General features: G+C 67.9%; 62 protein-coding genes and 1 pseudogene (2 of these 63 running past the window's edge). 35 read left to right on the forward strand and 28 right to left on the reverse strand.

Going from position 1 to position 54149, the window contains the following annotated elements:
* The 3 genes in view from NDI79_RS02520 to NDI79_RS02530 are tightly spaced (at most 27 nt apart) and all read left to right on the forward strand, a layout consistent with a single transcriptional unit that may run on beyond the window.
* Window positions 1–395, forward strand: the final stretch of a protein-coding gene (locus NDI79_RS02520; RefSeq protein WP_310926874.1) for a DUF7502 family protein. It extends 637 nt beyond the left edge of the window; 395 of the gene's 1032 nt are visible here — the last part of the coding sequence; its start codon lies beyond the left edge, outside the window; the stop codon is at window positions 393–395.
* 27 nt (window positions 396–422) lie between these two features.
* The gene (locus NDI79_RS02525; RefSeq protein WP_310926875.1) at window positions 423–1373 is read left to right on the forward strand and encodes an AAA family ATPase; all 951 of its coding nucleotides are present in this window, start codon (window positions 423–425) and stop codon (window positions 1371–1373) included.
* Between the two features lie 15 nt (window positions 1374–1388).
* Complete coding sequence (locus NDI79_RS02530) at window positions 1389–2249, forward strand: DUF58 domain-containing protein (RefSeq protein ID WP_310926876.1); 861 nt, start codon at window positions 1389–1391, stop codon at window positions 2247–2249.
* A gap of 33 nt (window positions 2250–2282) precedes the next feature.
* Here the strand turns inward: NDI79_RS02530 and NDI79_RS02535 are convergent, their stop codons facing one another.
* Window positions 2283–2480, reverse strand: coding sequence for a DUF7501 family protein (locus NDI79_RS02535; protein WP_310926877.1), 198 nt, complete (start codon window positions 2478–2480; stop codon window positions 2283–2285).
* A 157-nt stretch (window positions 2481–2637) separates the two neighbouring features.
* Between NDI79_RS02535 and NDI79_RS02540 the strand changes: the two genes are divergently transcribed.
* The 3 genes from NDI79_RS02540 (at window position 2638) to NDI79_RS02550 (ending at window position 4732) form a co-directional block, all read left to right on the forward strand.
* Complete coding sequence (locus NDI79_RS02540) at window positions 2638–3063, forward strand: EamA family transporter (protein WP_310926878.1); 426 nt, start codon at window positions 2638–2640, stop codon at window positions 3061–3063.
* Window positions 3064–3172: 109 nt separating this feature from the next.
* On the forward strand, window positions 3173–4093 hold the full coding sequence (locus tag NDI79_RS02545; protein ID WP_310926879.1) for an Ig-like domain-containing protein: 921 nt from the start codon (window positions 3173–3175) through the stop codon (window positions 4091–4093).
* A gap of 75 nt (window positions 4094–4168) precedes the next feature.
* Entirely contained in the window at window positions 4169–4732 is a 564-nt protein-coding gene (locus NDI79_RS02550) for a thioredoxin family protein (protein ID WP_310926880.1), read from the forward strand.
* Window positions 4733–4751: 19 nt separating this feature from the next.
* Here NDI79_RS02550 and NDI79_RS02555 read toward each other — a convergent pair whose 3' ends face one another.
* Together NDI79_RS02555 and NDI79_RS02560 are read right to left on the reverse strand one after the other, a co-directional pair.
* On the reverse strand, window positions 4752–5201 hold the full coding sequence (locus tag NDI79_RS02555; RefSeq protein WP_310926881.1) for an RNA-binding protein: 450 nt from the start codon (window positions 5199–5201) through the stop codon (window positions 4752–4754).
* Window positions 5202–5240: 39 nt separating this feature from the next.
* Window positions 5241–5453 carry a DUF1918 domain-containing protein gene (locus NDI79_RS02560; protein ID WP_310926882.1) on the reverse strand — a complete coding sequence of 71 codons (213 nt, stop codon included), beginning with the start codon at window positions 5451–5453 and terminating at the stop codon, window positions 5241–5243.
* Between the two features lie 150 nt (window positions 5454–5603).
* Between NDI79_RS02560 and NDI79_RS02565 the strand changes: the two genes are divergently transcribed.
* The 7 genes from NDI79_RS02565 to NDI79_RS02595 all read left to right on the forward strand — a co-directional run bounded on the left by NDI79_RS02565 (window position 5604) and on the right by NDI79_RS02595 (window position 9627).
* Window positions 5604–6191: an NUDIX hydrolase gene (locus NDI79_RS02565; RefSeq protein WP_310926883.1), complete on the forward strand. Its 588-nt coding sequence runs from the start codon at window positions 5604–5606 to the stop codon at window positions 6189–6191.
* Window positions 6192–6280: 89 nt separating this feature from the next.
* The gene (locus NDI79_RS02570; protein ID WP_310926884.1) at window positions 6281–6958 is read left to right on the forward strand and encodes a helix-turn-helix domain-containing protein; all 678 of its coding nucleotides are present in this window, start codon (window positions 6281–6283) and stop codon (window positions 6956–6958) included.
* Window positions 6959–7050: 92 nt separating this feature from the next.
* Window positions 7051–7413, forward strand: a complete 363-nt coding sequence (locus tag NDI79_RS02575; protein ID WP_310926885.1) for a DUF7344 domain-containing protein — start codon at window positions 7051–7053, stop codon at window positions 7411–7413.
* 44 nt (window positions 7414–7457) lie between these two features.
* The gene (locus NDI79_RS02580) at window positions 7458–7649 is read left to right on the forward strand and encodes a hypothetical protein (RefSeq protein ID WP_310926886.1); all 192 of its coding nucleotides are present in this window, start codon (window positions 7458–7460) and stop codon (window positions 7647–7649) included.
* A gap of 117 nt (window positions 7650–7766) precedes the next feature.
* On the forward strand, window positions 7767–8441 hold the full coding sequence (locus NDI79_RS02585) for a thioredoxin domain-containing protein (protein WP_310926887.1): 675 nt from the start codon (window positions 7767–7769) through the stop codon (window positions 8439–8441).
* Between the two features lie 6 nt (window positions 8442–8447).
* The gene (locus NDI79_RS02590; protein ID WP_310926888.1) at window positions 8448–8963 is read left to right on the forward strand and encodes a TlpA family protein disulfide reductase; all 516 of its coding nucleotides are present in this window, start codon (window positions 8448–8450) and stop codon (window positions 8961–8963) included.
* A 1-nt stretch (window position 8964) separates the two neighbouring features.
* A complete protein-coding gene (locus NDI79_RS02595; RefSeq protein ID WP_310926889.1) occupies window positions 8965–9627 on the forward strand; it encodes a cytochrome c biogenesis CcdA family protein in 663 nt (220 codons plus the stop codon).
* Window positions 9628–9638: 11 nt separating this feature from the next.
* Here NDI79_RS02595 and NDI79_RS02600 read toward each other — a convergent pair whose 3' ends face one another.
* Window positions 9639–10055 carry a CBS domain-containing protein gene (locus tag NDI79_RS02600; RefSeq protein WP_310926890.1) on the reverse strand — a complete coding sequence of 139 codons (417 nt, stop codon included), beginning with the start codon at window positions 10053–10055 and terminating at the stop codon, window positions 9639–9641.
* Window positions 10056–10086: 31 nt separating this feature from the next.
* Window positions 10087–11373 (reverse strand): DUF7405 family protein, encoded by a 1287-nt coding sequence (locus NDI79_RS02605; protein WP_310926891.1) that lies wholly within the window; start codon window positions 11371–11373, stop codon window positions 10087–10089.
* A gap of 127 nt (window positions 11374–11500) precedes the next feature.
* On the opposite strand from NDI79_RS02605, the gene NDI79_RS02610 reads away from it, so the two are divergent.
* Both NDI79_RS02610 and NDI79_RS02615 read left to right on the forward strand, forming a co-directional pair.
* Window positions 11501–12190, forward strand: a complete 690-nt coding sequence (locus NDI79_RS02610; protein WP_310926892.1) for an SCO family protein — start codon at window positions 11501–11503, stop codon at window positions 12188–12190.
* 48 nt (window positions 12191–12238) lie between these two features.
* Window positions 12239–13465, forward strand: a complete 1227-nt coding sequence (locus NDI79_RS02615; RefSeq protein ID WP_310926893.1) for an MFS transporter — start codon at window positions 12239–12241, stop codon at window positions 13463–13465.
* A gap of 31 nt (window positions 13466–13496) precedes the next feature.
* Here NDI79_RS02615 and NDI79_RS02620 read toward each other — a convergent pair whose 3' ends face one another.
* Window positions 13497–14474, reverse strand: a complete 978-nt coding sequence (locus NDI79_RS02620; RefSeq protein WP_310926894.1) for an aldo/keto reductase — start codon at window positions 14472–14474, stop codon at window positions 13497–13499.
* A gap of 248 nt (window positions 14475–14722) precedes the next feature.
* Between NDI79_RS02620 and NDI79_RS02625 the strand changes: the two genes are divergently transcribed.
* Complete coding sequence (locus NDI79_RS02625) at window positions 14723–15823, forward strand: bactofilin family protein (protein ID WP_310926895.1); 1101 nt, start codon at window positions 14723–14725, stop codon at window positions 15821–15823.
* 111 nt (window positions 15824–15934) lie between these two features.
* Here NDI79_RS02625 and NDI79_RS23560 read toward each other — a convergent pair.
* A pseudogene (locus NDI79_RS23560) lies at window positions 15935–16234 on the reverse strand (RDD family protein); the annotation flags it as partial.
* Between the two features lie 475 nt (window positions 16235–16709).
* On the opposite strand from NDI79_RS23560, the gene NDI79_RS02630 reads away from it, so the two are divergent.
* The gene (locus tag NDI79_RS02630; RefSeq protein ID WP_310926896.1) at window positions 16710–17507 is read left to right on the forward strand and encodes a creatininase family protein; all 798 of its coding nucleotides are present in this window, start codon (window positions 16710–16712) and stop codon (window positions 17505–17507) included.
* Window positions 17508–17565: 58 nt separating this feature from the next.
* Here NDI79_RS02630 and NDI79_RS02635 read toward each other — a convergent pair whose 3' ends face one another.
* From NDI79_RS02635 to NDI79_RS02645, 3 genes are all read right to left on the reverse strand, one after another.
* Window positions 17566–18483, reverse strand: a complete 918-nt coding sequence (locus NDI79_RS02635; RefSeq protein ID WP_310926897.1) for a hypothetical protein — start codon at window positions 18481–18483, stop codon at window positions 17566–17568.
* Between the two features lie 166 nt (window positions 18484–18649).
* Window positions 18650–18844: a cold-shock protein gene (locus tag NDI79_RS02640; RefSeq protein ID WP_121558331.1), complete on the reverse strand. Its 195-nt coding sequence runs from the start codon at window positions 18842–18844 to the stop codon at window positions 18650–18652.
* A 63-nt stretch (window positions 18845–18907) separates the two neighbouring features.
* Entirely contained in the window at window positions 18908–19303 is a 396-nt protein-coding gene (locus NDI79_RS02645) for a CopG family ribbon-helix-helix protein (protein ID WP_310926898.1), read from the reverse strand.
* Between the two features lie 115 nt (window positions 19304–19418).
* Here NDI79_RS02645 and NDI79_RS02650 point away from each other — a divergent pair, with 115 nt between their 5' ends.
* The gene (locus NDI79_RS02650; RefSeq protein ID WP_310926899.1) at window positions 19419–20219 is read left to right on the forward strand and encodes a hypothetical protein; all 801 of its coding nucleotides are present in this window, start codon (window positions 19419–19421) and stop codon (window positions 20217–20219) included.
* A 13-nt stretch (window positions 20220–20232) separates the two neighbouring features.
* Here NDI79_RS02650 and NDI79_RS02655 read toward each other — a convergent pair whose 3' ends face one another.
* Window positions 20233–20811, reverse strand: coding sequence for a peroxidase-related enzyme (locus NDI79_RS02655; RefSeq protein WP_310927619.1), 579 nt, complete (start codon window positions 20809–20811; stop codon window positions 20233–20235).
* 67 nt (window positions 20812–20878) lie between these two features.
* Entirely contained in the window at window positions 20879–21310 is a 432-nt protein-coding gene (locus tag NDI79_RS02660) for a DUF2267 domain-containing protein (RefSeq protein WP_310926900.1), read from the reverse strand.
* Window positions 21311–21430: 120 nt separating this feature from the next.
* Here NDI79_RS02660 and NDI79_RS02665 point away from each other — a divergent pair, with 120 nt between their 5' ends.
* Window positions 21431–22300: a universal stress protein gene (locus NDI79_RS02665; RefSeq protein WP_310926901.1), complete on the forward strand. Its 870-nt coding sequence runs from the start codon at window positions 21431–21433 to the stop codon at window positions 22298–22300.
* Between the two features lie 25 nt (window positions 22301–22325).
* Here NDI79_RS02665 and NDI79_RS02670 read toward each other — a convergent pair whose 3' ends face one another.
* Window positions 22326–22838, reverse strand: a complete 513-nt coding sequence (locus NDI79_RS02670; protein WP_310926902.1) for a metal-dependent hydrolase — start codon at window positions 22836–22838, stop codon at window positions 22326–22328.
* 93 nt (window positions 22839–22931) lie between these two features.
* Here NDI79_RS02670 and NDI79_RS02675 point away from each other — a divergent pair, with 93 nt between their 5' ends.
* Together NDI79_RS02675 and NDI79_RS02680 are read left to right on the forward strand one after the other, a co-directional pair.
* Window positions 22932–24152, forward strand: a complete 1221-nt coding sequence (locus NDI79_RS02675) for a mechanosensitive ion channel family protein (RefSeq protein ID WP_310926903.1) — start codon at window positions 22932–22934, stop codon at window positions 24150–24152.
* Window positions 24153–24176: 24 nt separating this feature from the next.
* Window positions 24177–24410 (forward strand): hypothetical protein, encoded by a 234-nt coding sequence (locus NDI79_RS02680; protein WP_310927645.1) that lies wholly within the window; start codon window positions 24177–24179, stop codon window positions 24408–24410.
* A 4-nt stretch (window positions 24411–24414) separates the two neighbouring features.
* Here the strand turns inward: NDI79_RS02680 and NDI79_RS02685 are convergent, their stop codons facing one another.
* The 3 genes from NDI79_RS02685 to NDI79_RS02695 all read right to left on the reverse strand — a co-directional run bounded on the left by NDI79_RS02685 (window position 24415) and on the right by NDI79_RS02695 (window position 27665).
* Window positions 24415–25203 carry an aldo/keto reductase gene (locus NDI79_RS02685; RefSeq protein WP_310926904.1) on the reverse strand — a complete coding sequence of 263 codons (789 nt, stop codon included), beginning with the start codon at window positions 25201–25203 and terminating at the stop codon, window positions 24415–24417.
* Between the two features lie 7 nt (window positions 25204–25210).
* A complete protein-coding gene (locus tag NDI79_RS02690) occupies window positions 25211–26014 on the reverse strand; it encodes an aldo/keto reductase (protein ID WP_310926905.1) in 804 nt (267 codons plus the stop codon).
* A 73-nt stretch (window positions 26015–26087) separates the two neighbouring features.
* Window positions 26088–27665, reverse strand: a complete 1578-nt coding sequence (locus tag NDI79_RS02695) for a uracil-xanthine permease family protein (protein WP_310926906.1) — start codon at window positions 27663–27665, stop codon at window positions 26088–26090.
* Window positions 27666–27786: 121 nt separating this feature from the next.
* On the opposite strand from NDI79_RS02695, the gene NDI79_RS02700 reads away from it, so the two are divergent.
* Window positions 27787–29133: an MFS transporter gene (locus NDI79_RS02700; RefSeq protein WP_310926907.1), complete on the forward strand. Its 1347-nt coding sequence runs from the start codon at window positions 27787–27789 to the stop codon at window positions 29131–29133.
* 45 nt (window positions 29134–29178) lie between these two features.
* On the opposite strand, the gene NDI79_RS02705 is transcribed toward NDI79_RS02700, so the two are convergent.
* Entirely contained in the window at window positions 29179–29655 is a 477-nt protein-coding gene (locus tag NDI79_RS02705; protein WP_310926908.1) for a chemotaxis protein CheW, read from the reverse strand.
* Between the two features lie 326 nt (window positions 29656–29981).
* Here NDI79_RS02705 and cheB point away from each other — a divergent pair, with 326 nt between their 5' ends.
* From cheB to NDI79_RS02730, 5 genes are all read left to right on the forward strand, one after another.
* A complete protein-coding gene (cheB, locus tag NDI79_RS02710; RefSeq protein WP_310927620.1) occupies window positions 29982–31082 on the forward strand; it encodes a chemotaxis-specific protein-glutamate methyltransferase CheB in 1101 nt (366 codons plus the stop codon).
* A 3-nt stretch (window positions 31083–31085) separates the two neighbouring features.
* Entirely contained in the window at window positions 31086–33623 is a 2538-nt protein-coding gene (locus tag NDI79_RS02715; RefSeq protein ID WP_310926909.1) for a chemotaxis protein CheW, read from the forward strand.
* Complete coding sequence (locus tag NDI79_RS02720) at window positions 33623–34459, forward strand: CheR family methyltransferase (protein ID WP_310926910.1); 837 nt, start codon at window positions 33623–33625, stop codon at window positions 34457–34459. The genes NDI79_RS02715 and NDI79_RS02720 overlap by 1 nt, the downstream gene beginning before the upstream one ends.
* Before the next feature lie 8 nt (window positions 34460–34467).
* On the forward strand, window positions 34468–35352 hold the full coding sequence (locus NDI79_RS02725; RefSeq protein ID WP_310926911.1) for a CheF family chemotaxis protein: 885 nt from the start codon (window positions 34468–34470) through the stop codon (window positions 35350–35352).
* Between the two features lie 157 nt (window positions 35353–35509).
* Window positions 35510–35782: a hypothetical protein gene (locus NDI79_RS02730; RefSeq protein ID WP_310926912.1), complete on the forward strand. Its 273-nt coding sequence runs from the start codon at window positions 35510–35512 to the stop codon at window positions 35780–35782.
* A gap of 52 nt (window positions 35783–35834) precedes the next feature.
* Here the strand turns inward: NDI79_RS02730 and NDI79_RS02735 are convergent, their stop codons facing one another.
* From NDI79_RS02735 to NDI79_RS02770, 8 genes are all read right to left on the reverse strand, one after another.
* Window positions 35835–36176, reverse strand: coding sequence for a hypothetical protein (locus NDI79_RS02735; protein WP_310926913.1), 342 nt, complete (start codon window positions 36174–36176; stop codon window positions 35835–35837).
* Between the two features lie 109 nt (window positions 36177–36285).
* The gene (locus NDI79_RS02740; RefSeq protein ID WP_310926914.1) at window positions 36286–37386 is read right to left on the reverse strand and encodes a CheF family chemotaxis protein; all 1101 of its coding nucleotides are present in this window, start codon (window positions 37384–37386) and stop codon (window positions 36286–36288) included.
* Window positions 37383–39140 (reverse strand): archaellar assembly protein FlaJ, encoded by a 1758-nt coding sequence (flaJ, locus tag NDI79_RS02745; RefSeq protein WP_310926915.1) that lies wholly within the window; start codon window positions 39138–39140, stop codon window positions 37383–37385. The genes NDI79_RS02740 and flaJ overlap by 4 nt, the downstream gene beginning before the upstream one ends.
* A 2-nt stretch (window positions 39141–39142) precedes the next feature.
* On the reverse strand, window positions 39143–40810 hold the full coding sequence (locus tag NDI79_RS02750) for a type II/IV secretion system ATPase subunit (RefSeq protein WP_310926916.1): 1668 nt from the start codon (window positions 40808–40810) through the stop codon (window positions 39143–39145).
* Complete coding sequence (gene arlH, locus NDI79_RS02755) at window positions 40810–41559, reverse strand: archaellum protein ArlH (RefSeq protein ID WP_310926917.1); 750 nt, start codon at window positions 41557–41559, stop codon at window positions 40810–40812. The genes NDI79_RS02750 and arlH overlap by 1 nt, the downstream gene beginning before the upstream one ends.
* Entirely contained in the window at window positions 41560–42009 is a 450-nt protein-coding gene (arlG, locus tag NDI79_RS02760) for an archaellum stator protein ArlG (RefSeq protein WP_310926918.1), read from the reverse strand.
* A complete protein-coding gene (gene arlF / locus NDI79_RS02765; RefSeq protein ID WP_310926919.1) occupies window positions 42010–42465 on the reverse strand; it encodes an archaellum stator protein ArlF in 456 nt (151 codons plus the stop codon). It abuts the gene before it with no gap.
* A complete protein-coding gene (locus NDI79_RS02770; protein ID WP_310926920.1) occupies window positions 42449–43801 on the reverse strand; it encodes a FlaD/FlaE family flagellar protein in 1353 nt (450 codons plus the stop codon). Before NDI79_RS02770 ends, arlF begins: the two co-directional genes overlap by 17 nt.
* Window positions 43802–44106: 305 nt before the next feature.
* Between NDI79_RS02770 and NDI79_RS02775 the strand changes: the two genes are divergently transcribed.
* Window positions 44107–44853: an RAD55 family ATPase gene (locus NDI79_RS02775; RefSeq protein ID WP_310926921.1), complete on the forward strand. Its 747-nt coding sequence runs from the start codon at window positions 44107–44109 to the stop codon at window positions 44851–44853.
* A 127-nt stretch (window positions 44854–44980) separates the two neighbouring features.
* Here the strand turns inward: NDI79_RS02775 and NDI79_RS02780 are convergent, their stop codons facing one another.
* The 3 genes from NDI79_RS02780 to NDI79_RS02790 all read right to left on the reverse strand — a co-directional run bounded on the left by NDI79_RS02780 (window position 44981) and on the right by NDI79_RS02790 (window position 46931).
* Window positions 44981–45646 carry an archaellin/type IV pilin N-terminal domain-containing protein gene (locus NDI79_RS02780; protein ID WP_310926922.1) on the reverse strand — a complete coding sequence of 222 codons (666 nt, stop codon included), beginning with the start codon at window positions 45644–45646 and terminating at the stop codon, window positions 44981–44983.
* A 12-nt stretch (window positions 45647–45658) separates the two neighbouring features.
* Window positions 45659–46345 carry an archaellin/type IV pilin N-terminal domain-containing protein gene (locus tag NDI79_RS02785; protein ID WP_310926923.1) on the reverse strand — a complete coding sequence of 229 codons (687 nt, stop codon included), beginning with the start codon at window positions 46343–46345 and terminating at the stop codon, window positions 45659–45661.
* A gap of 247 nt (window positions 46346–46592) precedes the next feature.
* Window positions 46593–46931, reverse strand: a complete 339-nt coding sequence (locus NDI79_RS02790; RefSeq protein WP_310926924.1) for an ArsR/SmtB family transcription factor — start codon at window positions 46929–46931, stop codon at window positions 46593–46595.
* Between the two features lie 178 nt (window positions 46932–47109).
* Here NDI79_RS02790 and NDI79_RS02795 point away from each other — a divergent pair, with 178 nt between their 5' ends.
* The 7 genes from NDI79_RS02795 to NDI79_RS02825 all read left to right on the forward strand — a co-directional run.
* A complete protein-coding gene (locus NDI79_RS02795) occupies window positions 47110–47673 on the forward strand; it encodes a DUF7500 family protein (protein ID WP_310926925.1) in 564 nt (187 codons plus the stop codon).
* A gap of 102 nt (window positions 47674–47775) precedes the next feature.
* Window positions 47776–48144, forward strand: a complete 369-nt coding sequence (cheY, locus tag NDI79_RS02800) for a chemotaxis protein CheY (protein WP_310923330.1) — start codon at window positions 47776–47778, stop codon at window positions 48142–48144.
* Window positions 48141–49346 carry a chemotaxis protein CheC gene (locus tag NDI79_RS02805; protein ID WP_310926926.1) on the forward strand — a complete coding sequence of 402 codons (1206 nt, stop codon included), beginning with the start codon at window positions 48141–48143 and terminating at the stop codon, window positions 49344–49346. Before cheY ends, NDI79_RS02805 begins: the two co-directional genes overlap by 4 nt.
* Window positions 49347–49386: 40 nt before the next feature.
* Window positions 49387–49905, forward strand: coding sequence for a chemotaxis protein CheD (locus tag NDI79_RS02810; protein WP_310926927.1), 519 nt, complete (start codon window positions 49387–49389; stop codon window positions 49903–49905).
* A gap of 86 nt (window positions 49906–49991) precedes the next feature.
* Window positions 49992–52373, forward strand: a complete 2382-nt coding sequence (locus NDI79_RS02815) for a methyl-accepting chemotaxis protein (protein ID WP_310926928.1) — start codon at window positions 49992–49994, stop codon at window positions 52371–52373.
* 157 nt (window positions 52374–52530) lie between these two features.
* Window positions 52531–53481 (forward strand): FlaD/FlaE family flagellar protein, encoded by a 951-nt coding sequence (locus NDI79_RS02820; RefSeq protein ID WP_310926929.1) that lies wholly within the window; start codon window positions 52531–52533, stop codon window positions 53479–53481.
* Window positions 53482–53564: 83 nt separating this feature from the next.
* A protein-coding gene (locus NDI79_RS02825; RefSeq protein WP_310926930.1) for an actin-like salactin crosses the window boundary here: on the forward strand, window positions 53565–54149 show its 5' portion. The gene runs 486 nt beyond the window's last position; 585 of the gene's 1071 nt are visible here — the first part of the coding sequence; its start codon is at window positions 53565–53567; its stop codon lies off the right edge, out of view.

A 54149-nucleotide genomic window follows, 5' to 3' on the forward strand; every position in this document is an offset into this window, starting at 1 on the left:
TCGTCAGCCTCGCGAGTATCCAGGTCGCCGTGGTCGACCTCGACCTGAGCGACTTGGGCGACGACGAGGACGAGGAGATGCCCGGCGAGCAGCCACAGCGGACCGAGGCCGAGGACGAACTGCAGGACGGCGACGAGATACTCGGCGACGCCGAGAACGTCTCGGCGGGCGACGAGAGCATCAACGCCTCCGTGCAGGGCTCCGACGAGGGGGAGGGCGAGGGCGGGTCCGTCTCGCCGCCCTCCTCGTACGACGACGGCGGGTTCGCCGACGCCGCCGTCGAGGGGCAGGACGCGGGCTACGCCCCCTCGGAGAACATCGAGGACGCGGAACTCATCCGGGAGTACAACCTGCGGATACGCGACAGCGACGAGGCGGACGAGGACGACAGCTGATTCGAAGACACCCATGCCAGCACGACAATGCCAGTAGACGACATCGACCGAGTACAGGAGCGACTGACCCGCGTCCGCGGCGAGATAGGCAAGCGAATCGTCGGCCAGTCCGAGGTGGTCGAGCGACTGCTCGTCTGCATCCTCTGCGACGGCAACGCCCTCCTCGAATCCAATCCCGGTCTCGGGAAGACGACCCTCGTCCGCACCGTCGCCGAGGTGACGGACCTCTCCTTCTCGCGCATCCAGAACACGCCGGACCTGATGCCCTCGGACATCACGGGCACCGAAATCATCCGCGAGTCCGCGCAGGGGCGGGAGTTCGTCTTCGAGAAGGGGCCGGTGTTCGCCAACCTCGTCCTCGCCGACGAGATAAACCGGGCGACGCCGAAGACGCAGGCGGCCCTCCTCGAAGCGATGCAGGAGCGACAGGTGACGGCGGCGGGCGACACCTACGAACTCCCCCGGCCGTTCTTCATCCTCGCCACGCAGAATCCCATCGACCAGGGGGGCACCTACCCGCTGCCGGAGGCGCAGACCGACCGCTTCCTGATGAAGATACTCGTCGACTACCCCTCCGAGACCGAGGAGAACGACATCGTCACCCGCTACACGGGCGGCGCGCCGGACCCGACGGTCGAACGCGTCCTCTCGCGCGAGCAGTTGCAGGCGGCGCAGCGCTTCGTCCGCGAGATGCCCATCGCCGACGACATCCGAAAGCGCACGGTCAGACTCGTCCGCTCGACGCGCGAGGAGGAGATGATAGAGTACGGCGCGAGTCCCCGCGCGAGCATGGGTCTCGTCCTCGCGGCGAAGGCGCGCGCGTTCCTCGCCGGCCGGTCGCACGTGAGCTGGGAGGACGTCGCGGACATGGCCCCGCCCATCCTCCGACACCGCGTGCTGCTCGACTTCCGCGCCGAACGCGAGGGGACGACGCCGGACGACGTGGTGAAACGACTCGTCTCGGAGACGCGGCAGTAACCGCACCCGCATGACATGACTATCGACCCGGGCTTCTTCGCCGAACTCGCGCGGTTCGACGCCTCGCTGAAGCGGGTCTCCGAGGACCTCCAACAGGGCGAACAGGAGTCCCCGAGCGTCGGCGAGGGGTTGACGTTCAGCGACTACCGGCGGTACGCCCCCGGCGACGACACCCGACTCATCGACTGGCGGGTGTACGCCCGCACCGAGGAGTACTACGTCAAGCAGTTCGAGGAGGAGCGAAACCTCACCGTCCACGTCCTCGTCGACACCTCGGCGTCGATGGACTACGGCGAGGGCGACGCCCACAAGTTCGAGTTCGGAGCGAAACTCGGCCTCGGGTTCGCCTACCTCACCGTCGAGGAGAACAACGACTTCCAGTTCTCGACGTTCCGCGACCGACCGCTCCGCCTCGACACCGGGCGGTCGAGTCGCGGCGACCTGCTCCGCGTCGTCGACCTGTTGAACGAGACGGACCTCAGCGGCGAGGCCGACCTCGTCTCGTCGCTGGAGGAGTACGAGAGTCAAATCCGCTCGCGGTCGCTCGTCGTCGTCGTCAGCGACTTCCTCGTCGACCCCGAGGAGGTGGAGGCCGCCGTGGCCGCACTCGGCGACAACGACGTGCTGTTGCTCCAGACGCTCGCGCCCGACGAACTCGACCCGAGCGTCTCGGGCGACACCATCTTCGAGGACCCCGAGTCCGAGGAGTCCCGCCGGTCGTACTTCGGCGGGTCGCTCGCCGAGCAGTACCGCCGCCGCCTGGAGGCGCACGTCGACACCGTCGCAGACCGGGCCGAGACGCTCCGCGCGGACCACGTCCTCGTGAACACCGACGACGACTTCTTCGACGCCTTCGCCGACGTCTGGGTCGGCTGAACGGCTCTTCCGCTCGCTCTCCGCCTTCTTCCCCTACCCGGACCACTCGCCGCGCATGTCGTCGGCGACGCTGCTCCGCCACGCCTCGAACCCGCGTTCGCAGACCGGACTCTCCTTCAGGTGGGCGAGAAAGCCGGCGCCGGGGTCTTCGAGTTCGGTCCGACAGAACGGACAGCGGTTCGGGTCCTCCCACGTGTACGCTATCTCGGACGGTGACTGCGATTGCGACATGCATACATATATTCGACTAGAGAGTATAAAATCACTAGCTTCATCTGGTATTTAGTGAACTATACTCCGACTTGTTGCTCACAAAACACTAAATTTTCAGGAAAGAGCGCGTTCGTAGGTCGAAACCGTCAACCCCGCCCCGTCGAAACCGCACGACATGAACTACCTCCCGTGGGCCCTCCTCGCGTTGGGCGCGTACGCGTTCGTCGCGCCCTTGATGAGCGTCGCGACGACCGGGACGCCGAAGATTCCGAGCAACGTCGCCGCCCTGATAGCCAACACCGTGCTCGTCGTCGTGACGGCGGGCGTCGTCGTCTACACCGACGCGGACGCCCTCTCCTACGTGACGCACCCGAAGACGAAGTTCGTCCTCGCCGCCGGTCTCTGTCTCACCGTCGGCATCCTCTCGTACTACCGGGCGCTGTCGATGGGACCGGTGAGCGTCGTCGCGCCCATCTTCGGGATGTTCCTCGCGCTCAGTTCGCTCGTCGGCATCGTCTTCCTGAACGAGTCGTTCACCGCGCGGAAGGGGCTGGGCATCGCCCTGGCCGTCGTCGCCGTCTACCTCGTCAGCGTCGAGTAACGGTCGGCGGTCGCGTGCTCTGCGTCCTCGTCGGCGACCGATGCACGTGTGCCTCGGCCACAACCGACACATCGACACGTACTTTCGTTTCCTTCCGGACTACTGTCACGTGAGACGACGCCCCTTCCTCGGCGCCGTCGGTGCGGCGCTGGCCGCGGGCTGTTCGGGCCGGTCGCGTCCCGTCGCGACCCGAACGGAACGGCCGACGCCGCCGGCGAACGTCACGACGATAACCGACACGAAACCGCTCCCGACCCCGGACGGGGACGGCGGCCGCCGCGCCGCGCTGTCGTTCGTCGAGATGCACGAGCGGCGGTTCGTCTACAACGAACTCGTCGGCGGGTTCGGAACCGCTCAGCCGGCCATCAGTATCGACGTCGGCCCGGTGCACGCGGCAGTCGTCCGCGCGACCGACCGCGGTCACTACCTCCTGTCGACCTGCAGCGGCTCGGCGCGGTACTACGACCCGGACGGTTCACCGAGCGGTGCGAGCCGAAACGCCGCGAGCGTCGCACACTTCGTCGGCCCCGACACGCACCGCCGAATTCCGTTCAACGCCTACCGGTGTCGCGAAGCGGTCCTCGCGGCGTCCGAGGCGAGCGACCGGGACCGGGAGACGGCCGGAGCGCGGTTTCAGATCTACGACTTCGATACGCCTCCGGAGTACGACCGGCCCGAAGAGGGCGGTCGCGCGGTCGAAGTAACCGTCTCCGGCAGCGACGGGGAACGGGTACTCGACCGCTCGTACCGCACGTCTCTGCCGCTGACCGTTCAGCCGGGAATCACCGAGACGCCCGGCACGTACACGCTCTCTGCGACGCTCGACGGCGGCGCGAGCGTTCGACGGGAGTGGACGCTCCCCGACTCGCGGACGCCCTCGTGGTGGGGGATGGCCGTACTGATCACGAACGGCGGCGGAATCGCGTTCCAGTCGTTCTACCCGAACGAGACGGTCGGTGTCCCTCGGGGGACGCTCTGTCGGCGGAGACCGGAGGGGAGCGTCGACGAATCGACGGCGCTCGACCGGTGAACGGGACCAACGGGACCGCTCACCCGTCACTCGGCGGCAACGACTTTCCGCCCCGCTACCGTAACCCCCACTGAGATGGTACTGAAGGAGTCCGAATCCGAACTGACGCACGGCGACGCCGCGCCCGACTTCTCGCTGCCGGGTGCGGACGGCGAGACGTACTCGCTCGACTCGTTCGAGGAGTACGAGGCGCTGCTCGTCGTGTTCACCTGCAACCACTGCCCGTACGCGAAGGCGAAGTTCGACGAACTGAACTACCTCGCGCGCTCGTACGACGAACTCGCGGTCGTCGGAATCAACGCCAACGACGCCGAGGAGTACCCCGAGGACTCCTTCGAGCGGATGGAGGAGTTGGTCGAGGACGGAACCATCGGATACACGGCGTACCTCCGCGACGAGTCCCAGGAGACGGCCCGCGAGTACGGCGCGGTGTGCACGCCCGACCCGTTCCTCTTCGAACGGGAGGGAGGGGAGTTCCGACTGGCGTTCCACTCGCGCGTCGACGACGCGATGAGCCCCGACGACGAGGTGACCGACTACGAGATGCGGACGGCCGTCGAGGCGGTCATCGGCGGCGAGGAGATTCCGCTGGACGAGACGCCGTCGCAGGGTTGTTCGATCAAGTGGAAAGACGAGTAGCGCGTCGCGCGTGAGTCACTCACTCGGCGTCCGCGTCCATCTCGGCGGCCTGCAACAGCGCCTCCCGCGCGTTCTCGACAGCGGCCTCCTTCTTCGCGGGGTACGCCTCCACTTTCGCGCGGAAGGTGATGCCGTCGCCGAGGCGGGCGTCGCCTCCGAACGCGGCCTGCTTGTCCAACCGGAGGAAGAGTTCGCAGTTGTCGGTCACGCGCTGGTCTAACTCCTCGAGGAGTCGGTCGAACGTCGACAGTTCCGAGAGCGCCGAGAGGACGTGCCGGACCTCGTCGGCGCGTTCGACGCGCGCGGAGAGGACGACGATGCGGTCGCCGTGGTGGCCGGCGTTCTCGGCGCGTTCGACCTCGAACTCGGGCGGTAGGAAGTTCCGGAGCGCCGCCTCGACGCGCTTCTCGTCTTCGGTCTCGTAGCAGAAGGTCCGCAGGTCGACGTAGTGGAAGGGGACGCGAGCCATCTTCGTCCCGTCTTCGCGCCCCGGCGGAAAAAGTCCGTCTTATTCCTCGTCGGCGTCGACGTCGGCTTCGTCCTCGTCGGCCTCGTCGAGTTGGTCGGACGAGATGCCGACCTCCTGTCCCTCGTCGAAGCTGACGACGTACGTCTCGTCGCCGAACATCGTCTCTACGACCTGCGTGATCTTGCCGACCTGTCCGTCGAACTCGCTGTGTTTGTCGTGCAGGACGACGGCGTCGCCTTCGTCGAATTCCATATCACGGATGGGGTTCGCGGAGGTGAAAAGTAGACTGGTTCGCCGCGACGGCGGCGTTCGCGGTGTCGAAGGCGTCTTTAGCCGCGCCCGCGAACGGCGTCCCGTGACCCGCACCGACGCGCGACCGACCCGACCGGCCGGCCGCGAGCGATGGTCGTAAGCGACCTCTGGTTCCTGGCCGAGGAGGCGAGTCAGCGCGCCGAACAGGCCCGCCAGCGCCTCCGCGAACGGTATTCGGGTTACCTCGACGACCGCTGCGACCGCCGGGTCTCCCGGCGACGGTTCCGGACGCTGGCGCGTCGGGTGAAGCGCACGGGCGCCCCGTACGGCGCGCAGACCATCGTCTCCCGCGGGGGCGGGGACGGGGACGAGAATGGGGCCGACGAGGTGCTCCTCGTCCGTCACGAGGGGGCGGACCTGTGGGTCCTCCCCGGCGGCGAGGTGCGCAGAGGGGAGACGTACCGCGAGACGGCGGTCCGCGAACTCCGCGAGGAGGCCGGAATCGGGGCCGACTACCGCGGCCTCGCCGTCGTCGAACGCGTCGACATCCGCTGTTCGGAGTGCGAGACGTGGGGCGTGCTCCCCGTGTTCGCCGCCACCGCCGAGGGGGCGACCCCGCGGGCGCGCGACCCCGACGGCGAGATATCCGCCGCCCGCTGGTTCCCCTTCGAGGACCTGCCCGCCGACACCCGGGACCGGTCGGACCTCCTCGCGTGGCGCGACCGGACGGCCCCCTGACAGAGACGGCGACGGCGACCCGCCGTCGACCGTTCGTCTCTCCGCCTTCGGGCGTTTTTTCAACTCGCTGTGTCTCGAACGGAACGGACATGAGCGTCGTCGCGCAGTTCGTCGTCCCGACCGACTCGTTCGCGCTCAGCGAGGCGGCCGCCGCCCACCCGGAGGCCGTCCTCGAGGCCGAACGGCTGGCCACCCACAGTCCGGAGTGGGCGCTGCCGTTCCTCTGGGCGTCCGGCCCGGACCTCGCGGCGTTCGCGGAGTCGATGCGCGCGGACCCGACCGTCGACGGCGTCGAGTGCATCGAGGACGCGGGGCGCGAACGCCTCTACCGGGTGGAGTGGAGCGACGGCGTGCTGGAACTCATCTCCGAGATGATAAACAGGCACGCCGTCGTCTCCGAGGCCGTCCTGCGCGGGGGCGAGTGGCGCCTCACCGTTCGGTTCTCCCGGGACGAACAGGTCTCGGCGTTCCGAGACCACTTCGAGCGTCGGGGGCGGACGTTCGACGTCGAGCGCATCTACCACCCGACGGCCCCGCGGGGGAGCGTCCACGGACTCACGCGCCAGCAGCGCGAGACGCTGCGGACCGCCAGCCGGGAGGGTTACTTCGAGATTCCGCGCCGACTCTCGATGCAGGAGTTGGCCGAGAAACTCGGCCTCTCCTCGAACGCCGTCTCGCAGCGGATTCGCCGGGGCACCGGCAACCTCGTCCGGAACACGCTGACCGTCGGTCCGGACGACGAGCGAGCGGACGACTCGCGGGGGTAACGGTCGCTGGCGACGACGGTCCCGCGTTCGCATATAAACACCGTTACTGTCGCGTCCGCGAGGTGATACGGTATCGAGTGATAGTGAACACGATGTCCGAACATCCCGACTCTCTGCGTTCATCTCTGATCGAACTCTCCGAAGCGACCGACCTCTCTTTCGACGCCGCCTTCGACGTCCTCTCGAACGCCCGCCGCCGGTACGTCGTCGACTGCCTCCGCGGACGCGACTCGGCGGCGCTGGCCGCCCTCGCGGACGACGTCGCCGCGCGGGAACGCCGCGCCGAGGACGACGCGGACCCCGACGCCGAAACCGTCGCGGTGTCGCTCTACCACGTCCACCTCCCGAAGTTGGCCGAGGCCGGACTCGTCGAGTACGACTCCGAGCGGCGGACGGCGGCGCTGCGCGAGGGCGTCGGCCGCCTCGCGCCCGTCTTCGGGTTCGCGGCCGACTGAGCGGCCGCTCAGCCTTTTACGCCTCGGAGCCGTCGTCCCATCGCATGCCTCTCGTGAGCGTCCCCTGTCCCGCCTGCGGCGCGTCGACGTACCTCTCGATTCCGGACGGCAACCGCTTCGTCACGACCGAACCGGGCGAGGGCGACGGCGGCCGGACCGACCTGACCGAGGAGACGCTGACGTGCGACGACTGCGGGGAGACGTTTCCGGCGCTTCACGGTCCTGCGGACGACTGAGTCGGCGGCCCGCGGACGCGGCCGCGGCCGAATCGGCGGCGACGCGCGGGTGGTTCGCCTCTGCGACGGCTTCCGGTTCACGGTGAGCATAAATAGCCAGACTCCTTCGACACGACTATGCGAACGACCCGACGAGCGTACCTCGCCGCCGCCGGCGGCGCCGTCGCCGCCACCGCCGGCTGCCTCGGCGGGAGCGGCACCGCCGGGATGGCCGACCTCTCCTGCGACGTCGGCCAACTCGACCAGGTGAACTCCCTCCCCCGTCCGTCGCTCGGCCCCGACGACGCCCCGGTCACCGTCGACGCCTACGAGGACTACGCCTGCCCCCACTGCGCCACCTACAGCCTGAACGTGTTCCCGAAGATACGGGAGAACTACATCGACGGCGGCGACGTCCGCTACCGCTTCTTCGACTTCCCGCTCCCGGTGAGCGAGCAGTGGTCGTGGGGCGGCGCCGTCGCCGCCCGCGCCGTGCAGGACCGCGCGGACGCGGAGGCGTTCTTCGAGTACGGCAAGACGCTCTTCGAGCGGCAGGACGAACTCACGAGCGACGGCTTCTCCGTCGTCCACGACGCCGCCGAGGAGTTCGACGTGAACGGCTGCGAAGTCGCCGCGTCCGTCGACCAGGAGACCTACCGCCCCGTCGTCGAGAGCGACCGAGAGCGCGCCGTCGACGCGGGCTACCAGTCGACGCCCACCATCGTCGTCAACGGCGAGACGGCGGCCGACCCCAGTTGGGAGACCGTGCGACGGACTATCGACGGACACCTGAAGTCCGCCTCGAAGTCGTAGAGGAGTATGAGACGACGCCAACTCCTCGCGGGTCTCGGCGGCCTCGGCGTCGTCGGCGGTGCGGGGTACGTCGCCCTGAACGGGGTCGGACCCGCCGACGGACTCCCACTCACCGTCCGGACGCTCGACGCGCCGGGGTCGACGGCCGGAGAGCGGACGCTCCCCGTCCCGGACACCCCGACGGTGCTCGACCTGTTCGCCACGTGGTGCGCGCCGTGCACCGAGCAGATGGAGTCGCTGACGGCGCTCCACCGGGAGTTCGGCGACCGCGTCGCGTTCGCCTCGGTGACGAACGAGCGGTTCGGCGGCGGCCTCTCGGCCGCCGACGTGCGCGAGTGGTGGGTCGACCACGACGGCGCGTGGACTCTCGGGCACGACCCCGAGAGCGACCTGATGGGCGAGTTGGGGGCCGGCGGCCTCCCCTTCCTCGCCGTCGCCGACGCCGACGGGACCGTGACGTGGACGCACCGCGGACTCGCCGCGGAGTCGGCGCTGCGCGAGGAGATTCGGGCGGTGCTGTGAGGTGACCGTCGCCCCCTTCGCCGGCACCGTCGCCTTCGCCGTCTCGGCGGGCGCGGCCACCTTCCTCGCCCCCTGCGCCTATCCGCTGCTTCCGGGCTACGTCGGCTACTACGTCGGCCGCGAGGACGCGGACCTGCGCGGCGCGGCCGTCCGCGGCGTCGCCGCCGCCGCCGGCGCCCTCTCGGCGCTCGGCGCCGTCGCCGCCCTCCTGTTCGCCGTCGGAACCGCCGCCGTCTCGCGACTCGTCTTCTTGGAACCGCTCGCCGGCGCCGCCCTCGTGCTCTTCGGCGTCCTCCTCTTCTTCGACCGCGCGCCGACGCTCCACCTCCGACTCCCGGCGCGGCGCGCCTCCGTCGGCGGCTTCGCCCTCTTCGGCGCCGTCTACGCCCTCGCGGCCGCCGGCTGCGTCGTTCCCGTCTTCGTCGGCGTCCTCACGCAGTCGCTGACGCTTCCGGCCTCGCAGGCCGCCGTCGCCCTCCTCGCGTACGTCCTCGCCGCGGCGGCGCCGCTGGCCGCGGTCACCGTCCTCGGCGCTCTCGGCAGCGACGCCGTCGGCGGCCTCTCGGAACGAATCGGGTCGGTGCGGCGCGTCGCCGGCGCGGTGATGGCGCTCGCCGGTCTCTGGCAGGTAGCCGTCTCGGCGCGCTTTCTCGGCCTCGTCTGAACCCGTTCTCCCTACCCCCGCCAGCCGCCGCTCCCGAGGTGTCTCCGAACTTCGTTGACGGCCTGCGGTTGGTGTTCGGCGACGTCGGTCACCGTGACGACGCCGACGAGTTCGACGCCGTCGCGGACGGGCAGTCGCTTCACCCCGCGCCGCTTCATCTCCTCGACGGCGCTCGTGACGCTCGCCTTCCCCGTCGTCGTGACGAGGTCGCGGCTCATCGCTCTGGAGACCGGAACGGTCGAGAGCGACCCGTCGCCGCGGTACGCCTCGCGGAGGGCGTCCGTGCGGGTGACGATGCCGACCGGTCCCGCGTCGACGACGATGACGCTCCCCACCCCGCGCTCCAGCATCTCGCCGACGGCGTCGCGGAGGGTCGCCCCGGCGTCGACGGTCACCACGGGCGAACTCATTATCTGGCGGACCTGCATACGACCGCCCACGGGAAGCGTAGAAGTAAAACTACTCGACGCCCGGCACCTCGCCCGCCGGCGTCGGCAGCGCTCGCAACGCCCGGGGCGGGACGAGGAAGTTGCCGCGCCGTTGGACGAAGATATACTCTAAAATACCGTTGTTCACCCGCTGGCGGATGGTCGGAACGTCGGTGAGGTCCGACCCGTTCATCGCCTCCCGGACCGCCTCGAAGTCGGAGATTCCGCGCTGGAGGCTGGGGAAGTGCAGGCTCGCCTCGCCGTCGTCGGTCGACTCGAAGTGCCGGCGGAGCAGTTTGACGTTCCCCTCCTCGTCGCGGTTCGCGCGCGCGGCCTTCTGGGCGTGACCGACGCGGCCGAACTCCCGCGCGTCCTCGGGGAGGGAGTCGAGCATCGCCTCGATGCCGCTGTCGTCGCCGAGGTTCTCGCCGACGCCCTCGACGAGGTTCTGCTCCGCGTGCTCCGGGGAGAACATCTCCATCACGCGCTCTTCGAAGTCCTGCTCGCCGTACCAGTCGTCGAGTCGCTGGCGGATGTTCGCCACCGTCTTCGTCGTCGCGCCGGCGAACGGCCCCTCGTCGATGGTGACGTAGTCCTCGCTCGCCTGGTTCTTCGCGAACCCCGCCTTGAACCCCATGAACAGGGGCGACTGCTCCGGAACGGGGCCGGAGTCGGGGATGCCGTTCAGGTCGCCCTGTCGCTCGGCGGGCATCCCCGCGCCGACGAACCCGGTGCGCCGGTCGGCGACCGAGAAGGCGTCCGTCAGGGCCGACTCGACCGATTCGCCGTTGACCGTCTCCGCCTCGCCTTTCAGCGCCTCTTCGGCGCCGAGGAGGGCGTCCGGGCGGTCCGAGGCGAGGTGGACGAGGGCGTCCTGCCGGTCGAACTCGGGCGTCTCGAACGACGAGAGCGCCCGCGGTTCGGGCAGGTCGACGTTCTCCGGGAGGGAGGCGTCGTACCGCGAGAAGTACCGCGGCGAGTACGCGATGGAGTACACGAGACCCTCGTTGCTCCGCTCGTACGCCCGGTCCAGCGTCGAGAGCGCCGCCTCGACCGTCTGCCGGTCGCCGGCGCTCGGCCGGCCGTCGAGGGTCAAGTAGAGGAGGACCTGATGGCGCGGGAGGACGACGTTGCCGGCGTCGTCCTCGGGGAGCGAGTCGTTCCACGCGTGCTGTCGGGCCGGGAGCGAGGAGGGGTCGTCGGTCCCCGTCGGAATCGGCTCCTCGGCGCGCGAGGTGCACGCGGCGAGGGCCGTGGCGCCGCCGACGGCGACGGCGGCCTTCATGAACTCCCGGCGCGACGCGCCACGCTCGAACATGGGTCGGCTAGGCGTCTCGCGGTCAAGTGGGTTCTGGTGCGCCCGTCGGGACCAGCCCCGAACCGTCCGTCGAATGGCGACGAACGAACCGGTTCGTTCTTCACCTCCGAACGCGGAGTCAGATGCGATGGACCGACGGTCTTTCCTCGGCGCGGCGGGGGTCGCGGGAGCGAGTAGCCTGGCGGGGTGCGTCGGCGGGTCGATACCGGGCCTCGGCGACGCGAATCCGAACGTCGCCCTCGGCGAACCCGACCGGGAGGAGGGGTTGGAGAGTTCGGACCTGCCGTATCCGGCGTGGGGCCAACGCGTCCCGGACGTAACGGTCCCCTACGGGCTCTCGGAAGGGAGCGTCGCCGTGCGCGACATCGACGGGCCGCACTTTCACACGTTCTTCTTCACGAACTGCATGACGGTGTGTCCGGTGCTCATCAGCGCCCTCCGGGAGGTGCAGGTGCACTCGGTGAACGAGGGGTACGCCGACGAGGTGTCGTTCTACCCAATCTCGTTCGACCCGGCGCGCGACGACGCCGCGGCTTTTCGAGAAGAGGCCGACCAGATGAACGTCGACACCGACGCGGGCAACTGGCAGTTCCTCCGGCCCGACGGCGAGAGCGAGGCGCGGCGCATCGTCGACGACGAGTTCGGCGTCTTCTTCCAGAGGCAGGCGAACGGCGACGGTCCGTACATGTTCGCGCACACGAGCGTCGTCCTCCTCGTGAACGGCGAGGGCTACGTCGAACGCGCCTACCGGGGCACCCAACCCGACGAGGGGACGATGATAGACGACCTGAAGCGGGTCCGGCGCGCCTCCGAGTGAGGGCGGGCGGAGCGACGCGACTTTCCCCGGGCGCGCCGAGTCGATAGTATGGACAGACAGACCGAGCGCAGGCGACTCGCGCTCGCGGTCTGGACGGTGTTGGTGTCTCAGGTGCTCCTCTACCCCGGCCTCTCGGACCTCGTGGCGGCGTTCGGCGTCGAGAGCACCACCGCGACGCGGACGCTGTTTCTCGTCGCCGAGTACGCCGCCTTCGTCGCCTTCGCGGGCGTCTGGGGCGCGGTGAGCGACTCGCTCGGCCGCCGCCGCCCGCTCATCGTCGCCGGTGCCCTCGGCGGCGCCGTCGGCTACCTCGTCCTCGCGGCCGTCCCGTCGCTCGGCCTCCCGTTCGCCGCCGTCCTCGCCGTCCGCCTGGTCGGCGGCGCGGCGACCATCGGCGCGTTCTCGCTGTCGATGACGGCGCTGGCGGACCTCTCTTCGGACAACGGGCAGAACATGGGCGCGGCCGGCATCGCAATCGGCTTCGGCGCGGCGCTGGGGTCCGTCGCCGGCGGCTTCCTCACCGACGCCGACCCGCTGTATCCGCTGTACGGCGCCGCCCTCCTCCTGACCGTCGCCGCCGTCCTCGCCGCCACGGTTCCCGACCGGACGCCGGAGGGCGTCCGCGTCCGCCTCGGCGCCGCCCTCGGGCGTCTCCGCGCGCGGCCGCAACTCGGCGTCCCGTACGCCTTCGGCTTCATCGACCGGATGACGGCCGGCTTCTTCGCCCTCGTCGGCGTCGCCTACTTCCGCGAGACGTTCGGACTCGACGCCTCGCTCGCCGGAATGGCGCTGTTCGCCTTCTTCTTCCCGTTCGCCCTCCTCCAGTACCCGTTCGGCATGCTCTCGGACCGGGTGGGTCGGTTCGTTCCCGTCGTCGCCGGGTCCGTCTGCTTCGGTCTCTCCATCGTCGCCGTCGGCCTCGCGCCGTCGCTCGCCGTCGCCCTCGCGCCGTCGCTCGCCGTCGCCGTCGGTCTGATGGTGCTCGTCGGCGTCTTCGGCGCCCTCGTCTCCCCGGCGACGATGGCGCTGGTGACGGACGTCGCCTCGCCCGAGGAGCGAGGGGCGGCGCTGGGCGGGTTCAACGTGTTCGGGAGTCTCGGCTTCCTCGCGGGCTTTCTCGTCGGCGGCGTCGCCAGTTCCACCGCGGGCTACCTCGCCGCGTTCGTCGTCGTCGGCCTCTCGGAAGTCGCCATCGCCCTCGTCGCCGGACGGGCGGTCAAACGGCTCTCCTCGGGCGGGTTCGGGTCGGGATTCGTCGAGTCGGCGGGCGACTGAAGAGCGAGAGGGGCAACGCCGGCGGACGGCGCTACTCGTGGCCGCTGACGCGGACCGGTTCGTACGGCTCTTCGAGGTACTCCATATCGGAGTCCGAGAGGTCGATATCGAGCGCCTCGACGGCGTCTTCGAGGTGTTCGACGCTCGTCGTGCCGACGATGGGCGCGTCGACCCAGTCCTTCCCGAACTGCCACGCCATCGCTATCTGCGCCATCTTCACGTCCTTTTCCTCTGCGAGTTCCTGGATGTGCTCGTTGACCGCCTCGCCGCCGCCTTCGAGGTAGGGGTGTTCGCGCGCGTAGTCGTCGGTTTCGCCGCGGGCGGTCGAGCGCGCCTCCTCGTGCGGACGAGCGGCGACGCCGCGCGCCAGCGGACTCCACGGGATGACGCCGACGCCCTCCTGCTGACAGAGCGGCAGCATCTCGCGTTCCTCCTCGCGGTAGAGCGGATTGTAGTGGTTCTGCATCGTCGCGAAGCGCTCCAGTCCCAATCGCTCGCTGGTGTGAAGCGCGTCGGCGAACTGGTGGGCCCACATCGAGGAGGCGCCCACGTACCGGGTCTTTCCCCGCCGGACGGCGTCGTCCAGCGCCCGCATCGTTTGCTCGATGGGCGTGTCGTAGTCCCAACGGTGAATCTGATAGAGGTCGACGGTGTCCATCCCGAGTCTGTCCAGCGAGTTGTCCAACTCCTGCTCGATGGCCTTCCGCGAGAGGCCGCCCGAGTTCGGGTTCTCCTCGTCCATCTGTCCGTACACCTTCGTCGCGACCACCTGCTCGTCGCGGTCGTACTCGTTCAGCGCCTCGCCGAGGATTCTCTCGCTCTCCCCCTCCGAGTAGACGTTCGCGGTGTCGAAGAAGTTGATTCCGAGTTCGATGGCCCGGTCGACCAACTCCTTACCCTCCTCTTCGTCCAGCACCCACTCGCGCCAGTCACTCGTCCCGAAGCTCATACAGCCGAGACAGACCTTCGACACTTCCATCCCGGTGTCGCCGAGCGTCGTGTACTCCATGTTATCTGCCCGCACGACCGCGGCGCGGAAAAACCCACGCGAGGCGGTGGGGACGGCCGGGTTCTGTCCCGGACGGTCGCGGTTCGCGGGGACGAACGGAGCGCGTGATTCTCACGCCGTAGGAGTTCACGCGGTCTTTATCGCCCGATACGTCGTATTAGCCTCCGTGAGCGAACCGGCCCGGTGGGGGCCGTAGACTCCGCGCGATTCGGTCCGCGAGACGCGAGAGCGTTCGCTCGGGAGCCATCATGTCCACTCCGTCGGTACGTAGGTCGTTCGCCGTCCTCGTCGCGTTGCTCGTCTTCACGGGGAGCGCCGTCGGCGTCGCGAGCGCGCAGGAAGCCCCCTTCGGCGGCGCCATCGTCGTCGCCGAGGGCGAGACGCACGTCGGAACGCTCGAAGCCGCGGCCGGGAGCGTCGTCGTCGCCGGCACCGTCGACGGCGACGTGCAGGCGCTGGCCGGGAACGTCGTCGTCACCGAGACGGGCCGCGTCACCGGCGACGTGGGCGCCGCCGCCGGGTCCGTCACGATAGACGGGGCCGTCGACGGCGACGTGCAGACAGCGAGCGGAACGCTCCTGGTCGGGAGCACCGCCGCCGTCGGCGGGAACCTCGAAGCCGGTGCGGGCGACGTCCGACTCGACGGCACCGTCGACGGCGACGTCACCGTCGGCGCCGAGACGTTCCTCGTCGGGAGCACCGCCGTCGTCGGCGGGAGCGTCACCTACGACGCGGAGACGTTCTCCGTCGCCGACGGCGCGTCCGTCGCCGGAACCGTCACGCGCGACGAGAACCTCGCGACGGCGACGCCCGTCGTCGGCGACGTCGACGGGTTCGTCGTCCCCGAGGGCCTCGTGGCCGCCTACTGGTTGCTCGTCAACCTCGTCCTCGGCGCCGTCCTCCTCGCGGTCGCCCCCCGGTTCGCCGCGCGCGTGACGCGCGTCGGGACGGAGCGGGCGGTCAGGAGCGGCGGCGTCGGCCTCCTCGCCCTGGTCGGCGTCCCCGTCGCGTTGGTGCTGACGCTCTTCACCGTCGTCGGCATCCCGCTGTCGATAGCCGGGTTCGTGCTGTTCGCCCTCGTCCTGTGGGTGACCTCGGTGTACGGCGCGATCGTCGTCGGGACGTGGCTGCTGTCGCTCGGCGAGTACGAGAGCCGCTGGGCCGCGCTCGCGGTGGGGCTGCTGCTCGTGACCCTCGTCGGGTTCGTCCCGTTCGCGGGCGGCGTGCTCCAGTTCCTCGTCCTCCTCGTCGGTCTCGGGGCGTTCGCCCTGGCGCTCCGCGGCGAGGGCGGGACCGACGGCGACGAGTCGGCGGGCGCCGTCGGCGGCGACGAAGCCCCGATGGCCTGAGTCGCCGAGAATTTCCCTCTTCGAGTTCGATGCGTCGGGAGCGTCGGCTACGACGAGTCGGACTTCTCGACGGCGACGACGCGGGTGCCCGCGGCGATGTCGCCGAGTCGACCGTTCCGTTCGGAGACCGGGCGTCTCCCCGTTCCCGTTGACGACGCGTAGTCCGAGCGCCTGTTTACCGGCGGTCCTCCCGGCCGACCCCTCCAGCAGGGTCCAGTACGCGAGGTCCGCGAGGAACGCGCTGACGAGGAGCGGCGCGGTCTCCTGCCAGGTACTCAACGAGTCGACGTTCACGCCCATGGCCACGAGTCCGGCGACGAAGACGACCAGACCGAGAAGCGAGCCGACGACGAGGACGGGAACCAACACTGCCCAGTCGACGAGCAGGGCGACGAATCGCCGGCTGAACACGTCCTTCCCGGGGTCGACGGTGACCCGACCGTTCGCCTCGTCCGAGAGCGTCCGCCCGTCGGTAACTTTCCCCTCGCGGAACCACTCGTATCGAACCGAATAGATTCAGCGAGGGAATTATTTCACGTTCACAGTGACGCAGTGTATAAATATAGGATGGCTAACCTAAATTACTACTGTGGGACGTTCCCGATATCAGAGCATGGCACTGTCGCACGACGACGCCGTCGGCGGGTCGGGTGGGACATCCCGAAGGAGTACTCTCTCCCGGCGGTCGTCGAGTCGCACCCGGCGACGTGGTGAAGGCGTACGTCGTCCTCGGGGAAGGGTACGAGAGGTCACAGAGACTCACGGCCGGGATATAGAGTTCGTGAAGGAGGAGACGTTCGGACGGTAGCGGGTGCGGGTATCGAAACCCCGACAACCGCGCCGGCTCACGTACTTTCTTCTCCCTTCTCGCAGTCTCTCGGGGTAGATGTACGTCGCAGACCAGACGTGGCCCGAACTCGGGGACTACGTCGCCGAGGAGTCCGTCGCGCTGATTCCGCTCGGTTCGACCGAACAGCACGGTCCGCACCTCCCGCTCGCGACCGACCACCTCATCGCCGAGTCGCTCGCGCGGGCGGCGGCCGACCGGGCCGAGGTGCTCTGCGCGCCGACGGTGAACGTCGGCGTCAGCCCCCACCACCGGCAGTTCCACGGGACGATGTGGGTGGACCCGCCGCAGTTCCGCGACTACGTGGAGTCGATGACGCGCAACCTCGCGTACCACGGAATCGACCGCGTGGTGTACGTGAACGCCCACGGCGGCAACGTCCAGCACCTGCGCGAGGTGGGCCGCCGCCTCCGCGACGACGGGACGATGTACGCCGTCGAGTGGATGTGGGACGAGTCCATCCCGGACCTCGTCGACGAGGTGTTCGAGCGCAACGGTCCCCACGCCGGCCCGAAGGAGACGGCGATGATCATGCACGTCGCGGGCGAACTCGTTCGCGAGGACCGCCTCGAAGACGCCCGCGACGGCGGCCTCGTCGACCTCGACGACTCGCCGAACTACATGACGCACGGCGCGCGCACCTTCTTCGACGCCGTCGAGAACTCGGGGAACGGCGCGTTCGGCGACCAGACGGACGCGACGCCCGAGAGCGGCGAACGGTTGTTCGAGGCGGCGACAGAGCAGTTGGTGAAACTGGTCGAGTGGCTGGACGACAGCGACATCGAGGACCTGATGGCGCCCGCGCACGTCGACCCGCAACCCGGCAGTCGGCGGTAGCGTCGCTCGGAGGGCGGTTCGACGGTCCGAGCGTCTGAACGACGGGCTCTTTCCCGAATCAGAACGGCGTCCCGCCCGCTTCGACGACCAGCACGACGGCGGCGTTCGAGAGCGACACGCTCAGATACGCGAGCGCCGGAACGAGGAGCGACCCGGTCCGCTCGTACGCGTAGGCGGCGACGCCGAGCACCGCGAGGTGGGCGAGTGCGAACAAACCCGCGGCGATCGATTCGACCCCGGCGACGCCCGCGAGGAGCAGCGCTGCGGCGAAGAGCGACGCCGTCGCCGCCGCGAGCGACCGTGCGCGTCCGCCGACGGCGTCGGCCGCGTAGCGCAGGACGGCGAGAGCGAGGACGAACGCCGCCGCGCCCGCCAGTTTCCCCCGCTCCGGCACCGCCGTCAATCCGCCGGCGGTGCTCAGCGTCGCGAACGCGGCGACGAGCGTCGTCGCGAGGACGGCGCGCCCGCCGTCGAACGCGCGGGCGAGACTCCCCTGCACGAGCACCTGACAGGTCACCGCGAGGCACGGGACGGCGACGGCCGTCCCCACCCCGACGAGTGCGAGCGTCGCCGGCGACGCGGGGTCCGGATAGTACGTCATCGTCAGCGAACTGTACGGGACGCCGGTGTACAGGCCGACGAACGCGGTGACGCCGACGAGGACGACGGGAGTGGCAACCGCCAGACCGACGAACCGCAGGTCGGCGCGCGAGGGGAGCGACAGTCCGGCGTCGACGCCGCGGACGGCCGCGAAGGCGCCGGCGAGGGCGACGACGCCGAGAGCGAACAGGCCGCCGGCGAACGCGGGGCCGACGGGGACCCATTCGACGGACGGGAGCGACCCGACGGCCGCCCGCGACGCCGCGAGGCCGACGAGGCGGGACCAGACGAAGAGGACGACCAGACCGGCGGTGACGACGCCCAGTTCGGTCGACAGCGGGCGCTTCGCGGACGCGAATCCGCGTTTCGGGGACATAGCCGGGTTACCTATCAGTAGATAATAAAGTTTTCCCGAGAGGCATCTCCCTCTCGCGGGCGCGTCCCGAACGCGAGAGCGGTCGCTCGCAGCGGGTTAAAATACCGAGAATCATGATGAGAATCGACGTGACCGCCGACCGCAGTACCGCTACCGTATTGCGTTCTTACAGGCGTTGAAGATTCGTCGCGCGGGGACCCTTGTCCGCCTGTTCGATGTCGAACTCGACTTCCTGGCCCTCTTCGAGGTCCGGGCCGCCGACGTCTTCCATGTGGAAGAAGACGTCTTCGTCCGAGTCTTCGCTTTCGATAAATCCGTAGCCGCCGGTGTCGTTAAAGAACGCAACCGTACCTTTCGCCATTGCGAGTTGACAGTGGTCGACCGAGTTGATAAGGCTTCCGCCGTCGACTCGCGAGCCGGAGTGTCACGCGCCGGACATAGTCAGCGAGAGAACGGACACGCGGCGGACGGCGTCGAAGTCGCGCAGACGGTAGACGAGTCGGCGCACGCGTTCGGCCGGCCCGTCGCAGAACGCAACCTCGAAGCACCAGTGACCGTGATGGGTGTGGCTCGTCGCTTCGATGACGTCCTCGAAGTCGTGTTGAACGGTGTGTAACTCGCGGATGACGGCCTCGTGTTCGTAGTCGAACGCGACGACGGCCGCGATGTCCCCCTCGGCCTCCTCCAGTCGCGTGTGCGATTCGACGTACTCCAGCATCGCCTCGCGTATCGCCCGCGAACGGGAGTCGAGGCCCTCGGCTTCCCACACCGCGTCGAACTCCGCGAGGACGTCGTCGGGGACGTTCAGACTCGTTCGCATGGGTCTCCCTCCGCGGAGGAGGCGTAAGAATCGTCGCATCCGGCTCGCGGATTATTACGAACTCCTCGAAACCGTCTTAACAGCCGTTATCACCGCCCGAAGATAGGATTCTGGTATGGCGACGGACCTGCTCGGACTGTTCGGCGGCGCGGTCGCACTCGGTATCGTCCACGGCGTCGAACCGGGACACGGGTGGCCTGTCGCCGCCTCCTACGCGATGGAGAAGAAGAACAAGTGGCTCTCCGGGGCGGCCGCCGGGACGATACTCGGCGTCGGCCACCTGATAAGCAGCATCGCCATGGTGCTCGTCTTCTTCGCGGCGAAATCGTACTTCGACCTGACGCAACTGCCGTGGATATCGCAGGTCGCGGGCGTCCTGCTGATCCTCCTGGGGCTGAACGAACTCCGCGGCGGCGGGCACGGCCACGACCACGGCGGGGACGACGGACACGACGGACACGACCACCACGACCACACGCACGACGGCCACGACCACGACCACCATGACGACCACGACCACCGCGACGAGGGCGGCGTCCTCACCCGCCTGAAGTCCGCACTGCCGTTCGTCGGCGGGCACTCGCACTCGCATTCGCACGACCGCTCCCACGGCTTCGACGGCGACGCCTCGGGGACGACCCTGTGGAGTCTCGCGTGGTTCGCGTTCGTCCTCGGGTTCGCCCACGAGGAGGAGTTCGAGATTCTGCTCCTGTGTACGGGGTCGAGCTACTGTCTGGAACTCATGAGCGCGTACGCGCTGGCCGTCCTCGCCGGTATCGTCTCGCTGACGCTGCTGCTCGTCGCGGGCTACTACCGCTACGAGGACCGCGTGGAATCGCTGGCCGAGCACTTCCCCACCATCTCGGCCGCGATTCTGATCCTGATGGGACTCGGGTTCCTGACGGGACTGTTCTGACGCGTCGACCCGCTCACTCCCGCTTTTCGCGCCCCAACGCGTGAAACTCCTCGTTCGGTCGCATGTCCGCGAACATCGCCATCCGGTTCGAGAGGTTGAACATCGCCGTCACGGAGGCGATATCCCAGATGGCCTCCTCGGAGTACCCCGCCTCGGCCAGTCGCTCCACATCCGACTCGGTCACCTCGCGCGGCGACTCGGTGAGTTTCACGGCGACGTCGAGCATCGCCATGCGTTTCTCCGAGATGTCGGCCTGCCGGTAGTTGGCGACGAGTTGGTCCGCGAGCGTCGGGTCCTTCGCGTAGATGCGGACGAGGGCGCCGTGGGCGACGTTGCAGTAGTAGCAGTGGTTGACGCCCGAGACGGCGACGATTATCATCTCTATCTCCTCTCGGTCGAGCGCGGAGTCCTCCACGAGGGCGTCGTGGTAGGCGAAGAACGCGCGGAAGTGGCTCGGCTTGTACGCGAACGCCGAGAAGACGTTCGGCGTGAACCCCGCGCGTTCGGTCTCCTCGTCGATTCGCTCCTGCAGGTCCTCGGGCAGGTCCTCGTAGTCGGGCACCGGGAATCGGGTCATCGCGTCGTCGGCCAGTTCCATGCGCGAGACTATCCCGGTCGACCCTTATATTCTCGCTCGGCGCTCGGGTTCCGGTTCGGGACTACTCCGCCCCCCGGCCCTCGGCCGCCGGTCGCTCCTCCCGGTCGACCAGCGCGAACAGTTCGTCCCAGTCCTCCTCGGCCGGGAGTCGCTCGCGGACGGTGTCGACGGCTCCCTCGGTGGTCGCGTCGTCGACGACGCTCAGGACGACTCGCGCGTGGTGGGCGGCGGTACCGCCCGCGCCCTCGTCGTAGCCCCCCGCCTCGACGAGACGGCCGACGAACTCCCCCCACGCGAAGCGCTCGGTCCCCTCCTCCTTCGTGAGGAAGCGTTCGAGTTCGCCGGGGAGCTGCGCCCCGAGGCGTTCCGCGGCCTCCGAGTCGACGCGCCGGCCGAGCGTCTCGAACGTGATTCGCGTCGCTCTGAGGGCGTCCTCCGTCGACGCGAGCTGTCCGCGGCTCTCCACCCTGCCGAGGAAGGTGTCGAAGTCCATCTTTCGCACCAGTCCGACGGGAACGTCAATAGGTACTGTGCCCGCGGGTCGGCCGGCGGTGGCGGTGGTGGCCCGGCGGGGAAAAGCGATTAACCTCCGTCGCGCACATGTAGAACCATCATGTACGAGCGCATACTCGTGCCGGTCGACGGCAGCGACGGCTCCGAGGAGGTCCTGTACCACGCGGGCGAGATGGCGCAGCGGACCGACGGCGAACTCACGCTGCTGTTCGTCGCCGACACGAGCAGGGACAGCGTCACCGTCGTCGAGAACGACGTGGTCGACGCCCTCGAAGAGGAGGGGGCCGACATCGTCGAGGGCGCCGGCGGAGTGCTCGACTCGCTCGGCGTCGACTACTCGACGGACGTGGTGCAGGGCGACGTGGTCCCCACCATCGTCGACTACGCCGAGGAGTACGACTACGACGCCGTCGTGATGCCGACGCAGGGGAAACAGGGCCTCTCAAAGCAGTTGCTGGGAAGCGTCACGGAGAAGGTCGTCCGCCTCTCCGAGCGGCCGGTCGTCACGGTCCGCACGGGCACCGAGCGGTCCCTGTCGTTCCCCTACGAGCGGATCCTCGTGGCGACCGACGGGAGTTCGACGGCGACGTACGCGGCCGAACACGCCGTCGACCTGGCGGCGTCGCTCGGCGCGACGCTGCACGTGCTCAGCGTCGTCGACGACTCGCTGCTCGGACTCGACGTGCGCTCTGCGCTCTCCGGGGCCGAGGAGGAGGAGGCCGCCGAGGAGGCCGTCGAGAACGTCGTCCTCGCCGCGGAGTCCCGCGACGTCGACGTCGAGAGCCACGTCGAGCACGAGTCGCCGCACGAGGCCATCCTCGACGCCGTCGAGTCGTACGACATCGACGCCGTCGTGATGGGAACGACGGGGAAGGGCGCCGTCGACCGCATCCTACTCGGCAGCGTCGCCGAGAAGACGGTCCGCACGTCGCCGGTGCCGGTGGTCACCGTCCACGAACCCTCGGAGTAACGCTGACGAAGTCGGACACGGACTCTCAGACCGCGACGGCCGCGTACAGCGCCCCTGCGGCGGCGAACACGCCCAGTCCGAACAGCGCGTAGTTGGCGACGCGGTTGTCCGCCCGCCACGCCGAGGCGGTGTAGCGGCGACCGGAGAGCGGCCACAGGAAGTTCACGCCCATCGGCGTGAGGGCGTCGCCGAGCAGGTGCGCGAAGACGGTGAGAGAGCCGAGGCAGAACGCGAAGACGGCGAGGCTCCCGTCCGCGAGGGCGGCGAGTCCGGCGTCGCCCACGCCGACGCCCGCGGACGTCAGCGCGCGGACGGCGCCGGCGAAGGCGCCGCCGACGAGCGCCGCGAAGAGAAGCGAGTGCGTCGGGCCGCGGTGCGGCAGGCCCGGAATCCGGTGGTCGACGTCCGGCAGCATCGTCAGCCACAGCATCGTCGCCCCGACGACGAACGCGAGGTCCGGGCGGCCGAGGCGGACGAGAGCGAACCCGACGGGCGCGAAGACGAGGAGCGAGACGCCGCAGTGTCCCTTCCAGTACATACCTCCGGTCTCGCCGGAACTCGGAAAAGCTGATTGGTCGGCGGCGACGACCGTACGGGAAACCGTTATCTCCGGACGCGTCCTCTCTCAGGCATGCTCGGCCCATTCGCGGGCGCGTTCGAGGGTCTCTCCGCGGTGGAGGCGACGGCCGCCCTCCTCCTCGTCTCCGTCGCCGCCGCCCTCGCCCTGGAGTTCGTCGTCCTCCGGACGGCCCGCCGCTACGTCGTCCACACCGACAGCGCCTACGACGACATCGTTCTCTCCGAATTGCGAGCGCCGCTGGTCGTCACCGCGGCCCTGGCGGGCGTGCTCCTCCTCACGCAGGTGCCGGCCGTGCGGGCGTCGACGGTGTTCCCGCCGGCGACGCTCGACACCTTCTTCGGCAAACCCTCGGTGTCGGTCATCGTCCTCGTCTGGGCGTACGCGGCCAACCGCGCGGTGAACCGACTCGTCGAACGCGTGAACGAGGAGGGCGGCCGGTTCGACTTCGCGCCCGTCCTCTCGAACGTCTGGACGCTCGTGGTCGTTCTCGGCGGCGCGGCCACCCTGCTGTACGTCTGGGACATCGAGATAACGCCGCTGCTCGGCGCGGCGGGCGTCGCCGGCATCGCCGTGGGCTTCGCCGCGAAGGACACCGTCGCCAACTTCTTCGGGGGAATCGCGCTGTACTTCGACGACACGTACAAACTCGGCGACTTCATCGTCCTCGACGACGGCACGTCTGGGTCCGTTGTGAAGGTGGGCATCCGCTCGACGACGCTTCTCACCCGCGACGAACTGATGGTGACGGTGCCGAACTCCGTGCTCAACGCGGCGAAGATAACGAACGAGTCCGCGCCGCAGCGACGCCGACGCATCCGCGTCCCCCTCTCCGTGGCCTACGGCACCGACCTGGACGAGTTCGAGGCGTTGGCCGTCGACGCGGCCGACGCGGAGTCGCTCGTCCTCGACTCGCCGAAACCCCGGATGCGCTTCCGCCGGTTCGGCGACTCCGCCCTGGAGTACGAACTGCTCTGCTGGGTGAGCGCCCCCACGCGCCGCCGCCGCGCCCAGCACGAACTGAACCGCGCGCTGTACGCGGCGCTTGACGACGCCGAGATAGAGATTCCCTTCCCGAAGCGGGACGTAACGCTGACGACGGCCGCCGCGCCCGCGGCGCAGGGGACGACCCGAGGGGCACCCGGTTCGAGCGACACCGACGCCGACTCCGGGGCGGACGAACGGGTGGCGACGGACGGCGCAGGCGGGGCGGGTGGGGCGGACGAGGGCGTCGAGAGGGGCGACGCGGATGCGGACGCCAGCCCGAAACGGTAACCCCGCGGCGTCCGAAGCGCCGGCATGGCCGTGCTGCTCCAGACCGTTGTCGCGCGCTTCTTCGATTGGCTCGTCGGGTCGTACGGGCCGTTCGTCATCCCGGTGCTCCTGTTCGCCGTCGGGGCCGTCGGCTACCTCGTCCTCGTCGCCGCCGGCCGCGCCGGCATCGCGGAGGAACTGGTCGAGACCGACGAGATGGGGTGGGGGGAGTCGCCGCCCGACAGCCCGAACGACGGCGAGGAGAAGTGGCAGCGCTGAGCGGCTACTCGCGGTTCCACGGCGCCGCCTCCGGGTCGACGAGTCGACGCTCCTCCTCGATACCGTCGAGCGCCGCGAGGTCCTCCCCGTCCAGTCGCAACTCGGTCGCGGCGAGGTTGTCCGCGGCGTGGTCGCCCGACCCCTTCGGGATGGGGACGACCCCCTTCTCGACGGCCCACGCGAGACACACCCGCGCCGGGGACGCGCCGCGCCGCGTCGCCACTTCGGAGACGACGGGGTGGTCGAAAATCTCGCCGCGCGCGAGGGGGACGTAGGCGACGAGGCGGTGGTCGTGCTCCTCCGCGTACGCGCGGAGTTCCTCCTGCGGGAAGAGCGGGTGACACTCCACCTGGTGGGCCGCGACGGGGGCGTCGAGAATCTCGCGCGCCTCGTCCGACAGCGCGGGCGTGAAGTTGCTGAGACAGACGTGGTCTATCAGGCCGTCCTTACGGAGTTCGTCGAACGCCGGGAGCGTCTCCTCGGCGTCGTACGCCTCGGTCGGCCAGTGGACGTACAACATTTCCACCTTCTCGACGCCGAGTCTGTTCAGACTCTCCCTCGCGGTGCGCTTCACGTCCTCGGGCGCGAGGTTCTCGGGACGAACCTTCGTCGCCAGGACGACGTCCTCGCGGTCGACGTCGCTCTCCGCCACCGCCTCGCCGACCTCCGCCTCGTTGTCGTACATCTGCGCGGTGTCGAGGTGTCGGTAGCCGACGCGGAGCGCGCGGGCCACGTCCTCCTTCGTCGCGCCGCCGGTGCCGTACCCGATATCGGGAAGGTCGAGCGCCGTCATCGGTCCGTCACTCGCGGTTCCACGGCCCCATGTCGGGGTCGATGACGCGCTTTCGCTCCTCGATTCCGTCTATCTTCTCGAGGTCCGCCTCGTCCAAGTCCATCTCGGCGGCCGCGAGGTTGTCGGCGACGTGGTCGCCCGAGGACTTCGGGATGGGGACGATGCCGTGCTCGACGGCCCACGCGATGCACACCTCGGCCGTCGAGGCGTCGTGTTTCTCGGCCACCTCGGAGAGCACGGGGTGGTCGAGTATCTTCCCCCGACCGAGCGGCGAGTAGGCGACGAGGTGGTGGTCGTGTTCGTCGGCGTACGCGCGGAGTTCCTCCTGGGGGAGAAGCGGGTGACACTCCACCTGGTGGGCCGCGACGGGGGACTCCAGAATCTCGCGCGCTTCGTCCAAGAGGTCCGGTTCGAAGTTGCTGAGACAGACGTGCTCGACGAGACCCTCCTCGCGGAGTTCGTCGAACGCCGGAAGCGTCTCCTCGGCGTCGTAGGCGTCGGCGGGCCAGTGGACGTACAGCATCTCCACAGAGTCGACGCCGAGACGGTCGAGGCTCTCCTCGGCCGTCTCCCTCACGTCCTCGGGCGCGAGGTTTCCGGGCTCTATCTTCGTCGCCAACACGATATCGTCGCGGTCGACGTCACTCTGCGCGATGCCGGCGCCGACCTCCGCCTCGTTGTCGTACATCTGCGCCGTGTCGACGAAGCGGTAGCCGGCGTCCAACGCCGCGACGACGTTGTCGGTCCACTCGTCGCCTTCCTCGTCGCCGGAGGTGCCGTAGCCTATCGCGGGGAGGTCGAGGTCTGTCACGTTCGGTGGGAGGGACGGGTCGGTAAAAGGCGTGTGCGAGGCGGAAAACGGCGGGGACGACGGGAATGAGACCTCAGTCGCCCTTCGTCCCGCCGCGGACGAAGCGGTCGTACGCGGAGGCGAACTCCTCGTCGGCCTCGGCGGACGCCTCCCACTCGTTCAGCCCGCGTTCCTCGCGCGTCCCCTCGATGGTGTTGTCGAGGACGAACGCGAACAGGCCGCCGACGGCCATCCCGGTCGACCCGATGACGAAGACGGTGTTCGAGACGACCTGCGCACCGAGAATCGGACCGAGGTAGGCGACGGCCGCCATCCCCTCCTGAAACGCGCTCGCGGACCCGACGTTCGCCATGTAGGTGGGGACGGCGAGGCCGACGAACAGCGAGACGCCGACGACGAAGATGTTGCGCGAGGAGTCGAGGTCGACGTACTTCAGGTTCGAGAGGCCGACGGCGACGATTTGCCCGAACATGGCGATGTAGAGGCCGCCGACGACGGGGTCGGGGATGGTGGCGACGAGTTGGCCGAAGTAGCCGACGAAGCCGACGACCAGCATGACGGCGGCGCCGATTTGGACGACGTAGCGGGAGGCGACGCCGGTGAGGCCGATGGCGCCGATGTTCTCCGAGTAGGAGGTCGACCCCGACCCGCCCATGAGCGCGGAGAAGACGTTCATCAGCCCCTCCATCCCGATGCCGTGGTTGATGCGCTTCTCGGAGGGGGCGCCGACGCCCGAGAGGCGCGCGACGGCGTGGTAGTCGCCGAGGCTCTCTATCATCGAGGCGCCGACGCCGGCGAGCATCCCGACGACGAACGCGGAGGTGACCTGCGGGATGCCGAACGCCACCTCGCCGAGGAGGGGGAGGGCGACGGTGACGGCGTTCGGTCCGCCCGCGAAGCCCCACTGGAGGGGGTAGATGGGGACGAACGCGGGCGCCGACAGCACCGCCCCGAAGTCGACGTAGCCCGAGGTACCGGGCGCGTAGACGCCGACCGCGGAGAGCACCGCCGCGATGCCGTAGGCGACGACGATGCCGAGGAGAACCGGGAACAGGCCGAACACGCGGTGCGCCGTATCGACGTACTGCGAGAAGAGGACGATGAGGAGCAGCGTCAGACCGAGGAGGGGGATGTTGTTCGTCGCCGAGGTGACCTGTCCGGTGTTGAACAGCGAGAGGCCGATGAGGGCGATGGTGGGCGCGATGACGACCGGCGAGAGAAAGGAGCGGAGTTTCCCGAGGAGTCCGAGGTAGCCGACCAGAATCTCGACGAGGGCGGCGACGAGTATCGCCCCCTGTAACTGGAGGAGGGCGGCCTGCCACGCCGGCCCCGTCGGATTGCTCGCCGTCACGACGCCGACGACGGCCAGGGCGGGCGCGAGCATCGAGAACGGCGCGCCCTGCACGATGGGGTAGCGGTTGCCGAACGTCGTCTGCGCCAGCGTCGCCACGCCGGAGACGACGAAGAACGTTCCGACGAACCGCGGGACGATGTCGGCGGGCATGCCGAGGGCGCCCGCGAGGATGAGCGGAACGGCGATGTTCGCCCCGACCATCGTCAGGTAGTGTTGGACGCCGAGGAGGAGGGAGGTGCCGAGCGGTGGTCTGTCTTCGATGCCGTAGGCCACGAAGGAGTCGTCGTCCCGACTCACGCGGAATCGCCGTCCATGTTCGTCGTTCTGTCCCCCGTCGAGGCACAAGTATCCGCCGTTCTGGACCGACCGACGTTCCGATTCGGTAACCTCTTTGGCCCCCGCTTCCGTCCGGTGTCTCGTGAGCGAGACGCGCCGACCGAGCGACGCCTGGTTGTACGGATGGGCGGCGGGGTACGCCTCGGTGGGCGCGGCGTCGGTGCTGGTTCCGCTGTACGCCATCGACCTCGGAGCGGGGGCGTTGCTCGTCAGCCTCATCGCCGCCACCGCGGCGTTCGCGGGCGTCCCCGGTGCGATTCTCTGGGGAAAGGCGGTCTCGCGGACCCACCGGCGGCGGCCGTTCATCCTCGTCGCCCTCGGTTCGACGGGCGGCGTCCTCCTCCTCGCGCCGCTCCTCTCCTCGCCGTGGACCGTGCTCGTCGCCAACGCGGCGCTCTGGTTCGTCGTCGCCGCGGCCGCGCCCGTGTTGAACCTCGTCGTCGTCGACGGCTACCAGCCGCACGAGTGGTCGGTCCGGTTCGGCAAACTGAACCAGTATCAGGGGTACGGTTGGTTAGCGGGCCTCGTCGCCGGCGCGCTGTGGTCCGCGCTCGCGGGGTCGGCGTTCGGAATCGCCCCCCTTCCGGCCAAGCGCCTGTTCTTCCTCGCCGCGGGCGTCGTCGCCCTCCTCGGGTTCGCCGCGGTGTACGTCCGCTATCCGGAGCGGCCGCGGCTGACCGAGCGCCGGTACGTCCGACTGCTCCGCCGCGTCCGGCAGGACGGCCTCGGCGGCAGTCGGTCCACGCGGGCCGTCCCGTTCGGCCCCGGCCGGGTGTACTGGGCGCTCCGCTCGCTCCGCCGGAACGGGCGGTCCGGCAAACCCGCGACCGAGCGGTTCTCGGGCGAACTGACGCGCTACCTCGCGGCGGCGACGCTGTTCTTCGGGGGGTTCGCCGTCTTCTTCGCGCCGCTGCCGTCGTTCCTGACGGACGTCGGCTACACCACCGACCACGTGTTCGCGCTGAACGTCGTCTCCGCGGCCGCCTCGGCGGTCGCGTACGCGCCCGTCGGGTCGCTCGCGGCCCGGTTCGACCGCTTCCGGCTCCAGACGGGGGCGCTGCTCTCCCGGGTCGTCGTCTTCCCCCTCGTCGCCGTCGTCGGGGGCGCCCTCGCCCCGCCGGGCGGACTGCTCGTCGTGGGCGCCCTGTTCGCCGTCATCGGACTCGCCTGGGCGTTCATCGCCGTGACGGCGACGGACATCGTCGCCGACCTCGCGGCGGAACCCGTGCGGAGCGAGGCGCTCGGCGCGTACACGGCGCTCGGGAGCCTCGGCGGCGGCGTCGGGAGCGCCCTCGGCGGCGTCGTCGCCGGCGGCGTCGGGTACGAGGCCACGTTCGCGCTGGCCGCCTGCTGCATCCTCGCGGCCGCCGTGGTCGTCGTCCGCGGCCGGCGGTCCGGACGAGGCGCGACGGGAAGTAGCGGGCTCTGAGGCGCGGCGACGCGGCCGGAAACGACGGGAAAAAGGACGCCGCGCTCAGTGCGCCGCGACGGCGTCGACCGGCGAGATCCAGATGACGAGTTCGCCGTCGCGCTTGATGACGCCCTCGATGGAGTCGTCTTTCTCTAAAGGCGGTTCCTCTATCTCGTCGGCGTCGACGCGGACGACTTGGTACACCTCGTCGACCAGCCACCCCACCGCGGCGTCGTCCTCGAACTTGCTGGAGTCGAAGATGACGATGCGCTTGGACTCTCCCTCGCCCGTATCGAGGTTCAGGAGGGCTTTCGGGTTGACGATAGACGTGGTGCGACCCCGGAGGTCCATCACGCCGTCGACGTAGGCGGGCGCGTTCGGGACGGCGGTCAGAGAGCCTCTGTCGACGATTTCGGAGACGTACTCGATGTCGACGCAGTAGGTCTCTCCGCCGAGTTTGAACTCGAGCACCTGTATCTCTCGGACGTCTTCGACCTCGTCGGCGTCGGGCACGGCAGCGGTCTGTGGTTCCTGCGACATGGTTAATCCCCCGTGACGCGCGAGCGTCACCGGCTTGGAAGAATCTCGCGTCAAATCGGGCATAAAGCTACGTACCCGATTATCAGACGTGAGTATCGTCGGGGAGCGTTTAAGACCCCTACTCCGGAAGAACGGGTAGAGATGAGCGGTCAGAAAAACAGAACGTCACCGACCGGTCGCGCGCCGCCCGCCGGGCCGCGGTGCCGTTCTTCGCGCGCCGAACGCGCGCACAGAGAACGAGGGGGAGGGTCGCGGTGAGCGCCGCATCCGAGTCGAACGCGGGGGGGAGCGCGACGCGCGCCGTCGTCGTCGACGACTCGCGGTTCATGCGGACGCTCATCCGCACGCTCCTCGAAGACGGGGGAATCGACGTCGTCGCGGAGGCGGAGAACGGGGCCGAGGCGGTCGACGTCGTCGCCGAACACCGCCCCGACGTGGTGACGATGGACATCGAGATGCCCGAGATGAACGGCATCGAAGCCGTCGAGGCCATCATGGAGTCGTGCCCCACACCCGTGTTGATGCTCTCGGCGCACGCGGAGGACGACGCCGACGTGACGTTCGAGGCCCTCGACGTGGGCGCCGTCGACTTCGTGACGAAACCCGGCGGCGAGGTCACCTCCTCGATGCCGCGCGTGAAGCGCGAACTCGTCGAGAAGGTCCGCTCGGCCGCGGCGGTGGACCTCTCGGCGACGCGGCGGACGGAGGCGCTGGGTCGCCGCGAGACGCCCTCGCGGGGCGGCAAGCGAGCCTCCCGACGGAGTCGGAGAAGCGGCGCCGACCGGACGGAGCGCGCGCCCGCGCCGTCGTCGCGTCGACGGGCGGCGTCGGACTCGCCGTACCCCGACGTGTCGACGCTGATACTCGGCGCGTCGACCGGGGGGCCGAACGTGGTCGAACGGGTCCTCGCGGACCTGCCGACGGTCGCGAACCTCAGAATCGTGGTCGTCCAGCACATGCCCGCGGGGTTCACGAGGCGGTTCGCGGACCGCCTCGACGCGCGGTCGGCGTACCGCGTCGCGGAGGCGACGGACGGCGAGCGAATCGGCGTCGGCGAGGCGCGCGTCGCCCCCGGCGGGTCGCACCTCGTGGTCGACCGCGACCGCGCGGGGCGACTCTCGCTGAAACTCACGGACACGAAACCGGTCCACGGCGTCAAGCCCGCCATCGACCTGACGATGGCCTCGGCCGTCGAAGCCGTCGAGGGACCCCTCGTCGGAACGCTCCTGACCGGGATGGGACGCGACGGGGTCGACGGCATGGGCCGTATCAACGCCGCGGGCGGGTACACGGTCGCACAGGACGAGGGAACGTCGGCTATCTTCGGGATGCCGAAGCGGGCCATCGAGGCGGGATGCGTCGACGCCGTCGCCCCCGCCGACGACATCGCCTCGCACATTCTGGCGGGACTGACGGAGGAGGAGTAGACGATGGACGAAGAACTCTACCAAGCATTCATCACGGAGTCGGAGGAGAGCATCACGCAACTGAACAACTCGCTCCTGGAGTTGGAGTCGAACCCCGAGGCCACGGATGCCATCGACGACATCTTCCGGCAGGCGCACACGCTGAAGGGGAACTTCGGCGCGATGGGCTTCGACAACGCCGCCACGGTGGCGCACGCCGTCGAGGACCTCTTAGACGAGATACGGCACGACCGACTGGCGGTGACGCCCGACCGCATGGACCTCGTCTTCGACGGGATGGACGAGATTCTCGAAATCCTCCGCGACATCGAGGAGCACGGCGAGTCCAAGAGCGACCCGACGGCCCTCGTCGAGGAGATACGCGCCGCCGCGCGGGCGGAGGACGCCGCGGGCGAGGAACCGTCGACGGCCGACGACGACGATGCCCCGAACGACGACGCCCTCGCCGTCGCGGCCGAGACCCTCGACTTCGAGAGCGACGAACTTACCGACGCCGAACTGCTGTATCACGCCGACATCGAACTGAACGCCGGCGAGATGAAGGGCGTCGACGCCGGCCTGTTCCTCGGCGGCGTGCCCGACGGCGTCGACGTCGTCGGGTCGGTCCCGGACATCGACAGCATCGAGGACGGCGAGTTCGACGACGGCTTCGCGCTGTTCGTCGCGAACGTCCCCGAGGCCGAACTCGGCCCGACGCTCGCCGGCCTCTGGAAGGTCGAGAGCGTCGAACTGACCGACGTGTCGGCCGTCCTCGCGGACGACCGCGACGCCGAGGCGGCCCTCGCGGACTCGGACGCGGAGGCGGATGCGGGCGCGGCCGTAGACGCGGACGCGGCCGAAGTCGACGCGGAACCGGTCGAATCGGGAGCCGCGGACGACGCCGAAGCCGAGGCCGCCGCGCTCGCCGAGACGTCCGAGGCGGACGCCGAACCGGACGCTGAGCCGGAAGAAGCCGAGGACGGCGACCCCGCCGCGGCGGTCGACCCCGCCGAGGCCGCGGAGGCCGTCGCGGCCGTCGAGGCCGCCTACTCCGGCGCCGAGTCGGAATCGGAGCAGGAGTCGGAGTCCGAGGACGGACGCGAGAGCGACCGCGACGCCGGCGGCGAGTCGGTTTCCGACGCCGACGGGGACGCGGGCGCGGCCGAGGCGACCGCCGCCGAGAGCGGCGCAGAGGGGAGTGCCGAGGGCGCCGACTCGCCCGCGCGCGACGACGCGGACGAGGAGACGAAGGCGGAGGGCGAGAAGAAACGGGAGAAGCGGGAGAAGGGACAGTCCATCTCCGCGGTCAAGTCCGTCCGCGTCGACGTCGACCAACTCGACGAACTGCACGAACTGGTCGAGCAACTGGTCACCAGCCGCATCAAACTCCGGCAGGCGATGGAGGGCGAAGTGGTGGACACGACGAGCGGCCTCGACACGCTCGACGAACTGGACAAGATTTCGACGAACCTCCAGAACACGGTGATGGACATGCGGCTCATCCCGCTGAAGAAGGTGTTCGACAAGTTCCCGCGACTGGTCCGCGATTTGGCGCGCGACCAGGACAAGCGGGTCCGGTTCACCGTCGAGGGCGAGGACATCGAACTCGACCGGACCATCCTCGACGAGATTTCCGACCCGCTGATGCACGTCCTGCGGAACGCCGTGGACCACGGCATCGAACTGCCGGACGAACGAGAGGCCAACGGGAAGCCGCGAACCGGGACGGTCGAACTCAGCGCGCACCGCGAGCACGACACGGTGGTCATCACCGCCTCCGACGACGGGAGCGGAATCAACGCCGACGCCGTGCGCGAGAAGGCCGTCTCGAACGGCCTCGCCACCCGCGAGGAACTGAACGCGATGCCCGACGAGGAGGTGTACGACTACATCTTCCACCCCGGCTTCTCGACGAACGAGGAGATAACCGACGTCAGCGGCCGCGGCGTCGGCATGGACGTGGTGAAGACCACCGTCGAGGCGCTCGACGGCTCCGCCAGCGTCACCAGCACGCCCGGCGAGGGCTCGGTGTTCACCATCCGCCTGCCCGTCTCCGTCGCCATCATCAAGGTGCTGTTCGTCCGCGTCGGAGACCGGGAGTTCGGCGTTCCCATCAAGTACATCGACGAGATTTCGCGGCGCCAGAAGGTCCAGACGATCAACGGCGCGGAAGTCGTCGTCCACGAGGACTCGCTGTTCCCGCTCATCCGCCTCCGGGACGCCCTCGACATCGACGTCGCCGAGGGCGACGGCGGGATGATCGTTCGCATCCGCCCGTCGGACAGACAGGTGGCGCTGCACTGCGACCACGTCACCCGGCAGGAGGAAGTCGTCGTCACGCCGCTGCAGGGACCGCTCGGCGGCACCCAGGGGCTCTCCGGGACGGCCGTCATCGGCGACGGAAACGTCATCCCCATCCTCGACGTGAGCACGCTCGAACTGCCGTCCGGCGGACGGGAGGCGCTGCGCGAGTGGACGCCGCCGTCCGACGGCGAGTCGGCCGAGGGGTCAGCCGACACCGACGCCGACGGGCCCGCCGAAGTCGAGGAGGCGGCGGACTGATGTCGCGCTCGGAGGCCTCCGACGAGGGGTTCCGACGGCTGCTCGACCACGTCGAGGAGTCGCTGTCGTTCGCGACGAGTTCGTACAACGACGCGTACCTCGACCGGCGAATCTCCGCGCGGATGCGCCGCCGCGGCGTCGACGGCTACGACGCCTACCAGTCGCTCCTGACCGAGGACGCCGAGGAGCAGCGGGCGCTGTTGAACTCGCTGAGCGTCAACGTCACCAGTTTCTTCCGCAACCCGGAGGTGTGGGAGGCGCTCCGCGAGGTGCTGGCCGAACTCGCCGAGAACGGGAACGGTCGAGTCCGCATCTGGAGCGCCGCCTGCTCGGACGGCCGCGAGGCGTACTCGCTTGCGATGCTGGCGCACGACGACGACCGCATCGACCCGAACCGCGTGTCGATACTCGGCACCGACATCAAACCCGAGATACTCGACGCCGCGCGGGCGGGCGAGTACCGCGCCTCCGAGACGAACGACGTCGCGGAGCAACTCGCGCCGCTCTCCGGGAACGACCGCTACGTCGAACGCGACGGCGACGTCTACCGCGTGAGCGAGGCGGTGAAGTCGCTGGTGTCGTTCGAGAAACACGACCTCGTGCAGGAGCGGCCGCCGGACACGTTCGACTTGGTGGTGTGTCGGAACCTGTTCATCTACATCAACAGCGAGGCGAAGCAGGCGATATTCGACACGCTGGGGTCGGCGCTCAGCCCGCACGGCTACCTCACCATCGGGATGACCGAGACGGTGCCGCCGTCCTGTCGCGACTGGTTCGAACCGGTCGAGAAACGGCTCCGAATCTACCGGAACGCGACGGGGTCTTCGACTCCGTGAGATAACAGATGAAGCCTGGCGAGACGAAGGTCGCGGACACGAACGGACGATTCCTGCAGGTGCGGCGCGGCGGGCGGAGTCTCAACGACGCCAACTGGACCAACGGGCGGATTCTCCTCTCGAATCAGCGGCTCATCCTCGCGGGCACCGGCGGGAAGCGGACGTTCGCGCTCTCCGACATCGAACAGATCGGCGGGCGGTTCGACGTGAACCAGCGCATCGCCACCGTCTCCGATTACCTCGCGCTCCGGTACAACGACGGTGAGGACGTGGTCCTCGTAGCGCCGGCGGACCCCGACGAGTTCGAACTCGACCTGTACGGGACGCTCCTGAACGCGACGAAGTTCCTCGTCCGCCACCCGGCCGTCGAGGGCGGCGTCGTCCAGAACACCGAGTGGGTCGGCGCGCGACTGAAAGTCGAGGAGGCGGGGGTCAGCATCGCCACCGTGGAGGGGTCGTTCGTCCACGTCAGACTCGACGACATCGGCGACATCGAGATGGGCCGACGGACGGTCCGCGAGGAGACGCGCGAGGTCATCGAAGTCGAGCACTCCTACGACGACGGGACGAGCGTGCAGACGTACATTTCGGGGCCGGAGCGCCCGGTGACCATCCTGAAGTCGCTGCTCCGAATCGGCGAGGAGCAGTCCGAGACGGCGCTCGAACTGTCGAAGCAGGACAAACAGGTTCTGATGGCGCTGTACTCCGGCGTCTCTCCCTTCGACATCCCGGCCTTTCTCGGCATCGACGTCGACGACGTCGAGGAACTGTTCACCCGCCTCATCGACCACAACGTCCTCGACGAGGTCCGCGTCCGCCACGAGGTGGAGTTGAACGCCCGCGGGCGCTCCATCGCCGCGGACGCCATCGACGACCAAGCCGCGAACATGTGAGCGGGCGGGCGGTGGTCCGGACCCGGCTTTTCGACGTTTCGAGCGCCTCCCTCCGACGAGAGCGACGTCGATAACCCTAAGACGGACTACCATGCGGATAAGCGAGGAGTACGCGAAGACGCTCAGCTATTAGTATATGTAGATTGACAAAGAGGGTGTGGAACGGCTGTACGTCTACAGCGGCGCTCTCGCGGTGATCGGGGTTTCCGTCGGGTCCCCGGCGGTGCGCTCGCTCGCCGCCGGTGACCGCAGTATTCCCGTACTGCTCGTGGCGGTCGGCGGGGGATGGATGGTCGTCGGTGCGGTCTACGAATCGCTGCGAACGGACCCCGACGAGTTTCGCGTTCCCGCCGCTGTGCTCTTCGCGTTAGTCGGCGCCGCCTGCCTGAGTCTCCTCGGAACGCTGCTCTCCGCGCTGTCCGGCGCGTGAGTGGCGTGCATCGAGCGGTCCACCGCGCAGAGACGACGCTCGAATCGGGCGGTCATACCCCCGACAGCATCGCGCCGGTCGCGGCGACCACGAGGAGACCGAAGAGGAGGAGCCACGCGGAACCCAGCCACGCCGCGCGTTCGCTCCCCGTCCACTCGAAGTCCAGCGCACCCCGTCCGCGGAAGAGATTGACGCCGATGCTGATGAGCAACCATCCGCCGCTACCCGTGACGAACAGCGCCAGCGAACGCTCGTTACTGAACGCCAGCGGCAGTTGACTCGCTCCGACGAGCACGCAGGTGAGACCGGTGAGGTGCGACCGCTCGACCGACCCGCGGAGGCGCGACTCGCTACCCGACGAATTGAGGAGGCGAGAGAGTCGATTCCGAACCATCACGGCGTGTCGTTCCGCCGTCACAATATCGTTTATCCCACGCGACGACCGAACGGCGCGGGCGTTCGCCACTGAGTCGAAAACTGAAAAATAGCCTCGAACGGAGCGTTCAGACGTTGACGCCTTCTATCTCCTCGTTGACCACGAACCTCCCCTGCGGCGTCAGTTCGCAGGGCAGTTCCGCGCCGGTGACGAGGTTGTCGTCGAACAGTTCGCCGAGGTGGTGTTCGAGTTCCGCGTCTTCGAGTTCCAGGAGCGACGCGAGGTCCACGTCCGACCCGGTGGAGTAGAGGCCGACGAGCACCTCCAGAGTCCCCTCTTCGATTTCGACGTCCCGCACGTCGCTTTTGATCCAGTGGTAGATGAGGCGGAGGTAGCGCCCGAGGATGTTCATCTTCCGGCGCGAGGCCATCGACATCTCCGAGGTCACCGTCTGGCCGTTCTCGACGTGTTGGACCGAGAGGACGAGTCGCTTCTCGTCGTCGATGGTCCGCTCGATGACCTCGAAGAAGATGACGGACGCGAGGTCTATCTCGAACGGGCCGTCGCCCTCGCCGAGCACGTCGTTGCCGGGGAAGACAACCGACTCGTAGTCGAGGTGGAGTCCGGTCTTGCGCTTCGGCGTGTCCATCACGCGGCCGCCCACCTTCGCGGGGTGTTTCACCAGCGTCGTCGACCCGTTCAGCGTCGCGCGGAACAACAGGAGAGAGAACTTCTCGATGGTCTCGCGGTCGCCGCCGATGACCGTCGTCCGCCGGCGATTGCCGACGATGTAGCCGACCATGACGGTGTAGTCGAAGAACTCCTCGACTTCCGGCGGCACCTGCCCGACCGCGATGTCGAAGATGGAGGTGATGGGCACCACCGTCTTCGTCCGCGAGGTGGCGAGGATGAGTCGCCGCTCGCTCATCAGGACGCGCCCCTTCACCGGTTCGAAGGTCGCGTCGCCGCCGGCGACGAAGTTCGCCACGAAGTCGACGATGATGGACTCGCCGTTCTTCGAGCGGCGGAGCTCCTTGCGCTTCCGCGCCTCCGCCGTCTCCCCGTCTTCGGCGGGTTCTTCTTTCTGCTGACGGTAGGCTTCGAGTAGGTCGTCGTTCCCGGGGGAGGCCGTCCCTCCGTCGGTCCGGAGTCCGCGCTCGCCGTCTCGGACGTCGTCCGGCGGTTCGAGCGTCGATGCGTCGGTCTGTCGGTGGGGTTCGTCGGTCATACGCTTATCAGTGCTCCCGCGAGCGAGGAGGTCATCACGGCGCTCGCACAGCCGATCCACACGAGCACCACGAAGTGGAGGTAGGCGTTCGCCTTGTGCCCGCCGTCGACCATCCGGATCATCAGGGACGACAGCAGGGCGTTGAACAGGATGATGAGCGCCAGCAGGAACTCGATGAACGGGATGTCGTACACGCCGGCGTAGATGAGTTGTCCGAACTCCAGTTGGTCGAGGTTCATCTGCGTCGAGAAGGAGGCGAGAATCTCGACGACTTCGAGGCCGATGAAGAAGGCGAACGACGCGGAGGCGGTGATGCCGTAGAGGACGCCGATGAGCGTGACCGTCGCCTGCTCGCGCTGGCGGCGGAGCTTGATTATCTCGTTCATGTTCCGCGAGATGAGTTCGCCGAGCTGTTTCGGTCGTCCCCCCATCTGCCGGCCGATGTTGTACATCTCGCTGAACTTCTGGATGAGATAGGAGCTGGACTCGGCGGTGAAGAAGAACCACGACCGCGTCGGCCCGATTCGCATGTTGAGCCGGACGTACAGCCGGTCTATCTCCCGCGAGAGGACGCCGAAATCCTTCGTCCGCAGCGTCTTCAGGACGGCCGTCGTCGTGCTCTGCTTGGCGCTCTCGGAGGCCCCCAGCGCGCGGATGAAGCCGGGGTACTCCTCGTCTCGCTCCTTGATGCGGTTCTCGTGCCGTCGGGCGATGATGCCCGGGATGGCCAGCGGGGTCAGCGGCGCGGCGATGAGCAGGGGGACGGGCGTGTCCAGCATGACGCCCCGCACCGCCAGACCGAGGGACCCGACGCCGGCCGTCCCGAGGGCGAGGACGCAGACGAGGACGAACGACAGCGCCACCGCGCCGTACAGCGCGATGTCTATCTGCCGGTCGGCCTTCGTCCGGTACTCGCTCTGGACGTACCACAGGGGGTCGTGCGGCGACATCGTCTTGATGACGTAGTAGAAGCCGAGTTGGACGAAGACGAACAGGACGATGACGGCGCCGATGGTCATCGTCGCGTCCGTCCCCGTCAGGATGGGGAGGACGATGGCGTTGATGACGGCGAACGTCATCGAGAGAATCATCGAGAGGTAGAGGTCCTTCATCACTTCGAGGTTGCCCAAGGCGCTCTCGTAGACGGTGATGTACTTCTGGACCATCGCGTTCTGCTCGCCGAGCAGGAAGTCGTCGATATCCTGCCCCGCGCTGAGCGAGTAGGCGAGTCTGTCGAGGAAGTCCGCGAGGGGCTTCGAGGGCACCTGCCGGGCGCGGCGCTCGCAGGCGTCGTCGAGCGACTGGTTCCACGTGTCGACGAGTTGCGTGATGCGCCGCATCTCGATTGCGAGTTCGCCGTACTCCTCCTCTCTCCCTAACTGGCGGAACACGGAGACGCGGTCGATGTTCGTTGTCGAGAGCACGGTCATGTGCGTGATGAGCAGGTGGAGTTGGTTCTCCAGGCCGCGGCGTTGCTCCTCGACGAGCAGGCGGGGGTACAGCACCGCGCCGGCGACGATGAGTACGCCGAGGAGGAAGACGGGGATGCGGACGAGCACCGGGAACGGAAGCGCGACGGCGCCGGCGAGGCTGACGAGGAAGAAGACGCCCGCGGGGGCGAGCACCGTCAGCGCGTACCGCCGGATGGGCATCGGCATCCGCTCGTAGGACTCGAGGACGGAGTCGAAGAACGCCCGGACCTGTCTGGTCTGCGCGCCGAACCCGTCCTCGGTGCCGGTGCTCGTCTCGGACATCGTCAGATCCTCGCCATGTCGAACGGGAGTCCCTCCGCGCCGTCGCGCTGGAAGGACTCGATGAGTTCGTTCACCTCGTGGTAGCCGGTGATGTTCTCCTGGATGGCCCGGCGGACGATTTCGGCGCGGTACTCGATGTCGTCGTATATCTTCCGCGTGTCGTCGTAGCCGAGCAGCGTCGCGATCTTCTCCTCCATGATGAAGGAGTTGTTCCGCCCTTGGAAGACGATCTCGTCCTCGACGGGGTCCCAGTAGAACGCCTCGCGGGTGACGACCCCGCCCATCTCCTTCGAGTAGCCCTCTATCTCCTGCACGCTCGTCACGCGCCGGAGCGTCTCGTTACCGCGCTTGACCCGGTTTTGGAACAGCGCGATGTCGCAGTTCGACATGAACGTCTCGGGGACGTTGATGGGGTCGCCGGTGAACCGCTGGATCATCGAGACGATGTCGCTCGCGTGGAACGTCAGCATCACGGGGTGACCCGTCTGGGCCGCCTGGAACGCCATGCGGCCCTCCTCCCCGCGCACCTCCCCGACGATGATGTAGTCGGGGCGGGACCGCAGGGCGGCCGCGACGAGGTCGAACATGTCCACCTCGGAGTCGGCGCCGCGCCCCTCGCGCGTGAGGAGTTGCTGCCAGGTGTCGTGCGGCGGGAGTACCTCGGCGGTGTCTTCGGCGGTGTATATCTTCGAATCTTGGGGGATGAACGAGAGGATGGCGTTCAGCGTCGTCGTCTTCCCGGACGCCGTCTCCCCGACGACGAAGATGGTCCGCTCGTTCTCCAGCGCCATCCAGAGGTAGGCGCACAGGTCCGGTGAGAGCGTTCCGAACTTGCAGATCTGGAAGACCGAGAGGGGAACGTCGTCGCCCTGACGGATGGTGAGGCTCGACCCCTTCAGCGACACGTCGTCGGAGTAGATGATGTTGATACGCGACCCGTCCGGGAGCGTCGAGTCGACGATGGGGTGGGCGTCGGAGACGGGGTCGCCGATGCGTTCGCCCATGTTCCGGAGCCAGTTGTCGAACTGCGCCCGCGAGTCGAACTCGACGGTCGTCTCCAGAAGGCCGTAGACGCCGTGGTCGACGTCGACCTGGTTGGGCCCGATGACGTGAATGTCCTCGTTCGCCGGGTCGCGCATGATGGGTTCGAGCGGTCCGAGACCGACGATGTCCCGCACGAGGCGGTACTGTATCTTCTCGTAGGTCTCCTCGGACACCTGAAGCGGACCGATGTCCAGCCGCTGGATGAGTTCGTGGACCTTCCCCGTCCGGGAGCCCTCCAGCATGACTATCTCCTCCAGCAGTTCCTGGATGCGGTCCTCGTACTCCACGTCGGCCTCGGGGGCGGGCTTGGAGACGGAGCGTTCGAGCAGTTTGTCCTTCACCTGGTCGAATATCTCCCGCTCGGCCTCGTCGAGTTCCGGTTCGATGGCGTAGTACTTCGTCGTCTCCCCGAAGTTGCCGTACACCTGCGCGTAGATGGGACCGCCGAGGTGGTAGATGACGTTCGGTCGGCGGGACTCGTACTCGCTCGACGCCTCCTCGACCAGCATCGGGAACTCGCCCGTGATCTGGCGGAACCGCTTGAGGTGTTCGCGCAGGTGACCCCACCGCATCGCGTGCTGTTTCAGGTCGTCCGAGAGCTTCGCGGAGCCGTGTTCGGTCGCCATCAGGCCACGCTCCTCGACTCGATGACGATGCCGATACCGGACCGAACCGAGAACCCGATTCGGTCGCCGACCTGTTCGCCCATCCCCGCGAACCGCTTGACGAAGATGTTCCGCCGCACGTCGTTACCGACTTCGACCATCTCCAACTTGAGGTAGACGTCGGCGATGGAGCGGAACGGACCGATGGCGTCCTCGTCGACCGTCGAGGGGTCGACGGTGAGGATGATGGTCTTGTTCTTCGTCGTCAGTTCGCGGAAGAAGGAGATGATCTCCAGGGCGGCCTGTCGCTCCTCGTTCTGGCGGACGAGGGCCTCGAACTGCGGGTCGTTGCGCAGGATGGCGTCGAACGTGTCGATGATGGTCACGTCCGCCTCCCAGAGCGTCTCGGCCTCCATCAGCCGCCGGAGGAGCTGTTTGCGCTCGGAGGCCGCGCCGCCGGTGAGGGCGCCGGAGGCGTCTATCTCGGCGGGGATGAAGAGCACCTCCTCGTCGAGCAGCGGTTTGACCATGTCGTACGACAGCGAGTGCATCTGGTCGAGGAAGCCGCGGACGCCCAACTCCGTGGAGATGAGCGAGGTGACGATGTCCTCGCGGCTGAAGCCGTAGGTGAACCGCTGGGAGAGAACGCTCTTTCCGGCGCCGTAGTCGCCCTCGATGAGGACGATGGCGCCGCGGGGAATCCCCCCGCCGAGTTCCTTCTGCAGGCGGTCGTGCTGTTGCAACCCGAGTGAGAACTGATTCGATTTCATTTATGTGTTGAACCGGAACGTCTCTTCGTCGCCGTCGACGACGAACGTCGCGCGGTGGTCGCCGGTGTCGAGGTCCAAGTCGCCGACGACGACTTTGACCACGCCGTGCGGTCCCCACGCCGACTCGCCGTCCGCGATAGTGACGGTGACGTTCGTCCGGTACCGCGCGTCGACGATGACGTCGAACGTCTGACCGGTCGCCGGGAGGGACCGGGTCCCGGTGTTCTTCACGTACAGCGTGAGCGTCCCGTTGGCCGAGTCGTAGACGTTCGGCTCCGGAGCGCTGAGTATCTCCACGTCCGTACGGATGTTGTTCGATACGTCCGCTCCTCTGTCGTCGAGGGCGCCGCTGATGTCCGTCACCGTGTTGATGAGGACGCCCGAGACGCCCGCCGCGATGACGAGGCTGGCGATGAACAGGATGAGCGTCGGCGCGGAGACGTCGGCCATCTAGTTCACCACCGTGGCGTTGGTGTCGCTCACGCCGTAGGCGGTGACGACCTTGACCGTCTCGGGTTTCTCGTCGGTCATGTACTGAAGGTGGAGCGTCTGCCCCGGCGCCCAGACGTCGGTGGTGCCGTCGTCGTCGACTTCGGCGACGTCGAACTGACTCGGGTCGACGTACTCGTTGTTGAGCAGGACGGAGGTGTCGTTCACCGACAGCGTCGTCGCGCCGGTGTTCTCGATTTGGAAGTTCACCGTGTAGCTGGTCGACTCGTTACCGGTGTACGTCGCCGACGCGACGTCGATATCCGTGTTCCGCTGTTCGAGTATCCGCTCGTCGTTCGCGTGTCTCGCGTCGGTGAGTTGCTCTGCGCTCCCCGCCGCCGCGGTGTACAGCGTCCCGGTGCAGACGAGCACGCCGAGGAAGATGATGGCGGCCGACCCGCTAACGCCGAAGCCCACGGGTCCCTCCTCGGTGCGACAGCGCCTCGGCGACGTCGCCGGCGAGGCGGCTGACGTACGTGAGGCTCTCCTTGTGGTGTTCGACGCGCAGGTCCTGCGGTTCCTCCGCCGTCGTCGCCGAGGCGGCGTTGCGGACGTGCGCGTTCATCTGTCGTTCGACGGGGCGGGAGATCCACTCCTGTTCGCGGTACTGGCGGAGCGCTCGGGCGGCGCCGATGGCGCCGCCGACGGAGACGAGGAACTGCGTCCACTCCAGCGCCACCGACTCGGCGACGTAACTCGCCGGGAGGGTCGCGAGGTAGACGTCGGCGTCCGCGTCCACCGTCGCCTCCGCCTCGGTGTCCGCACCCGCGTCCTGCGCGGACTGGGCCGCCGCGTCGGCACCGGTCGCCTCGGCCTCCGTCGCTTCCGGTTCGGCTTCGGTTTCGGCGAACTCGAAGGACCCCGCGTCCGATTCGGTCTCCTCGACCGACCCGTCGTCGAGTTCCTCCGCATCCGCCTCGTCCCCTTCGCCGAGGAGTTCCTCGGTCGTCGGCACGTCGGCGTCCCCGACCGCCAGGTCGTCGGCGTCGAGGGGTCCGTCGTCGACGTCCTCCTCGTCCCAGCCGTCGCCCTCCTCGTACTCGGCCTTCAGGTCGTCGAAACTCGACCCGCCGGCGGTCGATTTCTCTTCTTCCTCCTCGTCGCCGCCGATCGGGTCTTCCTCGCCGAGTATCTCGGCGGGGTCGTCCCGTTCGTTCTCCGCGAGTTCGTCCTCGGCGGCGAGTTCGGCCTCCTCGGCCGCCTCGTCGGCGTCGAGTTCGCCGAAATCCTCGTCGAAGAAGCTCTCGGCGTCCGCGCTGGCGACGGCGGGGTCGAGGTGTTCTTCCTGCTCCTCTTCGGCCTCGAACAGGCCGAACGACCCGCCGCCCTCCAGTCCGCCCATCTCGCGGGCGTCGTCGACGAACGGGTTGATGCCGCGGGTGACCATCTCGTAGATGTCGAGCAGTTTCCTGATGGTGTCGTCGAGTTCCTCGACGGTCTCGCCGATCTGTTTGTTCTCCTCGCGGACGGTGTTCATCCCGGAGGACGTCGCGCTGACCTCGTTCTCGAGGTCGGAGACGCGGTCTTCGAGGTCGGCGATGGCGTCGGGGTCGACGGCGCCGCCGCCGCTGAACTCGTCGTACTCCTCGTCCTCGTCGTCGAACCCCTCCAAGTCGTCTCCGAAGTCTCCGAAGTCGTCTCCGAAGTCCTCGAGGTCCTCGTCGAAGCCGAGGCCGTCGGTGGCGAGGCCCGTCCCCTCCTCCTCCGAACGCGTCTCCTCGTCCTCCCCGTGTATCCAGTCGGTCATTCCCATCCGACTCGCCTCCGCTGCGTGCGACGGGCCGTCTCGACCCGCGGGTCGTTCGACGGCGACGGACGGCCCTCACACCGCCGTCGCGTCGACTCCCGGCCGGACGAGTACTCCGACGTCGGGGAAACAGGTAGCATTGACTCAGATGAACAGTCATCGGTACAAGAATGTTCCCACCAAATTATCAGCCGTGATACGAAATTTCGGGGCGACTCGCCGCCGCGTTCGGCTGTCTTCGCGCGTGTGAGAAGAATTATCCGGGTGGAACCCCGATGAGCGAACCGATAGTCTACACGGAGTCATCATCTATGCCAGAGCTCGTCAAAACCGGAGTCGAAGGCCTCGACTCCATCCTCAACGGCGGCATCGTACGGAACGCCGCGGTACTCATCAGCGGCAACCCCGGAACGGGGAAGAGTATCCTCGGTCTCCAGTATCTCTACAACGGCGTCGACAAGTACGACGAGGGGGGAATCTATCTCACCTTCGAGGAGACCGAAGACGACATTCGCCAGGCGGCGGAGTCCATCGGTTTCGACCGCTGGTCGGAGTACGTCGAGGAGGGGAAGATCAAGGTGTACGACAAGCGCGCGCTCCTCCGGGACGGCGACTTCTCCGCCACGCTTGACCGCATCCTCGGCGACTTACAGGACACCTCCTACGACCGACTCGTCCTCGACTCGCTGACGATGTTTCAACTGTTCTTCGAAGAGGAGAAAGAGCAGCGACACTACCTCCTGAAGTTCATCGACATCCTGAAAGACAGCGGGCTGACCTCGCTTCTGACCACCGAACAGTCGGCCATCTTCCCCGAGACCGAAATCGGACTGGAAAACTTCCTCACCGACGGGAACATCTACCTGATTCAGAGCCCCGCCGGCGCGACGAGCAACCGGTACGTCTGGGTGGCGAAGATGCGGAAGCAATCTATCAAGAATTCGATGTTCCCCCTCGAAATTAATGAAGGAGGGATTCAGATCTACGAGCAGGCGGCCGGCTTCTCGATGGTCGGCGAGTCGCCGCCGTGGTTTGGCGAGGAAGGCGACTTAGAGTAGACGGCTCCGTTTTTTCGCGTTCGTCTGCGGCGTCCGTTCTCTCCTTGATAGCGCGACCGCTCGGCGGTCGAGTTCGCGAAGAAATTGAAAGATAGTCGAAAAGCGATGCGAAGGGAGACTGTCGAACTTAGAGTTCGACGGGGTCGCCCGCGTCCTTACCGGCGAGTTGCTGGGGCATGGTCAGGATGACCTGCGTCGTGCCGCCCGTTCGGCTCGTGATTTCGAGGGTGACCCTCTCGCCCGTGTTGAGGCCCTCATCGTGTTCAACTGTATCGTCCTGTGCTTCGATCTGCGAAGTGTTAATGGCCACTTCGTAGCGGTCGTTCATGCTGTTGAGCACGCCAAACGAGTCGTCGTCGTCCGTAACCTCCCAGAGACCGAACTCGTCAGCGTCTGGGATTCTAGCGGTGTCGGCTTCCTGAGTGCCTGCATCAGTTTCACCGTCCTTGGTCGACTGATTGGTTAACGTCTGCACAGTGGTTGAGCTCAGATACTTCACTGAGGTCTCGTTCATGTCGACGCTGCTAGAACCCGCGGCAAGGCGCACGGTTAGGTTGATACTACGAATGTTGTCGTCGCCAACGGTACCGTGGGTATTGAGCACTTCGACACGGTTGGTCACTTTGTCGACGCTCTGCTGTCCTGCGTCCTGTGCAGTCGCCTGCAGGAAGCCCGCGGTGTTCACGAGAACGCCCGCCGCAATCGCCGCGACAAGGACCATCGCGATGAACACGATGAGCGTACCGATACCGACCTGACCGCGGTCTTCTTTGCTGAATATGTTGTTGAACATTGTACTCACTTCTTAGAGGGCGATGGGGTCGTTGTCGTTCTTACCCGCGAGCTGCTGAGGCATCGTCAGGATGACCTGGCTGGAGCCGCCAGAGCGGCTGGTGATTTCGAGGTTGACGGTCTCACCGGTGCTGAGGCCCTTCATGGGGGTCTTCTCAACGACAGACGTGTTGATGATGATCTCGTAGCGGTCGCCCTGATTGCTGAGGACGGGGAACGAGGTGTCGTCGCCGTCTTCAAGCGCGTAGGCAGTGAACTCGGTTGCGTTGAGACCGTTGTTAGTCCCATCTGCGAGGGGATCTTTAGACGCGTTGACGTACCCGAGGCTCGTTCCAAGGTTGTTAGTCGTCGCGTTGTCGTACACAAGGTTTCGCGCCGTGCTTCCGCTCACGTACTTGATGGTTGTATCTTCCATCGAGACACTGCCGGAACCTGCCGCGAGGCGAACTGTCAGGTTCAGACTGTCAACTGTAAGCTCGCCATCTTCATCGTTCACGATGCCGTGCTTACTCACGACGTCGAGGCGATTCGTGACCTTGTCGACGCTCTGTGTCCCCGCGTCCTGTGCGGTGGCCTGCAAGAAGCCCGCCGTGTTCACGAGGACTCCGGCGGCGATCGCCGCGACGAGGACCATCGCGATGAACACGATGAGCGTACCGATACCGACCTGACCGCGGTCGGCTTCAAATTTTTCGAACATGTGTTTTGTGTATCTCCAGTTCGGTCCCCCACCCCCGTGCCGGAGGTGACGACCTACGACCCAGACAATCAGGGATGACTACATAATCCTACGGTCTCGATTATCCGCTGTGATAACAGCGTGTCGCACGGACGGAATACTCGGTCTTACGCGCGCACGCGTATGCTTAAGAACAGTTCGTTAACGGCTTACGGAACGATCGAAGGGAAAACGAAGAAGAGAGCGACGAGGACGCGTGTACGCGGGCTCAGTCCTGCGCGATCTTCCGCCAGACGTCGTCGAGTTTGTTCTTCACTTCGGGGCGCTCGGTCACCTGCACGTTGCACTCCTGCCCGTCGAACCGGATGACTATCTCGTCGACCTCGCGTCGGTAGACGTTCGTTCGCCGGTGCTCGTCCGAGAGGACCCTGTCGTGGAGTTCGAGGAGGCCGGCGGCCGTGAGTTCCTCGATGCGCCGATAGCACGTCGCGATCGGAATGTCGAGCATTTTACTGAACTCCTGTGCGGAGTGCGGTTCGTCCGCGGCGCGTAAGATATCGGGGTTGTATTCGTTGCCGAGCGCTGCGAGGGTCCTGTCAGACTCCATAGACGGAGATACGTCTGTCGTGAGTTAATGTGAATGTGTTGGTTATCCTACTGAGACGACGGACGACCGGTCGTCGATTAATCCGCTCGTAAGGCGCCCGGCGGCACGAGGCTTGCCCGCGCCGACGCGGGTCGGACCCGGCGATGGGCTTATTAGTTCGCCGGAGCCACCACCGAGCATGGCGTCCGACGACCCTCCAGACGAAGAACCCTCCCGCCGAGACGGCGAGGGCGTCGTCGGACCGGGCGAACTCGACTACACGGCGAGCGACAGCGTCGCGGACCTCGGCGGCGGTCGGTTCGTCGTCGCCACCGACCGGGACGGCACCCCGACGGTCGACGACGCCGAGGCCGTCGAGGACGACCGCTCGCTGGAGGAGCGCGGGAAGTTCGCCGCACAGCAGACGAGCAGGTACGTCTCCGACCGCGACGCCGCCTACGGCTTCTCGCTCACCGCCGCGTTCGACGGCTCCGTCGCGCACCGAGAACGCTTCTCCGACGACGTCGCCGCGGCGTTCGGGGACATCGCGACGTGGTACGCCGGACAGGTCGACACCGACGCGTCCGACGCCGAGGTGTTGGGAATCCTCCTCCTCGCCTCGAACACGGACGTGACGTTCCCGACCAAGGTGTTGGCGCCCGTGCTCCGGGAACACGGACTGACGCCCGACGACTCCATCGCGGACCTCATCGAAGCGCTGGCCGGCGAGGGACTCCGAATCCCGCCCTCCGAGCGGGACTGATAGTGTGAGGCGGTTCGTCGTCCGTTCCCCTCAGCGACCTGTCGTATCATCGCTGATAATGGGGGGGAAGGGTTTATAGCCGGATTCCCGGAAGGAGGGTGCATGGCAAGCACCGTACTGGTCGTGGACGACTCAGCGTTTATGCGAAACCTGCTGAAGCAACTGCTCGACGGCGAACACGAAGTCGTCGGCGAGGCGGAGAACGGCGTCGAAGCGGTCGAGAAGTACCGCGAACTCTCGCCGGACGTGGTCACGATGGACGTCGTGATGCCCATCCGGAACGGCATCGAGGCGACGACGGAGATCAAATCGCTGGACGCGAACGCGTCGGTCATCATGTGCACGTCCGTCGGACAGGAAGAGAAGATGCGCGAGGCCGTCGAGGCCGGCGCGGACGGCTACATCACGAAACCCTTCCAGAAGCCCAACGTCCTCCAAGCGATAGACGACGTGGTGAGCGTCGAGGCATGAACCTCGACGTCCAGTCGCTGCGCACGTTCAGCCGCCTCGCCCACTCGGGAGCGGAGCGAGCGGCCGGGTCGCTCTCGCAGCTCACCGGCGTCGAGACGTTCGTTAAGGTGACGAAGATAGAGGTGAGCACCCGCTCGGACGTCGAGCGCGAGTTCCGCGAACAGGACCTCGTGACGGTCCACATCGGGTTCAACGGCGGCATCGACGGGCGGACCATCCTCGCGTTCGACCGGGCGGAGGCGGTCCAACTCGTCGACGCCCTCGTCCCCGGCGCCGCCGACCACCCCGACGGGGAGATGGCGACGAGCGGGCTGAAAGAGCTCGGAAACATCATGCTCGGCGGCTTCCTCGACGGGTGGGCCGACTACCTCGACACCTCCATCGACATCACGACGCCGACGTTCGTCGACATCCAGACGGAGGGGGCGCTCGAAGACATCACCGGCGACTCCGGGTTCAAGATGGCGACGGGAGACGACCACGTCCTCGCGTTCCGGAACCAACTCGACACCGACGACCAGCAGGTGGGTTTCCACATCTACATGCTGCCGACTCACGACTCCATCGAGACCATCTCGCACGTCGCGGGCGAGGGGGGCGTCGGGAGCGTCCCCATCGAGACGTTCACGTCGTTCTCCGGGATGATATCCGACGGGGCCGAACAGGCCTCCGACGACCTGACGGCGATGACCGGCATGGAGTCGGTAGTCGAGGTCAGCCGACTCAACTTCGTCCCCATCGAGGCGGTGCCGATGCAGCTCACGGACGCGACGCGGAAGGGCGTCGTCTTGGAGTTCATGGGCACGCCGTCGGGCTACATCGCCATCCTGTTCGACGAGGCGTCGGCCGACAGCGTGGCCGACGCGCTCATGCCCGGGATGGAGGCGGACCCCGCGATGCAGCAGAGCGCTATCCAGGAGATAGGAAACATCGTCACCTCCGGGTTCATCGACGGCTGGGCGAACGCCTTAGAGACCACCATCGACATCTCTCCGCCCACCTACGTCGACGACATCGGCTCGGCCATCATCGACCCACTGGCGACCGAACTCGCCCAGGCGCAGGAGTACGCGTTCCTCATCGATTCGGCGATTCGGACCGCGAACGACGAGTTCACCTGCGACATCTACGCGCTCCCGAACGAGGCGGAACTCCGCGAGGCGCTGGACCGACTGGCGGCGGGAGCGCAGTCGACGCAGTGAATCCCTCGCACCCCGGTTTCGCCGTCCCGAACGGGCTACGATGAAAGTATACACGAGCACCACCACGACTGCACCCGCCGCGCGCGCCGAGCGAGAGCGCACGAAGGTCGGAATCGCCGACTTCGCCGTCGCGTCCGGCGACGCCACGCTGACCACGAGCGGTCTCGGGTCGTGCGTCGGCATCGCCCTCTACGACCGAGAGGCCGGAGTCGCGGGGTTGGCGCACGCGATGCTGCCCTACGCCGACGGGGACGCCACCGAGGCGAAGTACGCCGACACCGTCGTGCCGGCGCTCGTCCGGGCGATGGTCGAGGAGGGGGCGGAGCCGCGTCGGATGCGGGCCAAACTCGCCGGCGGGAGCACGATGTTCGAGTTCTCCTCCGCCGACGGCAGCATCGGCGACCGGAACGTCGCCGCGGCCAAGGAGGCGCTCTCCCGGCAGGGCATCCGCGTCGTCGCCGAGGACGTCGGCGGCGACCACGGCAGGTCGCTCGAACTCGCGGCCTCGACCGGCGCGTTCCGCGTCCGCAGCGCGCACGTCGGCGAGACGACGCTCTGAGCGCCGACCGCGCTCCGCGACGCTACAGTATCTGTTTTGATATTCGGCGGGGTGGGTTTATTCGTCGACTCACATGACAGATGGTCATGAATCGGCTCCGCTCCGCAGTGCGGCGCGTCGCGCGACGCGCCCGCGAGTTCTCCGCACCGAACGTCTCGCTCCCGACGCCGAACGCCGGCCCCGACGCCGGGGCGCTCGTCCCCCGACAGATTCGACGAAGCTACGCCAGAAAGCTCGCTTCGCTGTTTCTCGTCGTCATCGTCCTCTTCGCCGGCGTCGCGGCGTTCGAGTACCGGACGGTCGCCGCGGAGGTGCAGTCGAACGCCCACGCGGACGTCCAAGAGACGGCCAGACTGCAGGCGAACCAGCTCGGCGAGTGGATGCAGCAGCGCCGCGAGACGACCCGGATGCTCTCCTCCTACGAGATGTACGACACGCCGCCGTACATCCTGAACGAGAACCTGAAATCCGAGCGGACGAAGCTCCCCTTGGGCTACACCGCCATCCACTACGCGGACGCCCGCTCGGGCGACGTCGTCGCTAGCTCGAACGACTCGCTGGTCGGCGAACGACCGTGGGGCGACGCCGACTTCGTCTCCGAGGCCGGGTCGCGCTTCGCGGACGACGTGGTGCGGTCGGACCCGTACACCGCGCCCTCCGGCGAGCGGGTCGTCGCGTTCGCCTCCAGCGTGCCGAGTCGACCGAACGGGGTTCTCGTCGCCACCGTCGACGTGTCGGCGCTGGAGTCGCGGCTCGAAACGAGCATGAACGGCTCCGTCGTCACCGTGGTCTCCCAGACGGGAACGCCGATGTTCGCGTCGAACGGCGCCGAGGCGGCCGGACTCGACCCCGACAGCCCGATACTCTCGCGCGCGACCAGCGGGAAGTCCGGCGTCCTCGAACGGGAGGCCGACGGCGCGATGGACGCCGAGCACCTCCTCGCGTACGCGCCGTCCGGCGACGGCTCGGTCGTCCTCGTCTCCGTCCCGACGTCGACGGCGTACGCCCTGCAGGACACCGTCGGAACGCACGTCCTCCTCATCGTCGGCCTCGCCGTCGTCTCCCTGGCCGGCGTCGGCTACGTGCTCCGTCGCATCACCGTCAGACCGCTCGACGACCTCTCGCAGGCCGTCTCGCGGCTCCGGTCGGGCGAACTGGACGCGGAACTCGAAGCCGACAGAGAGGACGAGTTCGGCGAGGTGTTCGCGGGCGTCGCGCAGATGCGCGACGACCTGCGCGACCAGCGCGCCGACGCCGACGCCCACCGCGAGGTGATGGAGCGGACGGCCGCGGGCGACCTGACCGCGCGGATGGACGAGGACAGTCGGTCCCGCGAGATGGCGACCATCGCCGGGGCGTTCAACGGCATGATGGACGAGATGGAGTCGACCGTCGTCGCCGTCTCGCGGTTCGGCGAGGACGTCGCGTCGCTGAGCGACGAGGTGGCCGAGAGCACGGAGCGCGTCAGCGAGACGAGCCTGGAGGTCTCGCAGTCGATCGAGCAGATATCGTCGGGCGCCGAGGAGCAGAGCGAGAGCCTCACCCGCGTCACGCAGGAGGTGAACGACCTCTCGGCGTCGGTCCAACAGATCGCGTCGGCGGCCGACGAACTGTCGTCGCTGTCGGCGCGGACGGCCGACCGGGCGCGCGGCGGCGCCGACGCCGCCGAGGACGCCCTCGCGGGGATGGACGACATCCGCACCGAGACCGAACGCACCGTCGCCGAGGTCGACCGCCTCGACGACCGACTCGGCGAGGTGGGCGACGTCGTGGCGGTCATCACCGACGTGGCCGAGCAGACGAACGTGCTCGCGCTGAACGCGCAGATAGAGGCCGCGCGAGCGGGCGAGGACGGCGCCGGCTTCGCCGTCGTCTCCCGCGAGGTGAAGGCGCTGGCCGAGGAGACGCGCGACTCCGCGGCGGAGATTTCGGCTCTCGTCGAGGACATCGGCGAACAGCGAGAGCGGGTGGTCGAGCGGGTGGAGCGGATGCGCGACGGCGTGCGCGACGGCGCCGAGGACGTCGACGGGGCGCTCCGGTCGCTCGACGACGTCGTCGAGCGGATAGAGGAGACGGACGCGAGCGTCCGCGAGATAACCGACGCGACGGGCGGACAGGCGGCCTCCGCCCAGGAGGTGCTGGCGACGGCCGACGGGATAGCGAGTATCGCCGAGGAGATGGCCGGGGAGGCGGGCGCCGTCGCCACCGCCGCCGAGGGGCAGACGACGACGCTCGGCGGGGTGGACGACCGGATGCAGTCGCTGTCGGCCGACACCGGTCGACTGGTCGCCGTGCTCGACCGGTTCGAGACGCGGGAGTCGGCGGTCGAGGACGGAGCGCTCGACGGCGCCGGGGTCGGCGGCGACGCCGCGTCCGACCCCGTGAGCGGACCGGGCGCCGACCCGGCGCCGACCCCGACCGCCGACGGGGGACGCGTTCGGTCCGAGGCGGACTCGGCCGACGAGTAGACGCGGCGACCGCGAGACGTATTATCTCGACTGATATTCTCGGGGGCAAGTTTATCAGTTACCCGTGGCTGTTCTCCGACAACACGCCCCCGTCTCTGACCCGACGGAGTCGGCCGCGCGACGCCGTACCGCGCCGTCGTGCGGGCGAGGTGAGGACATGAAGATAGATCCCGACAACTACGACTTACGCGAACTCCGGCGCATCGCCGACGAACGACGCAGCGACCGAAACGGCACCGACGACGGCGGACGTCGGCGGGGCCGCGACGGCGGTCGACCGCCCCGCGAGGACGCCCGCCGCCCGCGGGACCGCTCGACCGGGGGCGGAGCCGACGACGACGGGTTCGACTACCGGGACGGTCGCGACCGGTACGACGAGGACCGCGGGTACGGCGACGCCGATCGATACGACCGCCACGACGGCTACGACGACTACGGCGCCGACCCGCGCGGTCACTCCCGCCGGGACGACGGCCTCCGCCGCCCCTACGAGGGGTACGACGACCACGCCCGGGCGCACGACCAGGTCCGTCACGCCGACTTCCTCGCCGGCCGCTACGGTCTCGGCGGCGGGCGCCGGGACGGCGGCGACCGGGGGTACGACGAACTCGGGTACGAACGTCGCTCCGGGGGTCGCGGGTACGACTTCGAGGAGGTCGGCAAGTTCCGCTTCGACCAACCCGTGCGCGACCGACCGCGCGGCCGCGCCGGCGAGGCCCTCCGCAACAACCAACTCGAACAGCTTCTCATCCACGAGACGGCGGCCGCCGGCGGGTCCCTGGAGAAGCCCTACCTCTCCGAGGTGCCGAAGGAGTACGCCGCGGAACGCGTCGTCTTCGACTGGCTCGAATTTTTGGTCCTGAAGGGCGGATTCAAGCGGACGATGGACGCCTTGCGGTACTACTACGCCGTCGAGTGGATCACCGAGGAGGTGGAGGTCGAACTGCACGACTACCTCATCGGCTTCTCGGGTAACGTCTCCGACACGTCCGAGTTCGACGTCGACGACCACCACCTCAGTCTCCTCCACGTCGCGCAACTCGCCTCGATGGCCGGCGGAGTCGACGAAGAGCCCACGATTCGGCCCGCCAGCGCCCGACGTCGCTGACTGTCTCCGTTCTTTTCCTGTCTTCTGTGCTGACCAGTCGCATTACGGACAAGACTTTTATCCTAGTTGCGCCACGGAGGGGTATGGTGGAGGATGGAACTGACAACGACGCATCGTTCGACGACGAAACCGCAGACGGGCCGACGCCCGTCGGGGTGAAATTGGGGAGTACGCGGACCATACTCCAGTTTTACGACGAGGATAACGAGTTGAAGACGGTCCGCACGCTCACCTGTCTCGCGACGTACGAGGACGCCATCACCGGCGACGAACGCGTCATCTACGGCGAGCAGGCGGCGCAGGAGTACCCCGACAGAGTCGAGTACATGCTCCGTTCGGGCCTCCCGGAGGACGACGAGGGCGCGGCCTTAGCGCAGAAGTTCTTCACCGAACTCGTGACCGCCAACGGCCTCGACGCCGACAGCGCCGTCGTCTACGCGATTCCCACTATCGACAACGAACCCGGTCTGAAGAACCTCAACAGCGTCATCGAGGAGAGCCCGGTGGGGGGCGCCCTGGTTCGGAGCTTCCCCGAGTCGCTCTGCGGGGCGATTCCGGCGTTCGGCGACGACTTGGAGGCCATCGACAGCGTGTTCGTCGCGGTCAACATGGGGTCGACCAACCTCGAAGCGTCGGCGTACCGACACGGCGAACAGCTCTCGCCGTTC

The sequence above is a fragment of the Halogeometricum sp. S3BR5-2 genome (assembly GCF_031624635.1).
Lineage (GTDB): Archaea > Halobacteriota > Halobacteria > Halobacteriales > Haloferacaceae > Halogeometricum > Halogeometricum luteum.

Coding starts and splice junctions, on each gene's coding strand:
- arlH (WP_310926917.1), bottom strand. CDS start 41,559: ATGAAATCGAATCAGTTCTCACTCGGGTTGCAACAGCACGACCGCCTG.
- NDI79_RS02555 (WP_310926881.1), bottom strand. CDS start 5,201: ATGGCTCGCGTCCCCTTCCACTACGTCGACCTGCGGACCTTCTGCTAC.
- NDI79_RS02795 (WP_310926925.1), top strand. CDS start 47,110: ATGGCGTCCGACGACCCTCCAGACGAAGAACCCTCCCGCCGAGACGGC.
- NDI79_RS02680 (WP_310927645.1), top strand. CDS start 24,177: ATGGCCGTGCTGCTCCAGACCGTTGTCGCGCGCTTCTTCGATTGGCTC.
- NDI79_RS02805 (WP_310926926.1), top strand. CDS start 48,141: ATGAACCTCGACGTCCAGTCGCTGCGCACGTTCAGCCGCCTCGCCCAC.
- NDI79_RS02630 (WP_310926896.1), top strand. CDS start 16,710: ATGTACGTCGCAGACCAGACGTGGCCCGAACTCGGGGACTACGTCGCC.
- NDI79_RS02590 (WP_310926888.1), top strand. CDS start 8,448: ATGAGACGACGCCAACTCCTCGCGGGTCTCGGCGGCCTCGGCGTCGTC.
- NDI79_RS02670 (WP_310926902.1), bottom strand. CDS start 22,838: ATGTACTGGAAGGGACACTGCGGCGTCTCGCTCCTCGTCTTCGCGCCC.
- NDI79_RS02775 (WP_310926921.1), top strand. CDS start 44,107: ATGCCAGAGCTCGTCAAAACCGGAGTCGAAGGCCTCGACTCCATCCTC.
- NDI79_RS02640 (WP_121558331.1), bottom strand. CDS start 18,844: ATGGCGAAAGGTACGGTTGCGTTCTTTAACGACACCGGCGGCTACGGA.
- NDI79_RS02750 (WP_310926916.1), bottom strand. CDS start 40,810: ATGGCGACCGAACACGGCTCCGCGAAGCTCTCGGACGACCTGAAACAG.
- NDI79_RS02570 (WP_310926884.1), top strand. CDS start 6,281: ATGAGCGTCGTCGCGCAGTTCGTCGTCCCGACCGACTCGTTCGCGCTC.
- NDI79_RS02610 (WP_310926892.1), top strand. CDS start 11,501: ATGGACCGACGGTCTTTCCTCGGCGCGGCGGGGGTCGCGGGAGCGAGT.
- NDI79_RS02650 (WP_310926899.1), top strand. CDS start 19,419: ATGGCGACGGACCTGCTCGGACTGTTCGGCGGCGCGGTCGCACTCGGT.
- NDI79_RS02575 (WP_310926885.1), top strand. CDS start 7,051: ATGTCCGAACATCCCGACTCTCTGCGTTCATCTCTGATCGAACTCTCC.
- NDI79_RS02615 (WP_310926893.1), top strand. CDS start 12,239: ATGGACAGACAGACCGAGCGCAGGCGACTCGCGCTCGCGGTCTGGACG.
- NDI79_RS02820 (WP_310926929.1), top strand. CDS start 52,531: ATGAAGATAGATCCCGACAACTACGACTTACGCGAACTCCGGCGCATC.
- NDI79_RS02815 (WP_310926928.1), top strand. CDS start 49,992: ATGAATCGGCTCCGCTCCGCAGTGCGGCGCGTCGCGCGACGCGCCCGC.
- NDI79_RS02625 (WP_310926895.1), top strand. CDS start 14,723: ATGTCCACTCCGTCGGTACGTAGGTCGTTCGCCGTCCTCGTCGCGTTG.
- NDI79_RS02605 (WP_310926891.1), bottom strand. CDS start 11,373: ATGTTCGAGCGTGGCGCGTCGCGCCGGGAGTTCATGAAGGCCGCCGTC.
- NDI79_RS02600 (WP_310926890.1), bottom strand. CDS start 10,055: ATGCAGGTCCGCCAGATAATGAGTTCGCCCGTGGTGACCGTCGACGCC.
- NDI79_RS02740 (WP_310926914.1), bottom strand. CDS start 37,386: ATGACCGACGAACCCCACCGACAGACCGACGCATCGACGCTCGAACCG.
- NDI79_RS02770 (WP_310926920.1), bottom strand. CDS start 43,801: ATGGGAATGACCGACTGGATACACGGGGAGGACGAGGAGACGCGTTCG.
- NDI79_RS02540 (WP_310926878.1), top strand. CDS start 2,638: ATGAACTACCTCCCGTGGGCCCTCCTCGCGTTGGGCGCGTACGCGTTC.
- NDI79_RS02790 (WP_310926924.1), bottom strand. CDS start 46,931: ATGGAGTCTGACAGGACCCTCGCAGCGCTCGGCAACGAATACAACCCC.
- NDI79_RS02530 (WP_310926876.1), top strand. CDS start 1,389: ATGACTATCGACCCGGGCTTCTTCGCCGAACTCGCGCGGTTCGACGCC.
- NDI79_RS02580 (WP_310926886.1), top strand. CDS start 7,458: ATGCCTCTCGTGAGCGTCCCCTGTCCCGCCTGCGGCGCGTCGACGTAC.
- NDI79_RS02665 (WP_310926901.1), top strand. CDS start 21,431: ATGTACGAGCGCATACTCGTGCCGGTCGACGGCAGCGACGGCTCCGAG.
- NDI79_RS02550 (WP_310926880.1), top strand. CDS start 4,169: ATGGTACTGAAGGAGTCCGAATCCGAACTGACGCACGGCGACGCCGCG.
- NDI79_RS02720 (WP_310926910.1), top strand. CDS start 33,623: ATGTCGCGCTCGGAGGCCTCCGACGAGGGGTTCCGACGGCTGCTCGAC.
- NDI79_RS02535 (WP_310926877.1), bottom strand. CDS start 2,480: ATGTCGCAATCGCAGTCACCGTCCGAGATAGCGTACACGTGGGAGGAC.
- NDI79_RS02620 (WP_310926894.1), bottom strand. CDS start 14,474: ATGGAGTACACGACGCTCGGCGACACCGGGATGGAAGTGTCGAAGGTC.
- NDI79_RS02780 (WP_310926922.1), bottom strand. CDS start 45,646: ATGTTCAACAACATATTCAGCAAAGAAGACCGCGGTCAGGTCGGTATC.
- NDI79_RS02685 (WP_310926904.1), bottom strand. CDS start 25,203: ATGACGGCGCTCGACCTTCCCGATATCGGGTACGGCACCGGCGGCGCG.
- NDI79_RS02635 (WP_310926897.1), bottom strand. CDS start 18,483: ATGTCCCCGAAACGCGGATTCGCGTCCGCGAAGCGCCCGCTGTCGACC.
- NDI79_RS02715 (WP_310926909.1), top strand. CDS start 31,086: ATGGACGAAGAACTCTACCAAGCATTCATCACGGAGTCGGAGGAGAGC.
- NDI79_RS02525 (WP_310926875.1), top strand. CDS start 423: ATGCCAGTAGACGACATCGACCGAGTACAGGAGCGACTGACCCGCGTC.
- NDI79_RS02675 (WP_310926903.1), top strand. CDS start 22,932: ATGCTCGGCCCATTCGCGGGCGCGTTCGAGGGTCTCTCCGCGGTGGAG.
- NDI79_RS02660 (WP_310926900.1), bottom strand. CDS start 21,310: ATGGACTTCGACACCTTCCTCGGCAGGGTGGAGAGCCGCGGACAGCTC.
- NDI79_RS02560 (WP_310926882.1), bottom strand. CDS start 5,453: ATGGAATTCGACGAAGGCGACGCCGTCGTCCTGCACGACAAACACAGC.
- NDI79_RS02565 (WP_310926883.1), top strand. CDS start 5,604: ATGGTCGTAAGCGACCTCTGGTTCCTGGCCGAGGAGGCGAGTCAGCGC.
- NDI79_RS02705 (WP_310926908.1), bottom strand. CDS start 29,655: ATGTCGCAGGAACCACAGACCGCTGCCGTGCCCGACGCCGACGAGGTC.
- NDI79_RS02785 (WP_310926923.1), bottom strand. CDS start 46,345: ATGTTCGAAAAATTTGAAGCCGACCGCGGTCAGGTCGGTATCGGTACG.
- cheY (WP_310923330.1), top strand. CDS start 47,776: ATGGCAAGCACCGTACTGGTCGTGGACGACTCAGCGTTTATGCGAAAC.
- cheB (WP_310927620.1), top strand. CDS start 29,982: ATGCGGACGCTCATCCGCACGCTCCTCGAAGACGGGGGAATCGACGTC.
- NDI79_RS02810 (WP_310926927.1), top strand. CDS start 49,387: ATGAAAGTATACACGAGCACCACCACGACTGCACCCGCCGCGCGCGCC.
- arlG (WP_310926918.1), bottom strand. CDS start 42,009: ATGGCCGACGTCTCCGCGCCGACGCTCATCCTGTTCATCGCCAGCCTC.
- NDI79_RS02735 (WP_310926913.1), bottom strand. CDS start 36,176: ATGGTTCGGAATCGACTCTCTCGCCTCCTCAATTCGTCGGGTAGCGAG.
- NDI79_RS02645 (WP_310926898.1), bottom strand. CDS start 19,303: ATGCGAACGAGTCTGAACGTCCCCGACGACGTCCTCGCGGAGTTCGAC.
- NDI79_RS02585 (WP_310926887.1), top strand. CDS start 7,767: ATGCGAACGACCCGACGAGCGTACCTCGCCGCCGCCGGCGGCGCCGTC.
- flaJ (WP_310926915.1), bottom strand. CDS start 39,140: ATGTCCGAGACGAGCACCGGCACCGAGGACGGGTTCGGCGCGCAGACC.
- NDI79_RS02725 (WP_310926911.1), top strand. CDS start 34,468: ATGAAGCCTGGCGAGACGAAGGTCGCGGACACGAACGGACGATTCCTG.